This window comes from Erwinia sp. V90_4 (genome assembly GCF_029967685.1).
Lineage (GTDB): Bacteria > Pseudomonadota > Gammaproteobacteria > Enterobacterales > Enterobacteriaceae > Erwinia > Erwinia aphidicola.
The window spans coordinates 1-56,683 of the sequence record NZ_JASCAQ010000059.1 but is presented as its reverse complement, the minus strand read 5'-3'; the positions used below and the strand labels follow the sequence as shown (position 1 = coordinate 56,683).

The 56,683-nt window shown below is 59.0% G+C and carries 52 protein-coding genes and 1 riboswitch (1 of these 53 cut by a window edge); of the genes, 25 read left to right on the top strand and 27 right to left on the bottom strand.

Annotated elements, in window-relative coordinates:
• The 4 genes from galK to modE all read right to left on the bottom strand — a co-directional run.
• Positions 1-505, bottom strand: the beginning of a protein-coding gene (gene galK, locus QLG07_RS17545; RefSeq protein ID WP_099754237.1) for a galactokinase. The gene continues 644 nt to the left of window position 1, outside the view; only the first 505 of its 1,149 coding nucleotides appear in the window; it begins with the start codon at positions 503-505; its stop codon lies off the left edge, out of view.
• Positions 506-507: 2 nt separating this feature from the next.
• Complete coding sequence (gene galT, locus QLG07_RS17540; protein WP_048916701.1) at positions 508-1,554, bottom strand: galactose-1-phosphate uridylyltransferase; 1,047 nt, start codon at positions 1,552-1,554, stop codon at positions 508-510.
• 386 nt (positions 1,555-1,940) lie between these two features.
• Positions 1,941-3,410, bottom strand: a complete 1,470-nt coding sequence (modF, locus tag QLG07_RS17535) for a molybdate ABC transporter ATP-binding protein ModF (RefSeq protein WP_230049203.1) — start codon at positions 3,408-3,410, stop codon at positions 1,941-1,943.
• A gap of 198 nt (positions 3,411-3,608) precedes the next feature.
• Entirely contained in the window at positions 3,609-4,388 is a 780-nt protein-coding gene (gene modE, locus QLG07_RS17530; protein ID WP_048916695.1) for a molybdenum-dependent transcriptional regulator, read from the bottom strand.
• Between the two features lie 155 nt (positions 4,389-4,543).
• Between modE and QLG07_RS17525 the strand changes: the two genes are divergently transcribed.
• The 4 genes from QLG07_RS17525 to modC all read left to right on the top strand — a co-directional run bounded on the left by QLG07_RS17525 (position 4,544) and on the right by modC (position 7,401).
• A complete protein-coding gene (locus QLG07_RS17525) occupies positions 4,544-4,708 on the top strand; it encodes an AcrZ family multidrug efflux pump-associated protein (protein WP_048916694.1) in 165 nt (54 codons plus the stop codon).
• 172 nt (positions 4,709-4,880) lie between these two features.
• The gene (gene modA, locus QLG07_RS17520) at positions 4,881-5,654 is read left to right on the top strand and encodes a molybdate ABC transporter substrate-binding protein (RefSeq protein WP_282469782.1); all 774 of its coding nucleotides are present in this window, start codon (positions 4,881-4,883) and stop codon (positions 5,652-5,654) included.
• Positions 5,654-6,343: a molybdate ABC transporter permease subunit gene (modB, locus tag QLG07_RS17515; RefSeq protein WP_282469786.1), complete on the top strand. Its 690-nt coding sequence runs from the start codon at positions 5,654-5,656 to the stop codon at positions 6,341-6,343. The genes modA and modB overlap by 1 nt, the downstream gene beginning before the upstream one ends.
• Positions 6,343-7,401, top strand: a complete 1,059-nt coding sequence (modC, locus tag QLG07_RS17510) for a molybdenum ABC transporter ATP-binding protein ModC (protein WP_282469781.1) — start codon at positions 6,343-6,345, stop codon at positions 7,399-7,401. Before modB ends, modC begins: the two co-directional genes overlap by 1 nt.
• A 14-nt stretch (positions 7,402-7,415) precedes the next feature.
• Here the strand turns inward: modC and QLG07_RS17505 are convergent, their stop codons facing one another.
• A complete protein-coding gene (locus tag QLG07_RS17505; protein WP_282469780.1) occupies positions 7,416-8,234 on the bottom strand; it encodes a pyridoxal phosphatase in 819 nt (272 codons plus the stop codon).
• Positions 8,235-8,349: 115 nt separating this feature from the next.
• Here QLG07_RS17505 and pgl point away from each other — a divergent pair, with 115 nt between their 5' ends.
• Entirely contained in the window at positions 8,350-9,342 is a 993-nt protein-coding gene (gene pgl, locus QLG07_RS17500; RefSeq protein ID WP_282469779.1) for a 6-phosphogluconolactonase, read from the top strand.
• Between the two features lie 98 nt (positions 9,343-9,440).
• Here pgl and QLG07_RS17495 read toward each other — a convergent pair whose 3' ends face one another.
• The 5 genes from QLG07_RS17495 to bioA all read right to left on the bottom strand — a co-directional run bounded on the left by QLG07_RS17495 (position 9,441) and on the right by bioA (position 14,235).
• The gene (locus QLG07_RS17495) at positions 9,441-9,635 is read right to left on the bottom strand and encodes a hypothetical protein (protein WP_282469778.1); all 195 of its coding nucleotides are present in this window, start codon (positions 9,633-9,635) and stop codon (positions 9,441-9,443) included.
• Between the two features lie 858 nt (positions 9,636-10,493).
• Positions 10,494-10,970, bottom strand: coding sequence for a kinase inhibitor (locus QLG07_RS17490; protein WP_048916689.1), 477 nt, complete (start codon positions 10,968-10,970; stop codon positions 10,494-10,496).
• Between the two features lie 156 nt (positions 10,971-11,126).
• Entirely contained in the window at positions 11,127-11,807 is a 681-nt protein-coding gene (locus tag QLG07_RS17485) for a type 1 glutamine amidotransferase domain-containing protein (protein ID WP_048916688.1), read from the bottom strand.
• Positions 11,804-12,847 carry an NADP-dependent oxidoreductase gene (locus QLG07_RS17480; RefSeq protein ID WP_048916687.1) on the bottom strand — a complete coding sequence of 348 codons (1,044 nt, stop codon included), beginning with the start codon at positions 12,845-12,847 and terminating at the stop codon, positions 11,804-11,806. The genes QLG07_RS17485 and QLG07_RS17480 overlap by 4 nt, the downstream gene beginning before the upstream one ends.
• 101 nt (positions 12,848-12,948) lie before the next feature.
• Positions 12,949-14,235, bottom strand: coding sequence for an adenosylmethionine--8-amino-7-oxononanoate transaminase (gene bioA, locus QLG07_RS17475; RefSeq protein WP_187497499.1), 1,287 nt, complete (start codon positions 14,233-14,235; stop codon positions 12,949-12,951).
• A gap of 89 nt (positions 14,236-14,324) precedes the next feature.
• Here bioA and bioB point away from each other — a divergent pair, with 89 nt between their 5' ends.
• The 4 genes from bioB to bioD are packed head-to-tail and all read left to right on the top strand — an operon-like array spanning position 14,325 to position 17,913.
• Positions 14,325-15,356, top strand: a complete 1,032-nt coding sequence (bioB, locus tag QLG07_RS17470) for a biotin synthase BioB (RefSeq protein ID WP_048916685.1) — start codon at positions 14,325-14,327, stop codon at positions 15,354-15,356.
• Positions 15,356-16,510 (top strand): 8-amino-7-oxononanoate synthase, encoded by a 1,155-nt coding sequence (gene bioF / locus QLG07_RS17465; protein WP_282469777.1) that lies wholly within the window; start codon positions 15,356-15,358, stop codon positions 16,508-16,510. The genes bioB and bioF overlap by 1 nt, the downstream gene beginning before the upstream one ends.
• On the top strand, positions 16,491-17,249 hold the full coding sequence (gene bioC, locus QLG07_RS17460) for a malonyl-ACP O-methyltransferase BioC (protein WP_282469776.1): 759 nt from the start codon (positions 16,491-16,493) through the stop codon (positions 17,247-17,249). The genes bioF and bioC overlap by 20 nt, the downstream gene beginning before the upstream one ends.
• Positions 17,242-17,913, top strand: a complete 672-nt coding sequence (bioD, locus tag QLG07_RS17455; RefSeq protein WP_282469775.1) for a dethiobiotin synthase — start codon at positions 17,242-17,244, stop codon at positions 17,911-17,913. The genes bioC and bioD overlap by 8 nt, the downstream gene beginning before the upstream one ends.
• 102 nt (positions 17,914-18,015) lie before the next feature.
• On the opposite strand, the gene QLG07_RS17450 is transcribed toward bioD, so the two are convergent.
• Positions 18,016-18,732 (bottom strand): ATP-binding cassette domain-containing protein, encoded by a 717-nt coding sequence (locus tag QLG07_RS17450; protein WP_048916681.1) that lies wholly within the window; start codon positions 18,730-18,732, stop codon positions 18,016-18,018.
• 946 nt (positions 18,733-19,678) lie between these two features.
• Between QLG07_RS17450 and uvrB the strand changes: the two genes are divergently transcribed.
• Positions 19,679-21,703: an excinuclease ABC subunit UvrB gene (gene uvrB, locus QLG07_RS17445; RefSeq protein WP_048916680.1), complete on the top strand. Its 2,025-nt coding sequence runs from the start codon at positions 19,679-19,681 to the stop codon at positions 21,701-21,703.
• A gap of 133 nt (positions 21,704-21,836) precedes the next feature.
• On the opposite strand, the gene yvcK is transcribed toward uvrB, so the two are convergent.
• Positions 21,837-22,745, bottom strand: a complete 909-nt coding sequence (yvcK, locus tag QLG07_RS17440; protein WP_048916679.1) for a uridine diphosphate-N-acetylglucosamine-binding protein YvcK — start codon at positions 22,743-22,745, stop codon at positions 21,837-21,839.
• Positions 22,746-22,910: 165 nt separating this feature from the next.
• Positions 22,911-23,046, top strand: a riboswitch (molybdenum cofactor riboswitch).
• Here yvcK and moaA point away from each other — a divergent pair.
• The 6 genes from moaA to QLG07_RS17410 all read left to right on the top strand — a co-directional run bounded on the left by moaA (position 23,036) and on the right by QLG07_RS17410 (position 26,861).
• Complete coding sequence (moaA, locus tag QLG07_RS17435; protein ID WP_191149934.1) at positions 23,036-24,022, top strand: GTP 3',8-cyclase MoaA; 987 nt, start codon at positions 23,036-23,038, stop codon at positions 24,020-24,022. It overlaps the preceding riboswitch by 11 nt.
• 15 nt (positions 24,023-24,037) lie before the next feature.
• Positions 24,038-24,553, top strand: coding sequence for a molybdenum cofactor biosynthesis protein B (gene moaB / locus QLG07_RS17430; RefSeq protein ID WP_048916677.1), 516 nt, complete (start codon positions 24,038-24,040; stop codon positions 24,551-24,553).
• Positions 24,554-25,039, top strand: coding sequence for a cyclic pyranopterin monophosphate synthase MoaC (moaC, locus tag QLG07_RS17425; protein ID WP_187498531.1), 486 nt, complete (start codon positions 24,554-24,556; stop codon positions 25,037-25,039). It begins immediately after the preceding gene.
• Positions 25,032-25,277, top strand: coding sequence for a molybdopterin synthase sulfur carrier subunit (gene moaD / locus QLG07_RS17420; protein ID WP_048916675.1), 246 nt, complete (start codon positions 25,032-25,034; stop codon positions 25,275-25,277). Before moaC ends, moaD begins: the two co-directional genes overlap by 8 nt.
• A 1-nt stretch (position 25,278) precedes the next feature.
• Entirely contained in the window at positions 25,279-25,734 is a 456-nt protein-coding gene (moaE, locus tag QLG07_RS17415; protein ID WP_048916674.1) for a molybdopterin synthase catalytic subunit MoaE, read from the top strand.
• A 35-nt stretch (positions 25,735-25,769) separates the two neighbouring features.
• Positions 25,770-26,861, top strand: a complete 1,092-nt coding sequence (locus QLG07_RS17410) for a DUF1615 domain-containing protein (protein ID WP_282469774.1) — start codon at positions 25,770-25,772, stop codon at positions 26,859-26,861.
• A 193-nt stretch (positions 26,862-27,054) separates the two neighbouring features.
• Here QLG07_RS17410 and QLG07_RS17405 read toward each other — a convergent pair whose 3' ends face one another.
• Entirely contained in the window at positions 27,055-29,001 is a 1,947-nt protein-coding gene (locus QLG07_RS17405) for a methyl-accepting chemotaxis protein (RefSeq protein WP_048916672.1), read from the bottom strand.
• A 2,044-nt stretch (positions 29,002-31,045) separates the two neighbouring features.
• On the opposite strand from QLG07_RS17405, the gene QLG07_RS17400 reads away from it, so the two are divergent.
• A complete protein-coding gene (locus tag QLG07_RS17400) occupies positions 31,046-31,756 on the top strand; it encodes a Bax inhibitor-1/YccA family protein (protein ID WP_048916669.1) in 711 nt (236 codons plus the stop codon).
• A 73-nt stretch (positions 31,757-31,829) separates the two neighbouring features.
• Here QLG07_RS17400 and QLG07_RS17395 read toward each other — a convergent pair whose 3' ends face one another.
• From QLG07_RS17395 to QLG07_RS17385, 3 genes are read right to left on the bottom strand one after another with little or no spacing between them, the layout of a single operon-like run.
• Complete coding sequence (locus QLG07_RS17395; RefSeq protein ID WP_048916668.1) at positions 31,830-32,780, bottom strand: lysylphosphatidylglycerol synthase domain-containing protein; 951 nt, start codon at positions 32,778-32,780, stop codon at positions 31,830-31,832.
• Positions 32,780-34,021 (bottom strand): cardiolipin synthase ClsB, encoded by a 1,242-nt coding sequence (gene clsB / locus QLG07_RS17390; RefSeq protein WP_048916667.1) that lies wholly within the window; start codon positions 34,019-34,021, stop codon positions 32,780-32,782. The genes QLG07_RS17395 and clsB overlap by 1 nt, the downstream gene beginning before the upstream one ends.
• Positions 34,018-34,779: an endonuclease/exonuclease/phosphatase family protein gene (locus QLG07_RS17385; RefSeq protein WP_048916666.1), complete on the bottom strand. Its 762-nt coding sequence runs from the start codon at positions 34,777-34,779 to the stop codon at positions 34,018-34,020. Before QLG07_RS17385 ends, clsB begins: the two co-directional genes overlap by 4 nt.
• Before the next feature lie 186 nt (positions 34,780-34,965).
• On the opposite strand from QLG07_RS17385, the gene QLG07_RS17380 reads away from it, so the two are divergent.
• The 3 genes from QLG07_RS17380 (at position 34,966) to dusC (ending at position 38,077) form a co-directional block, all read left to right on the top strand.
• Positions 34,966-35,355 (top strand): YbhQ family protein, encoded by a 390-nt coding sequence (locus QLG07_RS17380; RefSeq protein ID WP_048916665.1) that lies wholly within the window; start codon positions 34,966-34,968, stop codon positions 35,353-35,355.
• A gap of 294 nt (positions 35,356-35,649) precedes the next feature.
• On the top strand, positions 35,650-37,077 hold the full coding sequence (rhlE, locus tag QLG07_RS17375; RefSeq protein WP_099754966.1) for an ATP-dependent RNA helicase RhlE: 1,428 nt from the start codon (positions 35,650-35,652) through the stop codon (positions 37,075-37,077).
• 55 nt (positions 37,078-37,132) lie between these two features.
• Complete coding sequence (dusC, locus tag QLG07_RS17370; protein ID WP_282469773.1) at positions 37,133-38,077, top strand: tRNA dihydrouridine(16) synthase DusC; 945 nt, start codon at positions 37,133-37,135, stop codon at positions 38,075-38,077.
• Positions 38,078-38,132: 55 nt separating this feature from the next.
• Here dusC and QLG07_RS17365 read toward each other — a convergent pair whose 3' ends face one another.
• Complete coding sequence (locus QLG07_RS17365; RefSeq protein ID WP_048916662.1) at positions 38,133-38,879, bottom strand: SDR family NAD(P)-dependent oxidoreductase; 747 nt, start codon at positions 38,877-38,879, stop codon at positions 38,133-38,135.
• A 178-nt stretch (positions 38,880-39,057) separates the two neighbouring features.
• Between QLG07_RS17365 and QLG07_RS17360 the strand changes: the two genes are divergently transcribed.
• Positions 39,058-40,239, top strand: a complete 1,182-nt coding sequence (locus tag QLG07_RS17360; RefSeq protein WP_282469772.1) for an MFS transporter — start codon at positions 39,058-39,060, stop codon at positions 40,237-40,239.
• A gap of 30 nt (positions 40,240-40,269) precedes the next feature.
• Here the strand turns inward: QLG07_RS17360 and ppk2 are convergent, their stop codons facing one another.
• Together ppk2 and QLG07_RS17350 are read right to left on the bottom strand one after the other, a co-directional pair.
• A complete protein-coding gene (gene ppk2, locus QLG07_RS17355; RefSeq protein WP_187498637.1) occupies positions 40,270-41,181 on the bottom strand; it encodes a polyphosphate kinase 2 in 912 nt (303 codons plus the stop codon).
• A gap of 20 nt (positions 41,182-41,201) precedes the next feature.
• Positions 41,202-42,803: an inorganic phosphate transporter gene (locus QLG07_RS17350; RefSeq protein WP_282469771.1), complete on the bottom strand. Its 1,602-nt coding sequence runs from the start codon at positions 42,801-42,803 to the stop codon at positions 41,202-41,204.
• 206 nt (positions 42,804-43,009) lie between these two features.
• Here QLG07_RS17350 and QLG07_RS17345 point away from each other — a divergent pair, with 206 nt between their 5' ends.
• Positions 43,010-44,038, top strand: a complete 1,029-nt coding sequence (locus QLG07_RS17345; RefSeq protein WP_282469770.1) for a transporter — start codon at positions 43,010-43,012, stop codon at positions 44,036-44,038.
• Between the two features lie 56 nt (positions 44,039-44,094).
• On the opposite strand, the gene QLG07_RS17340 is transcribed toward QLG07_RS17345, so the two are convergent.
• From QLG07_RS17340 to QLG07_RS17310, 7 genes are all read right to left on the bottom strand, one after another.
• Positions 44,095-45,279 (bottom strand): L,D-transpeptidase family protein, encoded by a 1,185-nt coding sequence (locus tag QLG07_RS17340; RefSeq protein ID WP_282469769.1) that lies wholly within the window; start codon positions 45,277-45,279, stop codon positions 44,095-44,097.
• Between the two features lie 187 nt (positions 45,280-45,466).
• A complete protein-coding gene (locus QLG07_RS17335; RefSeq protein ID WP_282469768.1) occupies positions 45,467-47,281 on the bottom strand; it encodes a glycoside hydrolase family 15 protein in 1,815 nt (604 codons plus the stop codon).
• 96 nt (positions 47,282-47,377) lie between these two features.
• Positions 47,378-48,148: an FCD domain-containing protein gene (locus tag QLG07_RS17330; RefSeq protein ID WP_282469767.1), complete on the bottom strand. Its 771-nt coding sequence runs from the start codon at positions 48,146-48,148 to the stop codon at positions 47,378-47,380.
• 14 nt (positions 48,149-48,162) lie between these two features.
• Positions 48,163-48,948: an ATP-binding cassette domain-containing protein gene (locus tag QLG07_RS17325; protein WP_048916654.1), complete on the bottom strand. Its 786-nt coding sequence runs from the start codon at positions 48,946-48,948 to the stop codon at positions 48,163-48,165.
• On the bottom strand, positions 48,945-50,714 hold the full coding sequence (locus QLG07_RS17320; protein WP_282469766.1) for a dipeptide/oligopeptide/nickel ABC transporter permease/ATP-binding protein: 1,770 nt from the start codon (positions 50,712-50,714) through the stop codon (positions 48,945-48,947). The genes QLG07_RS17325 and QLG07_RS17320 overlap by 4 nt, the downstream gene beginning before the upstream one ends.
• Positions 50,711-51,658 (bottom strand): ABC transporter permease, encoded by a 948-nt coding sequence (locus QLG07_RS17315; protein WP_048916652.1) that lies wholly within the window; start codon positions 51,656-51,658, stop codon positions 50,711-50,713. Before QLG07_RS17315 ends, QLG07_RS17320 begins: the two co-directional genes overlap by 4 nt.
• Positions 51,659-51,668: 10 nt before the next feature.
• A complete protein-coding gene (locus QLG07_RS17310) occupies positions 51,669-53,240 on the bottom strand; it encodes an ABC transporter substrate-binding protein (RefSeq protein ID WP_187498384.1) in 1,572 nt (523 codons plus the stop codon).
• 148 nt (positions 53,241-53,388) lie between these two features.
• Between QLG07_RS17310 and QLG07_RS17305 the strand changes: the two genes are divergently transcribed.
• Entirely contained in the window at positions 53,389-54,036 is a 648-nt protein-coding gene (locus QLG07_RS17305) for a DUF1028 domain-containing protein (protein WP_133624139.1), read from the top strand.
• A 30-nt stretch (positions 54,037-54,066) separates the two neighbouring features.
• Here QLG07_RS17305 and QLG07_RS17300 read toward each other — a convergent pair whose 3' ends face one another.
• Entirely contained in the window at positions 54,067-54,624 is a 558-nt protein-coding gene (locus tag QLG07_RS17300) for a DedA family protein (protein ID WP_187498383.1), read from the bottom strand.
• A 225-nt stretch (positions 54,625-54,849) separates the two neighbouring features.
• Here QLG07_RS17300 and QLG07_RS17295 point away from each other — a divergent pair, with 225 nt between their 5' ends.
• Positions 54,850-55,437: a Yip1 family protein gene (locus QLG07_RS17295; RefSeq protein WP_282469765.1), complete on the top strand. Its 588-nt coding sequence runs from the start codon at positions 54,850-54,852 to the stop codon at positions 55,435-55,437.
• A 179-nt stretch (positions 55,438-55,616) separates the two neighbouring features.
• Positions 55,617-56,570 carry a D-alanyl-D-alanine endopeptidase gene (pbpG, locus tag QLG07_RS17290; protein WP_282469764.1) on the top strand — a complete coding sequence of 318 codons (954 nt, stop codon included), beginning with the start codon at positions 55,617-55,619 and terminating at the stop codon, positions 56,568-56,570.
• Positions 56,571-56,683: the final 113 nt, after the last annotated feature.

Below are 56,683 nucleotides of genomic sequence, written 5' to 3'. Positions count from 1 at the left end.
TACAGCCGACGAACTGGTTCTCCGCTTCCTGGCCGTTGACCGCGATAGCCGCGCCGTCCAGCGGCAGCTGATAAAGCTGTTTAAACACCGTGCCGACCGCCACTTCCAGCGAGGCTGACGAGCTTAAGCCCGCGCCCTGCGGGACGTTGCCGCTAATCACCATATCCACACCGGCAAAATCCGGGCAGCGTGTCAGCAGGTGCTTCACCACGCCGCGCACGTAGTTTGACCACATCTGGTCGGGGTGGCTTTCGATCGCCTCGTCCAGCGAGAAGATATCCTGCTGATTTTCGTAATCGGCGGCGATAACCCGCACCTGACGATCGCTGCGTTTCGCGCAGGCGATCACCGTCTGGTAATCAATGGCGCACGGCAGCACGAAACCGTCGTTGTAGTCGGTGTGTTCGCCGATCAGGTTGACGCGGCCCGGTGCCTGAATAATGTGGCCCGGGGCATAGCCAAACGCGCTGCTGAAAATCTGCTGGGTAGAGGTCTGTAAACTCATGGTTATGCTCCCGTCTCACGGAAATGAATATCGCTGACGGCGCGCAGACGTTCTGCCGCCTGCTCCGCCGTTAAATCACGTTGGGTTTCAGCCAGCATTTCATAGCCGACCATAAATTTACGCACCGTTGCCGAGCGCAGCAGCGGGGGATAGAAGTGCGCGTGCAGCTGCCAGTGGTCATTGGCGTCATCGTTAAACGGCGCGCCGTGCCAGCCCATCGAATAAGGGAAGGAGCACTGGAACAGATTGTCATAGCGGCTGGTAAGTTTTTTCAACGCCAGCGCCAGATCGTCGCGCTGCGCCTCACTCAAATCGGTGATGCGTTTAATATGCGCCTTTGGCAGCAGCAGCGTTTCAAACGGCCACGCTGCCCACCACGGCACCACGGCCAGCCAGTGTTCGGTTTCGACCACCGTGCGGCTGCCGTCTTTTAGCTCGCGTGCGGCGTAGTCCACCAGCATCGGCGCACCGTTTTTGCTGAAATAAGCGCGCTGCAGATCGTCTTCACGCTTCGCTTCGTTAGGCAGGAAGCTGTTAGCCCACACCTGGCCGTGCGGATGCGGGTTGGAGCAGCCCATCGCCGCGCCTTTGTTCTCAAATACCTGCACCCAGGGATAGTGCTGACCGAGGTCGGCGCTCTGTTCCTGCCAGGTTTTCACCACCTCAATCAGCCCCGCAACCGTCAGCTCGGGCAGGGTTTTACTGTGGTCGGGGGAGAAGCAGATCACCCGGCTGGTGCCGCGCGCGCTCTCGCAGCGCATCAGCATATCTTCGCTTTGCGGCGCGTCCGGGGTATCGGTCATCAGCGCAGCAAAGTCATTCGTAAACACGTAGGTGCTGCTGTAGTCGGGGTTTTTATCCCCGGTGACGCGCGTATTGCCGGGGCAAAGGAAGCAGTCAGGATCGTGCGCCGGCAGTTTATCCTGCGACGGGGTTTCCTGCGCACCCTGCCAGGGGCGTTTGGCCCGGTGGGGTGAAACCAGAATCCACTGATCGGACAGTGGGTTATAACGGCGATGCGGGTGATCGACCGGATTAAATTTCTGCATGTTGAGTTCCTGGTAACCTTTTTTATGCATTTTTTGCTGTGAAGGAAAATAGCACAGAGTCGCTGCGGAAAGCGTGATCAAGTCTGTATAAATGGAATCGTTTACACAAGCTGAAAAATCCGAAGTATCAATAAAAATAGTACGGGGCTGACTGATAACCAGGCAAGGTGGGAAGAATAATGGTAGCGGTTACATTATGATTATGGGCTAACCGAAACAGAAGGTCAGCCCCTACACGGAACCCTGTAGGGGGCGACCATTTTTTCCGGTCGCCCCGTGTGGATGATTATCGATGAAGGTAATGACGACCATTTTTTCCGGTCGCCCCGTGCGGATGAATATCGACGAAGGTAATGACGACCATTTTTCCGCTCGCCCCGTTAAACCTACAATGCCTCTTGCGTATAACGATAGCCGTCGCCGTCGGCCACAAAGCTCAGACGATGGGTAATACACTGCGGCGCATCTTCGGCATGGTGGGAGACAAACAGCAGCTGGGTGCGGCCTTCGCCAATCAGCACATCGACAAAGCGGCGGACCAGCAGGCGGTTGATGGGGTCCAGCCCCTGCAGTGGCTCATCGAGGATCAGCAGCGCCGGATGTTTCACCAGCGCGCGCGCAATCAGCACCAGCCGCTGCTGGCCCCACGACAGATCGTGGAACGGGGAGTCGGCCAGCGCGCCGTGCATTCCCAGCAGCGCCAGCCACTCGCGGGCCAGCGCCTGCTGACGGTCCGACACCGCCTGATAAATGCCTATTGAGTCAAAATAGCCAGAGATCACCACGTTGCGCACGCTGCTGCTGACGCGGTAATCAAGGTGCAGACTGCTGCTGACGTAGCCGATATGCTGCTTGATATCCCAGATGGTTTCACCGCTGCCGCGACGGCGGCCAAACAGGGTTAAATCGTTGCTGTAACCCTGCGGATGATCGCCGGTGACCAGGCTCAGCAGGGTCGACTTCCCCGCGCCGTTCGGGCCGACAATCTGCCAGTGCTGGCCGCGATCCACCTGCCAGCTCAGCTGGTTGAGGATCGGGCGATCGTTATAGGAGACCACGCCGTCGCGCAGCACAATCAGCGGTGCCCCGGCGGGCAGCGCTGGGATGGCGGCGGCATCGTCAGCTTCCGGCAGCGTCATGCCGGCCAGCTGCTCGCTGTGCGCCAGCTGTGCCACCAGGGCTTGCGCCAGGATAGCATCACGCGCGCCGACGTGGGTTAGCGTACACTCCGCCAGCACGCCGACGTGCGCGATAAAATCGGGGATGTCATCAAAGCGGTTCAGCACCAGCACCAGAGTAAATCCGGGCTGCTGCAGTTCACCCAGCACGCTGGCCAGGTTGGCGCGCGAACCGACGTCAAGGCCGTCAAACGGCTCATCGAGGATCAGCAGGTCCGGCTGCGCCATCAGCGCCTGGCACAGCAGCGTTTTGCGCGTCTCGCCGGTTGAGAGATATTTAAAGCGGCGCGTCAGCAGGTGCGCAATGCCAAACCGCGTCGCCAGCTGCTGGCAGCGAGCGGGGTCTTTGACCTCGTCCTGGATAATCTCAGCGGCGGTGCGGCCGGTATCATCTTCACCGGGGCTGAGCAGGTCGGTGTTATTGCGCTGCCATTCATCGGAAACCAGCTTTTGCAGCTGCTCCAGCGACAAGCGCACCGGGCGCTGATAATGGCGGCTGACGCTGCCCCTGGACGGCGCTAATTCGCCGGAGAGCGCGCGGGCCAGCGACGATTTACCGCTGCCGTTAGCGCCGACAAACGCCCAGCTTTCACCCGCGTTAAGGGTTAAATCATTCAGGTTCAGCGTTCGGGTATCGCTCAGGCGAAAGATGCCCTGCGTAATTTGCATCATTGACATTATTCATTCCATTATTGCACGTCATACTTCAAGCCACAGATGCGTTGGCTGCGCCTGCTCACCCCAGTCACCCAGTTATCTCAGCTGCTGGGGCTTCTCAGGCTTGCCGCCTTCCTGCGGCTCGAGTTATTGAGAGTCGCTGCATCGTGAGATGATTAGGGGCTTCCTGCTGCTGATTGTCAAACCCGCACCCGGGATTCAGAGCAGCGTCGCGATGATGGCGCGATCGGCATTAAAATATGCTGTCACCGCCGCGCCCGGCTGCAGTTTTTGCTGGGCAATATGCTGATTGTCCACGGTGGCGCACAGGGTTTCACCGCCGCTCAGGGCGATCAGGATTTCGCTGTGCGTCTCACCCTGTTCAATCTCGCGCACAGTGCCGGACAGCTGATTGTCCGCCTCGACGCGCTGGCTGGACACTTCAACCCACGGCGCCTTAATCAGCACCAGTACCTCTTTGCCGCTTGTAAGCCCCAGGCGATCGGCGCTCTGAGCGGTCAGCGCGACCTGCACCTGGGTGACGCCATCGGCCAGCTGCACGCTAACGTGCTGCTGCACCGGCTGGATGTCGCGGCTGATGATGGTGCCAAAGAACTGGTTGCGCGCGCTGGTCTGCAGGGAAAAGCGCGCAATCGCGGCTAACAGACTGCCGGGCGCGGCATCATCCTGCAACACATCAAATGCTCTCTGCTGGATCTGTTCAAGCAGGGCGTACAGGTCCAGCAGGCGCTCTCCCCAGGCGGTAACCTGCGCGCCGCCGCCGCCTTTCCCGCCGGTGGCGCGCTCGACCAGCGTGCGCTCTGCCAGCTGGTTCATCTCATTGATGGCATCCCAGGCGCTTTTATAGCTGATGCCCGCCAGCTTCGCGCCCTGACTGATCGATCCGCTCTCTTTCACCTGGCGCAGCAGTTCAATACGGCGCGGGTCGGCGAACAGCCGCTGCTGTCGTTTCAGTATCAGGGCAATTTCAGCCTGCATAGATCCTCCGGGTGATAAGTTTTGGCCGGCGATTGTAGCAGCTACTGCCGGAATAGAAGTACTGGCCATAAAAAGCGCACGAAAGCACAAAAGGTCAGTGCATTCTTAGAGACTCCCGTTACAATAACTTTTTTCTTCAGCAAGATGAGGCTTCCATGCTGGAATTACTGAAAGGCCTGGCCGTAGCAATTATTATGGTGCCAATCGTGATGGCAATTATTCTCGGCCTGATCTGGGGACTGGGTGAAGTCTTCAACGTGATCTCGAAAATCGGTCACCGTAACGAGCAACCCGCGAAGAAAGACCGCATCGCTCAGTAACACTGATTGCGCCATTCTAAACGCCCGGACCTCCGGGCGTTTGCTTTTGTCCCCTGCCAATTCCCCCCGATTAAACTTCTTCCCGCCAATGCCGATATTTACTGTGGCAGAGGGTAATTCATCGCTATATCATAAAGTATATAACGTAACCCCCTGAAACCGGAGAAACATCATGTCTGTAAACTGGAACCCGTGGCTGGCTGCGGCGGCCGTCAGTCTGAGCGTTAGCGGCCACGCAATGGCGGCCGAGAACATCACCGTGTTTGCCGCCGCTTCCCTGACTAATGCACTGCAGGATATCGCCAGCCAGTATGAGAAAGGCAAAGAGGTCAAAATTGTCTCTTCTTTTGCTTCCTCGTCAACGCTGGCGCGCCAGATTGAGCAGGGCGCTCCGGCCGATCTGTTTATCTCCGCCGATCAGCAGTGGATGGATTACGCCTCCGGGAAGAAAACCATTGATGACGCCAGCCGCTTTACCCTGCTGGGCAACGATCTGGTGCTGGTGGCGCCGGCTTCAACGAAAGCGCAGGCCGTTACCATCAGTGAAAAAACCGACTGGAAGAGCCTGCTGAAAGGGCAGCGTCTGGCCGTTGGCGATCCGGATCACGTTCCGGCCGGGATCTACGCCAAAGAGGCCCTGGAGAAACTGGGCGCCTGGCAGCAGGTCTCGCCGATGCTGGCCCCGGGTAATAGCGTGCGTGCCGCCCTGGCGCTGGTCGAACGTGATGAAACCCCTTACGGTATCGTGTATGGTTCAGACGCTATCGCCAGCAAAAAAGTGGCGGTCGTCGGCACCTTCCCGCAGGCCAGCCACAAACCGGTGGAGTACCCGATAGCCATCGTGAAAGACCATAACAGCGCCAGCGTCACCGCGTTCTACAACTATCTGAAAGGGCCGCAGGCCGCAGCCGTGTTCAAACAATATGGATTCGCACCTAAGTCATGATCTTCCTCAGTGATCCCGAGTGGCAGGCCGTCGCCCTCAGTCTGAAAGTGTCCGTGGTCGCGGTCGCCTGTAGCCTGCCGTTTGGCATCCTGATGGCCTGGATCCTGGTTCGTCGCCAGTTTCCCGGCAAAACCCTGCTCGACAGCGTCATCCACCTGCCGCTGGTGCTGCCCCCGGTGGTGGTGGGCTATCTGCTGCTGCTCGGATTCGGGCGCCGCGGATTTTTTGGTGAATATCTTTATGACTGGTTTGGCTTCAGCTTCGCCTTCAGCTGGCGCGGGGCGGCGCTGGCTTCGGCGGTGATCGCTTTTCCACTGATGGTGCGCGCCATCCGTCTGGCGCTGGAAGCGGTTGATAGCCGGCTGGAGCAGGCGGCGCGCACGCTGGGCGCCGGGCGCTGGCGGGTGTTCTTTACCATCACGCTGCCGCTGACCCTACCGGGGATTATCGTCGGCACCGTGTTAGCCTTCGCCCGCTCGCTCGGCGAGTTTGGTGCCACCATTACTTTTGTCTCTAACATTCCCGGCGAGACGCGCACGCTGCCGTCCGCCATGTATACGCTGATTGAAACGCCCGGTGCGGAAGGGGCGGCGGCGCGTCTGTGCGTCATTGCTATCCTGCTGGCGCTGGTTTCATTGCTGCTTTCCGAATGGCTGACCCGCTGGGGTCGTAAGCGTTTAGGTCTCTGATGTTAGAACTCGATTTCAGCCAGCAGCAGGGCGACCACACCCTGACGGTTAACGCCAGCGTGCCCGCTCATGGCGTGACCGCCATTTTTGGCGTCTCCGGCGCCGGAAAAACCTCGTTAATTAACGCCATTGGTGGCCTGACCAAACCGCAACGCGGCACCATCGCCCTCAACGGGCGCCTGCTGAGCGATGCGGAAAATGGCGTCTGGCTGCCGCCGGAAAAACGGCGTATCGGCTATGTGTTCCAGGATGCGCGTCTGTTCCCGCACTACCGGGTGCGCGGCAATCTGGAATATGGCATGGCCAGGTCGATGCGCGCGCAGTTCGATTCGCTGGTGCGGCTGCTGGGTATTGAAGCGCTGCTGGATCGCTATCCGTGGTCGCTGTCCGGCGGCGAAAAACAGCGCGTGGCGATCGGCCGTGCGCTGCTGAGCGCGCCGGAAATCCTGCTGATGGATGAGCCACTGGCCTCGCTGGATCTGCCGCGCAAGCGCGAGCTGCTAGCCTGGCTGCAGACGCTGGCGCGTCAGGTGGAAACGCCGATCCTTTACGTCAGCCACAGCCTCGACGAACTGCTGCATCTGGCGGATAACGTGATGGTGCTGGATAAAGGTGAGGTGAAAGCCTTTGGCCCGCTGGAGCGCGTCTGGGCCAGCAGCGCGATGCGCCCGTGGCTGCCAAGAAGTGACCAGAGCAGTATCCTGCGCGTGATGGTGCTGGAGCAGCATCCTCACTACCAGATGACCGCACTGTCGCTGGGCGATCAGCATATCTGGGTAAACCGGGTGGATGCGTCGCAGGGCACCCCGCTGCGCATTCGCATTCAGTCGGCGGATGTTTCGCTGATATTAAAACCCCCGGTCAACAGCAGCATTCGCAACGTGATCCCGGCGAAGGTGGCAGAACTGCTGGAGATCGACAATCAGATCGAAGTTAAGCTGCTGGTGGGGCAGAGCGAGCTGTGGGCGCGCATCACGCCCTGGGCGCGCGATGAACTGATGATTAAGCCCAATATGTGGCTATATGCGCAAATCAAAAGCGTGTCGATCACCACCTGATCGACACGCTCTGATTACAGCACTTCGCGGTAAAGGGTATCGGCAATTCCGCTTTCAAGGTTGGTGCCAATGACGCGTTTCGCCCGCGCTTTAATAGCATCGTCCGCATTGCCCATCGCCACGCCTAAGCCAACGGTTTCCAGCATGCTGAGATCGTTATAGTTATCGCCGAACGCAATCACCTCGCTCATCTGGTAGCCGTTCGCGGCTACCCACTGCGCCAGGCGCTTGCCTTTGCTGTTGCCCGCTTTGGCAATATCCACCTGGTCATGCCAGGACCACTCGCAGGCCAGCCCCATTTCAGCTTCAACTTTCTGCGCGAACTGCTGCAGCGCGTCGGTGTCTGCATGGGACAGGGCAAATTTCCAGATCGATTCAGCACGGCGTGCCGCGTCGGCCAGGCTGTCAACCTGTAAGAATGTCGGGCGCTGGTGTTCCGGCAGCGACAGTCCCCAGTTAATGGTGCGCGTCACGTGGCCGGTTTCAGCCTGATACAGCATGGCATTATCGACATACAGCAGGCCGTGGATGCCCGCGTCGTCCAGCATCTCCACGACGCGCAGCGCCTGCTCCTGCGGCAGCGGATCGCTCTCGAGCACCGTTTTAGTCTGATAATCATACAAATAAGTGCCATTACAGCAGATTGCAGGTGTATCGAGCGCCAGTGCCTGATAAAAAGGGTGGATGGCAACGTGATGGCGACCGGTCACGATCAGGATTTTTATTCCCGCCTGCTGCGCTTTTTTCAGCGCGGCAAGCGATTCTGGCAGAATGGTTTTCGTCGGGGTTAACAGCGTGCCGTCCAGATCGAGGGCGATGATGCGATAGCTCATGTGCGATTCCGTGACTCGAAGTAAGCCAGTAAGTGTACACCTTGTGACGCCAGCTTTAAAACTGGCGGTGCAATAATCCATTCACCTGATTTCCCGTTCAGAACAAGGAGCATTCATGAAACAAGTTGTTTATACCGCCAGCCCGGAAAGCCATCAGATCCACGCCTGGCAGTTGCATGATGACGGCGCACTGACGCTGCTGCAGGTGGTTGATGCACCGGGCCAGGTTCAGCCAATGGTGGTCAGCCCGGACAAAGCGTTTCTGTATGTTGGCGTGCGCCCGGATTTTCGCGTGGTGGCCTATAAGATTGATGCCGAAGGTAAGCTGAAAGAAGCCGGCCATGCGCCGCTGCCTGGCAGCCCGACGCATATTTCTACCGACCGTAACGGGCGCTTTATTTTCGTGGGCTCCTATAACGATGCCTGCGTTAGCGTCAGCCCGATTGCTGCCGATGGCCTGCCGGGTGCGCCGCTGGAGGTGGTGAACGGGCTGGAAGGCTGCCACTCTGCCAATATCGATCTCGGTAACAACACGCTGTTTGTTCCGGCGCTGAAGCAGGACCGCATCTGCCTGTTTACGCTGGGTGAAGACGGCAAGCTGACGCCACGCCCGCAGGCGGAAGTCAGCACCACCAAAGGTGCCGGTCCGCGCCATATGGTGTTCCACCCGAACCAGCGTTACGCCTACTGCGTCAACGAACTGGACAGCAGCGTCGACGTCTGGGACATCAGCGCCAGCGAAGTGCAGAAGGTGCAGAGCCTGGATATGATGCCGGAAGGCTTTAGCGGCACGCGCTGGGCGGCAGATATTCATATCACCCCGGATGGTCGCCATCTGTACAGCTGTGACCGTACCGCCAGCCTGATTACCGTGTTCAGCATCAGCGCCGACGGCGCGGCGTTAACGATTGAAGGCTATCAGCCAACCGAAACCCAGCCACGCGGTTTTAATATCGATCGCAGCGGCCAGTATCTGGTGGCGGCAGGGCAGAAGTCGCATCATATTGAGGTGTACAAAATCACTTCCGATCGTGGCCTGCTGCAGCCGCTGGCGCGCTACGCGGTCGGCCAGGGCCCGATGTGGGTGGTGATTCACTCACTGGCTTAATGCCCGTAGCGGTCAGGCATGCACGGGAATCGCTGTAGGGGGGGGCCAGCCCCCGCCCGGTCCAGGCATGCCTGGACCCTACGTTAATTCTCGAACATTCATGACAGATCCAGCAGCGCCTCCTGCTGCTCAAACCGTAACCCCAGCATATCCAGCCGATCTGCCAGTACCCATAGCAGGGTATCGCGTGTTATTGGACAGGTTAACTTAGTAATGGCAAACACCAGCGCGCGGCACTGATCGCACAGTTCGTTATTATCGAGGGTAGATATATCTGCGTAACCGTGGTTCATTTCACACCTCCCAAGAAATAAGAGTGGTGTATTGAAGCGATCAGAATTGAAATAAACGAAATGAGTTTATTCATGGGGGTATCCTCTTGTGTTGTAAAACACTGCCCCATAAAACGCCAATTTCATGGTGGCAGGCTGAACAGAGTTGGCGTACCGACACAAGAGAAAATCGGCGCTTCTGCAGAAGCCCCCATCCAGCCCACCATGATTTGGTAAGCCTGGATTATGACATAAAAGACGCATAGAACGCGTCTCTTAGTTTTCTTGTATTCAGGACGCCAATCCTGACCGACCGCAGTCGATGGAGGTAATTTACGCTTCACTGTATTGATTGCCAGCACTTATTTTAGTCCTGTGTAGAATCTGGAAGACAGCTCGAGAAGCTATGCAAATCAGCAAAATGAATTTCATCTTGGGCGAAAAGTTAATTGACACGGTTACGCTTTTTGCAAAGTTTGCGCAGCAACGAAGGTATGATGGTGGGCCGTGATGGGCTTGGGTTTCACGGTAGTTATTTTCATGATCGCACTTCCGAATGTGGGCAGCGCGGTTGGTCAGGGCCCGATGTGGGTGGTGATTCACTCACTGGCTTATTACCGGTAGTACGGGTATCGCTGTAGGGGCGGGTCATGACCCGGCCGGTCCAGGCATGCCTGGACCCTACGTTAATTCTCGAACATTCATGACGGATCCAGGCATGCCTGGACCCTACGTTAATTCTCGAATATTCATGACAGATCCACGCATGCCTGGAGCCTGCGTTAATTCTCTCATCAGGCAGCGGCGCAACGCAAAAGGGCGGACCCAAACAGCGGTCCGCCCCTACAGGTCTTAAGCCAACCCGTCCATCCAGCTTAACTACGAATAGATCGCCGTAATGGAAGCGCTGCCCAGCGAATGGAAATGCACGTTGAAACCGACCATAGCGCCACTGGCGTTCTCATCCACCTCCAGCGTCTCTACATCAATGGCATGCACGGTAAAGATATAACGGTGCGATTCGCCTTTCGGCGGTGCCGCGCCGCCGTAACCTGCGCTGCCGAAATCGGTGCGCGTCTGCACCGCGCCGGCTGGCAGCTCCGCTTTGCCGGAACCGGCGCCCTGCGGAAGCTCGCGCACCCCGGCTGGCAGGTTCGCCACCACCCAGTGCCACCAGCCGGAGCCGGTGGGGGCATCGGGGTCATAACAGGTGATAACAAAACTTTTGGTGCCGGCAGGCACGTCATCCCACTTCAGGTGCGGCGACAGGTTATCACCCTGATAACCCATCGCATTCAATACCTGGCGCTCCGGCAGCTTATCGCCGTCGTTAAAATCGTGACTCAAAAGCTTCATTCCATCTCCTTAACTTTCATATTTGAGGCTGCATCTGCGTTAACTGCGCTTGTTATTCGGGCCATCCCTGGCCCTCACCCCTGATGGGGCCGCTGTAAACAGCGATTTGTCATTCTCTTGTCGCCTTGATGCAACCTCAACTATTTTGGTTAGCAATTATTGATGTAACAACTTCAGCAGCTCTTCGGCCGCAGCAGCGGAGGAGGCCGGGTTTTGTCCGGTGACCAGGTGGCCGTCGGTCAGCACATAAACACCCCAGTTATCCGTGTGTTCAAACTGGCCGCCAAGCTTTTTCAGCTCGTCCTCAACCAAAAAAGGTACCACATTCGTCAGCCCAACGGCATGCTCCTCGCTGTTGGTAAAGCCGGTCACCCGTTTGCCCGCCACCAGCGGCGTACCGTCCGGTTTCCTGGCGTGGCGCAGCACGCCCGGCGCGTGGCAGACGGCGGCAACCGGTTTACCGTTGGCGAACAGCGTTTCGATTAAAGCAATACTGGCTTCATCTTCCGCTAAGTCCCACAGCGGGCCGTGGCCTCCGGGGTAGAACACCGCATCGTAATGGCCGGGATCGATATTTTTCAGCTGCTGCGTATTGGCCAGCGCCTGCTGAGCAATGGGGTCCTGGCGGAAGCGTTCGGTATCGGGAGTTTGTGCATCCGGGGCGTCGCTGACCGGATCGAGCGGCGGCTGCCCCCCGGCGGGAGAAGCCAGCACCACATTGATATGGGCGTCAAAAAAGACATAGTACGGCGCGGCGAACTCCTCCAGCCAGAAGCCGGTCTTTTTACCGCTATCGCCCAGCTTATCGTGGGAGGTTAATACCATCAGGATCCTCACGGCCGATCCCCCGCAACGCGAATGACCACCTTGCCGAAGTTTTCCCCCTGCAGCATGCCGATAAAGGTTTCTGGTGCCTTATCCAGACCGTCGACAATATGTTCGCGGAACACCAGGCGATCTTCCGCCACCCACTGGCTCATCTGGCGGAAAAACTCGTCAAAGCGGTGGCCGTAGTCCTGGTTAATGATAAAGCCCTGCACGCGCAGGCGTTTGCGCAGGATCGCACTTTGCAGCAGCGGCAGACGGTCAGGGCCGGCAGGAACGCCGGTGCTGTTGTAGTCAGCTATCAGCCCGCAGACCGGGATGCGCCCTTTGGTATTCATCAGAGGTAATATCGCATCGAATACCCGCCCACCGACGCTTTCAAAGTAGACATCGATACCATCCGGGCAGTGGCGCTTCAGCTGCTGTTCCAGATTGGCATCGCGGTGATCCAGGCAGCGGTCGAAGCCCAGCTTCTCTTCGGCGTAGCGGCATTTCTCCGCACCGCCCGCAATCCCGACCACGTGGCAGCCCTTGATTTTGGCGATCTGCCCGACCAGCGAACCGACAGCCCCCGTGGCGGCCGCGACCACCACCGTCTCGCCCGGCTGCGGGTTACCGATATCCAGCAGGCCCATATAGGCGGTGAAGCCCGGCATGCCCAACATGCCCAGCGCCCAGGAAGGGTGTTCCAGCACCGGGCCGCTGAGCTTAAGCAGGTCTCGCCCGTCAGACAGCGCGAAATCCTGCCAGCCGTTGCCGCTCACCACCCAGTCGCCCGCGCTGAAATCAGGATTTTCTGAACGCTCAACAATCGCTACCGTGCCGCCGCACATCACCTCATTCAGCGCGACCGGCGGAACGTAGGAAGGGGCGTCGCTCATGCGCCCGCGCATGTAAGGGTCGAGGGAGAGCCAGACGGTGCGCAGCAGCACCTGTCCCTGAGCGGGCTGCGGCACGTGCTGAGATTCCAGGCGGAAGTTCGCCTCGGTCGGCGCACCGTGCGGGCGTGAGGCCAGCAGCAGGCGGCGGTTGGTCTGTTTATCTTGTGGCATAGTTCCTCCGATTTCTTAATGCGGCAGTAGTGCCGCTTAAAAACGTTCTAAAAGCGTAGCGCATCACGCTTTTGCCTGCCGGGAGGGTGAGCCGATCCTGATTAATTAAACAGGGCCGGATAAGCAATAGCTTCACTGATGGCGTGCGTTAACTGCGCCAGCGCCGCCGGGGAGATGATATAGGGCGGCATCAGGTAGATCAGGCGACCAAACGGACGGATCCACACGCCCTGTTCGACAAAGAACTGCTGCATCGCCGCCATATTCACCGGTCGCTGCGTCTCTACCACGCCAATCGCGCCCAGCACCCGCACGTCCGCCACGGCAGGGTGGTCGCGCAACGGCAGCAGCGCGGCGGCCAGCTGGCTTTCAATTGCGGCGACCTGAGCAGGCCAGTGGTTCTCCTGCAGTATCGCCAGGCTTTCGGCGGCCACCGCGCAGGCCAGCGGATTGCCCATAAAGGTTGGCCCGTGCATAAAGCAGCCGGCAGTGCCCTGGCTGATGGTATCGGCCACATGGCGGCTGGTCAGCGTGGCGGAGAGCGTCATGCAGCCGCCGGTTAGCGCTTTTCCAACGCAGAGAATATCCGGGGCGATCTGCGCGTGTTCACAGGCAAACAGCCTGCCGGTGCGGCCAAAACCGGTGGCGATCTCATCGGCAATCAGCAGCAGCGAATAGCGGTCGCACAGCGCGCGCACCCGTTGCAGATAGCGCGGATGATAAAAGCGCATCCCGCCCGCGCCCTGTACGATCGGTTCGAGGATGACGGCGCCGATCTGCTGATGATGCGCCACGATCAGCTGCTCCAGCGCATCGGCATCGCTCTCCTGCCACTCATCGTCAAAGCGGCAGGCCGGGGCCGGGGCAAACAGATGCTCGGGCAGATAGCCCTGATACAGGCTGTGCATCGAGTTTTGCGGGTCGCACACCGACATCGCCGCGAAGGTATCGCCGTGATAGCCGTGGCGCAGGGTGAGAAACCGCTGCCGCTTTTCACCGCGCGCCTGCCAGTATTGCAGCGCCATTTTCATCGCCACCTCCACCGCCACCGAGCCGGAATCCGCCAAAAACACGCACTGCAAGTTCTGCGGCACCATGGCCAGTAGCCTGCGGCACAGCGCCACCGCCGCCGGATGGGTTATGCCGCCAAACATCACGTGTGACATCTGCGCCATCTGCGCCTGCAGCGCCCGGTTGAGGCGCGGATGGTTATAACCGTGGATCGCCGCCCACCAGGACGACATGCCGTCGACCAGCTGGCGCCCGTCGGCCAGCTGTAGCGAGGTCTCCTGCGCGGCGACGATCGGGTAGCAGGGCAACGGCGCGGACATCGAGGTGTACGGATGCCAGATGTGGTCACGGTCAAAGGCAAGATCGGCTGGGGTCATAAAATCACTTGTAAACCAAAAATAAAATATTTAGTTTACAAGTATAACCAGGCCGTGAAGACAAATGACAGACTTTTTTGGAGCAAGCAATGGCACATCGTTGGACTATTTCTCAGGCGCAGGCGCTGTTTGAAAAACCCTTTCTCGAACTGATGTTTGAGGCGCAGCAGGTACACCGCCAGCATTTCGACCCGCGCCAGGTGCAGGTCAGTACGCTGCTGTCGATCAAAACCGGCGCCTGTCCTGAGGACTGCAAATACTGTCCGCAGAGCGCGCGCTACAAAACCGGGCTGGAGTCCGAGCGCCTGATGGAAGTGGAGGAGGTGCTGATCTCGGCGCGCAAGGCCAAGGCCGCCGGCTCCGGCCGTTTCTGCATGGGGGCGGCGTGGAAAAATCCGCACGAGCGCGATATGCCGTATCTGGAAAAGATGGTGCAGGGCGTGAAAGCGATGGGGCTGGAAACCTGCATGACGCTGGGGTCGCTGAGCGAGCAGCAGGCGCAGCGACTGGCCGATGCCGGGCTGGATTTCTATAACCATAACCTTGACACCTCGCCGGAATTCTACGGCAGCATTATCACCACGCGCAGCTACCAGGAGCGCCTGGATACGCTGGGCAAGGTGCGCGATGCCGGGATTAAAGTCTGCTCCGGCGGCATTGTCGGATTGGGCGAAACGGTCAGCGACCGCGCCGGGCTACTGGTACAGCTGGCGAACCTGCCCACCCCGCCGGAGAGCGTGCCGATCAACATGCTGGTCAAGGTGAAAGGTACGCCGCTGGCGGATAACGATGACGTCGATCCGTTTGATTTTGTGCGGACCATCGCGGTGGCGCGCATCATGATGCCTGGCTCCCATGTGCGGCTCTCCGCCGGGCGCGAGCAGATGAGCGAACAGACTCAGGCGATGTGCTTTATGGCCGGCGCCAACTCGATCTTCTACGGCTGTAAGCTGCTCACCACGCCGAACCCGGAGGAGGACAAAGATCTGCTGCTGTTCCGCAAGCTGGGTCTCAACCCGCAGCATACGGAGACCCACCGCGGCGATAACGAACAGCAGCAGGCGCTGGCGGCGCAGCTGATGACGGCCGATAACGACCTGTTTTACAACGCGGCACGATAATGGCCTGGTCACAGCGAATGAAGCAGGCGCTGGAAACCCGCCGCCTGCACGGCCAGTATCGCCAGCGGCAGGTGAACGAATACGCCGATGCGCGCAGCCTGCGGGTCGACGGCCATGATTACCGCAATTTCTCTGCCAACGACTACCTCGGGCTGAGCCACGATGCGCGCATTGTGGCCGCCTGGCAGCAGGGCGCGGCCCGCTATGGCGTGGGCGCGGGCGGTTCAGCGCACGTTACCGGCTATCGCGCCCCGCAGGCGGAGTTTGAGCAGCAGCTGGCAGAGTGGCTGAGCTACTCGCGCGCGCTGCTGTTTATCTCCGGCTTTGCCGCTAACCAGGCGGTGATTAGCGCGATGATGGCCAAAGACGATCGTATCTTTGCCGATAAGCTGTGCCACGCCTCGCTGCTGGAAGCCGCCAGCCTCTGCCCGGCCACGCTGCGCCGTTTTAGCCACAATCAGCCGCCCGCGCTGGCTTCCCTGCTGGCCACGGCGGGCAGTGGGGAGACGCTGGTGGTCACCGAAGGGCTGTTCAGCATGGATGGCGACCGCGCCCCGCTGGCGGCGCTGCAGCAGCTGGCTCAGCGGCACAACAGCTGGCTGCTGGTGGATGATGCGCACGGTATTGGCGTCTGCGGCGAACAGGGGCGCGGCAGCTGCTGGCAGCAGGGGGTGAAACCGCAGCTGCTGATCGTCACCTTTGGCAAAGCTTTTGGCGTCAGCGGCGCGGCGCTGCTGTGCGATGACGCCACCGCGGAATATCTGCTGCAGTTTGCCCGTCACCTGATCTACAGCACTGCCATGCCGCCAGCGCAGATCTGTGCGTTGCAGGCGGCACTGGTCTGCGTGCAGCAGGGCGATGAGCAGCGGCAAAGGCTGAGGGATAATATTGGCTATTTTCGCCAGCACGCCAGCGGCTTGCGCTGGAAGCTGGCCGCATCGGACAGCGCCATCCAACCGCTGATGGTCGGCGATGAGCAGGCAGCCCTCGCGCTGGCACAAAGGCTACGCGCGGCGGGCTGCTGGGTGAGTGCCATCCGCCCGCCGACCGTACCGCCCGGCACCTCACGGCTGCGCATCACCCTCAGCGCGGCGCACCACGATTCCGATATCGATGCCCTGCTGGAGGTGCTGCATGCTGCAAATGGTCAATAAACAGGCGGTGGCGGCGGCGTTTGGCCGGGCCGCGCACAGCTATAACCAGCATGCGGAGCTACAGCGCCAGTGCGGAGAACGCCTGATGCAGCTGGCGCGCCCCGGGCAGGAGCTGGAGGTGCTGGATGCCGGCTGCGGCACTGGCTGGTTCAGCCAGCGCTGGCGTGAAAACGGGCATGCCGTCACCGCGCTGGATCTCTCCGCGGATATGCTGCGTCAGGCCGCTGCCGCGCAGGCTGCGCACCATTATCAGCTGGGCGACATTGAGGCGCTGCCGTTTGCCGATAACCACTTTGACCGCAGCTGGAGCAACCTGGCGGTGCAGTGGTGCAGTTCGCTGCCGCAGGCGCTGCGCGAGCTGCAGCGCGTCACGCGCCCCGGCGGGCAGGTGCTGTTTTCCACGCTGCTCGCCGGGTCGCTGAGTGAGCTGCAGCAAGCCTGGCAGCAGCTGGGGCGCTGTGCGCCGGTCAACCGCTTTGCCACGCCAGAGATGATTGCAGAGGCGGCCCGCGGCATGCGGCTGTCGCTCGAGTGCTATCCCCTGACGCTGGCGTTTGCGGACGTGCTCAGCGCGCTGCGTTCCCTGAAGGGCATCGGCGCCACCCATCTGCATCAGGGGCGCGATGCGCTGGCGTTGAGCCGTGGCGCGCTGCAGCGGCTGGAGCAGGTCTGGCCGCGCGATGAACGCGGCTGCCTGCTGAGTTATCAACTGGTATCAGGAGTGATTGAGTGTGAGTAAGCGCTGGTTTGTCACCGGTACGGATACGGAAGTGGGGAAGACAGTGGCCAGCTGTGCACTGTTGCAGGCGGCGAAAGCCGCGGGATGGCGCTGTGCAGGCTACAAGCCGGTGGCCTCCGGCTGTGAGGTGACGCCTCAGGGCGTGCGCAACAGTGATGCGCTGGCGCTGCAGCGCACTGCCAGCGTCTGGCTGCCGTATCAGCAGGTCAACCCGCTGGCGTTTATCGAGCCGACCTCGCCGCATATTGTCAGCGCCGAAGAGCAGCGCCCGATCAGCGCCCGCCAGCTCTCTGCCGGGCTGGAGACGGTTGCACAACAGGCTGACTGGGTGCTGACCGAAGGGGCCGGTGGCTGGTTCACGCCGCTGTCGGAAAGTCTGACCTTTGCCGACTGGGTGGTGCAGGAGCAGCTGCCGGTGATTCTGGTGGTGGGTGTTAAGCTGGGCTGTATTAATCACGCCTTACTCACCGCGCAGGCGATTCAGGCCAGCGGGCTGCAGCTGGCGGGTTGGATTGCCAACGGCGTGCTGCCTGCGGGTAAACGTCACCAGGAGTATATGGCGACGTTAACCCGCACGATCCCGGCACCGCTGCTGGGCGAGATCCCGCATCTGCCGGGTGGAGAGGGGTTTGATGAGGTGGGGCGGTTTATTACCTTGCCGTAAACGGGTCAGGCATGCCTGCCCCCTACGCACATCGTAGGGGACGGGCATGCCCGTCCCGCAAACTTCACACCGCCCCGCAAACTTCACACCGCCCCGCAAACCTCACACCGTCAGCCAGGTATTCACCATGCTCTCATCCAGCTGTGCCACCGTGCCGTGCGCCACGTTGCGCCCGCGGTGCAGCAGCAGGAAGTAGTCAGCCACGCGGCGAATAAACGACAGGCGCTGCTCCAGCAGCAAAATGGTCATCCCGAAATCATGATTCAGGCGATGGATCAGGTTGCCCATCTCCTCTTCCAGCCAGGGCGACATGCCTTCGGTCGGCTCATCCAAAATCAGCAGCTTCGGCTGCAGTACCAGCGCACGCGCCAGCGCCAGCTGCTGCTGCTGGTCGATCGGCAGCTCGCCGCTGCGCTGATGACGCAGCGAATAGAGCGCCGGGAACAGGTCATACACCATCTGGGGGATAGCCCGGTGGCGTTCCATACCGGCACCGGCCAGCAGGGCGATTTGCAGGTTCTCTTCAATACTCATCTGCGAAAAGATGTGTCGCCCCTGCGGAACATAGCCTATCCCCAGCGAGGCGCGTTTTTCCACCGGCTGCAGCAGCAGGTCCTGCGGTGGGCCGTTATCTTCCTGCCAGATCATCGAGCCGCTGTTAATCGGCAAATGCCCCATGATGCAGTTGACCAGCGTGGTTTTTCCCATGCCGGGCTGCCCGAGGATGCCGGTACAGGTGCCAGGTGGCAGATCGAGATCAACATCCCACAATATGTGGTTCTGCCCATAAAATTGATTAATAGAACGTAAGCTGAGCATCTGCACTCTCCTTCAGACAGTTTTCGATCGCACCTGTATTGCTCCCGCTCTTTGTCGTCTGGCAAACAGTCCGGTATCTCGCTATGAAGTACCCGCGGTTTTGTGCTCCTCGCTCTGGTGTTATGCAAGCTGCAAGCGTGAGGCGGTATGGACTAACCAGTGAGTACTTGCAATTAGTGGGCCAGAGGTGGTGAACGGCGGAAAAAAGTAAAAAAAGAGACAAACTGATAACATTCATCCGCAGTTATTGGTCAGCGCGGCTAAACAATTTCCTGCAGTAAGCAGCGTGCTGCACCGGACCAGTGCCGCGGGTTAATCATTTATGGTGCAGCTGCCACGCGAAATGGCAGTGAGAGTCAGGCGGGGAGAATAAAACGTGCCCGGCTGATTGAATGCGCGGTGCATAACATGGCCAATGCCTGGCGAAATCCCCGCTGGCGGGGGTAAAAATAAAGCAAAAAAAAATATTTGGCGGGTCGATCGCAGCGTGGGGACGATTTATACACATCAGACGCCTCAAGCGCTGAAAACAGTTATCCACCATTCCTGTGGATAACCTTGTGCATTAGAGTGTGAAAACCCGCGCAAGGCGAGAGCGGACGCGGCTTGCGCACGGGTTGGTGCGAAACTCGGCTTCTTTATATAAATGATTAAAATCAATTAGTTAATTAAAATCAAGCCACTGGAATATTCCTGATAAGCGCCGGGTCAGATTTGTCAGCAGGCTATTGACAAATGTTAAAAGCGTAAAGCATTTGGGGATAACCTCGACGCCTGTTTTGCGCATTCGTTTGCGCAACGGGCGGCAAAAGTGCAGACGGGCTCTCTTCTGATGCATCATGCAAAACAACTGTAATTTTATCCAGTCTTTTTTGCTGGCAAAATCGTCAGGGCAGAGTAGAATTACAGTCCGGTTCGCGCACTTCATTTTTCAGGTAGCCCTTCAATGAGCAAAGTCTTTAAACTCAACTCCGATTTCAAACCATCTGGCGATCAGCCTGAGGCGATTCGACGCCTTGAAGAGGGGCTGGAAGATGGTCTTGCCCATCAGACGCTGCTGGGCGTGACCGGATCCGGTAAAACCTTCACCGTCGCCAACGTGATTGCCGACCTGAACCGCCCGACCATGGTGCTGGCCCCTAACAAGACGCTGGCGGCGCAGCTGTACGGCGAGATGAAAGAGTTTTTCCCTGATAACGCCGTGGAATACTTCGTCTCGTATTACGACTACTACCAGCCGGAAGCCTATGTGCCCAGCTCCGACACCTTTATTGAGAAAGATGCCTCGGTTAACGAACATATCGAGCAAATGCGTCTTTCCGCCACTAAAGCCCTGCTGGAGCGGCGCGACGTTATCGTGGTCTCCTCCGTTTCTGCGATTTACGGCCTTGGCGACCCTGACCTCTACCTCAAAATGATGCTGCACCTGACGCGCGGTATGGTGATTGACCAGCGCGCCATCCTGCGCCGCCTGGCGGAGCTGCAGTACACGCGTAACGACCAGGCATTCCAGCGCGGAACGTTCCGCGTGCGCGGAGAGGTGATAGACATCTTCCCGGCAGAGTCGGACGACTACGCGCTGCGCGTGGAGCTGTTTGATGAAGAGGTTGAGCGGCTCTCAATTTTCGACCCGCTGACCGGTCAGATTGAGTCGGTGATCCCGCGCTACACCATCTACCCGAAAACGCACTACGTCACGCCGCGTGAGCGCATTGTGCAGGCGATGGAAGAGATTAAAGTTGAACTGGCGGAGCGCAAAAAGGTGCTGCTGGAAAACAACAAGCTGCTGGAAGAGCAGCGCATCAGCCAGCGCACCCAGTTTGACCTCGAAATGATGAACGAGCTGGGCTACTGCTCCGGTATCGAAAACTACTCGCGCTACCTCTCCGGGCGCGGTCCTGGCGAAGCACCGCCCACGCTGTTTGACTACCTGCCTGCCGATGGTCTGCTGGTGATTGACGAATCCCACGTCACTATTCCGCAGATTGGCGGGATGTACAAAGGCGACCGCTCGCGCAAAGAGACGCTGGTCGAGTATGGCTTCCGCCTGCCGTCGGCGCTGGACAACCGCCCGATGAAGTTTGAAGAGTTTGAGGCGCTGGCGCCGCAGACTATTTACGTCTCCGCTACGCCGGGCAATTATGAGCTGGAGAAATCCGGCGGCGATGTGATTGACCAGGTGGTGCGCCCAACCGGCCTGCTCGACCCGATTGTCGAAGTGCGCCCGGTGGGTACCCAGGTGGATGACCTGCTGTCGGAGATCCGCAAGCGCGTGCAGATTAACGAGCGCGTGCTGGTCACGGTGCTGACCAAACGCATGGCGGAAGATTTAACCGAATACCTGACGGAGCACGGCGAGCGCGTGCGCTATCTGCACTCGGATATTGATACCGTTGAGCGTGTTGAGATCATTCGCGATTTGCGCCTCGGTAAATTTGACGTGCTGGTGGGGATTAACCTGCTGCGAGAAGGGCTGGATATGCCGGAAGTGTCGCTGGTGGCAATCCTCGATGCCGATAAAGAGGGCTTCCTGCGCTCCGAACGCTCGCTGATCCAGACCATTGGCCGCGCCGCACGTAACCTCAACGGTAAAGCGATTCTCTACGGTGATAAGATCACCCCGTCGATGGAGCGCGCTATAGGCGAAACCGAGCGTCGCCGCGAGAAACAGGAGCAGTACAACAAGGAGAACGGCATTGTACCGCAGGGGCTGAACAAGAAAATTGCCGATATTCTTGAGCTGGGCCAGGGGCTGGCGAAGAACAAAGCTAAGCCGCGCAATATGAAAGGTAAGAGCCTGGTGGAAGATGATGCGACCTATGTCGATCTGTCGCCAGCCGGGCTGCAGAAGCGCATTCACCAGCTGGAAGCGCAGATGCAGCAGCACGCGCAGAATCTGGAGTTTGAAGAGGCCGCCCAGGTGCGTGACCAGCTGCACCAGGTGCGCGAGCTGTTTATCGCCGCATCGTAACAGGCTGGGCTGATTTTCGTAGGGGTCAGGCAAGCCTGACCCTGTTGCTGTTCGGGCGAGGCATGCCTGACCCGGTTCAGTTCGGGCGAGGCATGCCTCGCCCCTACGCGATGGCGCGTCGTTTCGAAATGGCCTATACCATCGCCTGCACCGCGTGCTCCAGCGCCAGGCGCAGCAGCTGGCGGTCGTGGCGATAGGGAATATCTCCGGCCTCCAGCGGCTCCTGAATCACCATGCGGTCGCTCAGATGGCTGCTGTCAACCTTCGGCCCCAGCACCAGCGCATCAATCACCCGTTTACCGATCGCCTTCTCCATCATCGCCAGCTTATCCACCACCGTCAGCTGTGCTGCTGCCGGGCTGAGCTCTTTACCGAGATTGCCAATAAACACCATCGTCGCCGGGGTACGGCGCAGCGCCTGGGCGATTTCCGGCAGCAGCAGCACCGGCATCAGGCTGGTATAGAAACTGCCGGGGCCAATCAGGATCAGGTCGGCTTCGCCAATCGCTTCTACCGCTTCACGCGTGGCGCTGACGGCAGGGGAGAGCATTAACTCCTGCGGCGGCTGGGTCAGCTGGTCAATTTCAGTCTCGCCATAAACCAGGTGACCCTCGCTATCCAGCGCCACCAGGTCGACGGGCTGCTCTGACATCGGGATAAGAAACGCATCCACCTTCAGCAGATTGCGGATCAGGTTTATCGCCTCAAACGGGCGCACGCTGAGATGATCGAGCGCCTTCAGCATCAGGTTGCCGAGATTATGGCCGGCCAGCTCGCCGTTACCGGCAAAGCGATACTCAAACATTGCCGAGGCCACGCTCGGCTCGGCGATCAGCTGGTTAAGGCAGTTACGCATATCACCCCAGGCAATACCGCCTTCCGAGCGGCGAATGCGCCCGGTGGAGCCGCCATTATCCGTGGTGGTCACAATGCCGGTAAGGCGGGAACCCAGCGGAGAAAGTGCGGACATCACACGACCCAGGCCGTGCCCGCCGCCTAATGCCACCACGCGGTCGAGGTCAGCTAAAGTGCGATTGCGCATAGTTATTGTCATCATCATGGTTGAAACGTTGATAAAAGCTATTTTACGCTAAACGGGTGTTAAAATGCCGGGAAAAAACGTTATATCTCAAAGTATATAGCGAAACTCTGTTCTGGTATCGCGTAGTCAGAAGCGCTAAAATTTTTAAACCATGGTTTACCGATGTCCGGTAAATCACACTTAAGCCCTGATACCTAAGTCCTGCTGGATACGGTCTCCTGGCCGCAACCCCGAGTTGCCAGGGTGCAGAAAGAAATGACTGCATCTCCCCTCTTTGGAAAGGTGTTCTGGTGCCACAATTTGCTGATAGTTTCGACCGCAGGTTCTATTACCTGCGTCTGTCGATCACCGATGTATGCAACTTCCGTTGCACATACTGTCTGCCTGACGGTTATAAACCACAGGGTATTCAGAACAAAAGCTTCCTGTCGCTGGATGAAATCCGTCGCGTCACGCGGGCGTTCGCCGCTGCGGGCACCGAAAAAGTGCGCCTGACCGGCGGCGAGCCTTCAATGCGCCGTGACTTTACGGACATCATTGCGGCGGTGCGCGACAACCCCTCTATTCGCCAGCTGGCGGTGACCACTAACGGCTATCGCCTGCAGCGCGATGTTGCCGAGTGGCGGGCTGCCGGGCTGACCGCACTCAACGTCAGTATCGACAGCCTTGATGCGCGCCAGTTCCACGCCATTACCGGCCAGGACAAATTTCATCAGGTGATGCGCGGTATCGATGCCGCTTTTGACGCCGGGTTCAGCAAGGTGAAGGTCAATACCGTGCTGATGCGCGACGTGAATCACCACAGCCTGGATACCTTTCTTGCCTGGGTGCGCACGCGCCCGATCCAGCTGCGTTTTATTGAGCTGATGGAAACCGGTGACGGCGGGGCGCTGTTCCGCAAACATCACGTTTCTGGCGAAGTGATCCGCGACCAGCTGCTGCAGCAGGGCTGGGTGCGTCAGGCGCGCGCGCGCAGTGACGGCCCGGCGCAGGTATTCCGGCATGCCGACTATCAGGGTGAAATTGGCCTGATTATGCCGTATGAAAAGGACTTCTGTGCCAGCTGTAACCGCCTGCGCGTGTCGGCGATTGGCAATCTGCATCTCTGCCTGTTTGGTGAGAGCGGCGTACCGCTCAGAGATCTGCTGGCGGATGACAGCCAGCAGGCGGAACTGCAGGCGCGTATCGCCAGCAGTCTGACCAGCAAAAAGCAAACCCACTTCCTGCACCAGGGCAATACCGGCATCACGCAGAATCTCTCATTTATCGGCGGTTAAGCTAAGGACTTGATTATGAGCAAAACATCGACGGATTTTACCCCCCTTAACGTGGCGGTGCTGACCGTCTCCGACCGCCATACGGCGGAGAGCGACAGCTCCGGCAGCTATCTGCGGGAGGCCGCGATCGAGGCCGGGCATCAGGTGCTTGACCATGCCATCGTGCCCGATAACCGCTACCGTATTCGCGCCGTGGTCTCCAGCTGGATCGCCAGCAGGGATGTGCAGGTGGTGCTGATCAACGGCGGTACCGGTTTTAATGAGAAAAACAGCACCCCGGAAGCGCTGCTGCCGCTGTTCGATCGTGAAGTGGAAGGATTTGGCGAGCTGTTCCGCATGATCTCCTGGGAGGATATTGGCACCTCCACCATCCAGTCGCGCGCGGTGGCTGGCGTCGCCAATCAGACGCTGATCCTCGCCGTGCCCGGTTCCACCAGCGCCTGTCAGCTGGCGTGGGAGCGCATAATTCAGCCACAGCTGGATGCCCGAACTCGCCCGTGTAATTTTGTTTCGCATGTGAAGAAGCCGTAAATGTCTCAGTTAACTCATATTAATGCCGCCGGTGAGGCGCATATGGTGGACGTTTCCACCAAACAGGAAACCGTGCGTGAAGCGCGGGCAGAAGCGTTCGTGGTGATGCACCCGGAGACGCTGCAGATGATTATCGACGGCAGCCACCATAAGGGTGACGTCTTTGCCACGGCGCGCATTGCCGGCATCCAGGCGGCAAAACGCACCTGGGAGCTGATCCCGCTCTGCCACCCGCTGCTGCTGAGCAAGGTGGAAGTGTCGCTGGAAGCCCAGCCGCAGCACAACCGCGTGCGCATCGAGTCGCTGTGCCGCCTGACCGGGAAAACCGGCGTGGAGATGGAAGCGCTGACCGCGGCCTCCGTTGCCGCGCTGACCATCTACGACATGTGCAAAGCGGTGCAGAAAGATATCACCATCGAACAGTGCCGCCTGCTGAGTAAGAGCGGTGGGAAATCCGGTGATTTTCAGGCGGTGAGCCATGATTAACGTGCTGTTTTTTGCCCAGGTGCGCGAGCTGGTTGGCACCGCCAGCCTTGAACTGCCCGCCGAATTTACCAGCGTAGAAGCCCTGCGCAGCGAGCTGGCGCAGAAGGGCGATCGCTGGGCGCTGGCGCTGGAGTCCGGCAAGCTGCTGGCGGCGGTTAATCAGACGCTGGTGCCGATGGCGCATCCGCTGCGCGCCGGGGATGAAGTCGCCTTCTTCCCGCCGGTCACCGGGGGCTGAGATGGAGACGCGAATTCGGGTTGGCAGCGAACCATTTAATATGGCCGACGAGTATCAGTGGCTGGCCGCCTGCGATGAAGATGGGGCGGTGGTGACCTTTACCGGCAAAGTGCGCAATCACAACCTTGGTGATAACGTCAGTGCCCTGGCCCTCGAACACTATCCGGGCATGACCGAAAAAGCGCTGGCGGAGATCGTAGCCGAGGCGCGCCGCCGCTGGCCAATGCAGCGCGTCACCGTCATCCATCGCGTGGGTGAACTGTTCCCGGGCGATGAGATCGTGCTGGTGGGGGTCAGTGGCGCGCACCGTGGTGCCGCCTTTGACGCGGCGGAATTTATCATGGATCGGCTGAAAACCCGTGCGCCGTTCTGGAAGCGTGAAGCCACGCCAGACGGGGAGCGCTGGGTCGAGGCTAAACAGAGCGACCGCGACGCCGCCGCACGCTGGGAAAAATAGGGTACACTGCGTCTTTTCTTTGGCTAAGGATCTTCATGAGCCGTTTCTCTTTGAGACACCTCGCGCCGCTGGCCCTGCTGGTGCTGGCGGGCTGTAGTAACCCGACGTCGAAAACCACGCCTGCCGCGCGCCCGACCGATGTGAAAGCCCAGATCGCCCGGCTGTTACCGCCCGGCGTCAGCGATCGCCAGGGCTGGGCCAGCGATATCTATGTCGCCTTCAACGGCCAGGAGATTGACCCTTCGGTCAGCAATCTGTGCGCGGTGATCGCCGTTACCGGGCAGGAGTCCAACTTCAGCGCCGATGCCAATGTGGCCGGCCTGCCGAAAATCGCCTGGGGCGAGATTGACCGCCGCGCAGGGCAGCTGCATATCCCATCATTCCTGGTGCGCACCGCGCTGCTGATCAAATCCCCCAACGGCAAAAGCTATGCCGATCGCCTCGATCATGTCTCCAGTGAAAAAGAGCTGAGCGCGATCTTCGATGATTTTATCGATATGGTGCCGATGGGGCAGAAGCTGTTTGGCAATCTCAACCCGATCCACACCGGCGGCCCGATGCAGGTCAGCATTGCCTTTGCCGAAGCGCACAGTAAAGGCTACCCGTATCAGGTTGACGGCTCGATCCGGCGCGAAGTCTTCAGCCGACGCGGTGGGATGTGGTTCGGCACCCTGCATCTGCTGGGCTATCCGGCCAATTATACTGCGCCGCTGTATCGCTTTGCCGACTTCAACGCGGGCTGGTATGCCAGCCGTAACGCCGCATTCCAGGCGGCGGTATCCCGGCTGAGCGGCATCAATCTGGCGCTGGATGGTGACCTGATCAACTACGGGTCCGACAGTGCAGGCTCAACCGAGAAAGCGGTACGCACCCTCGGCAAGCGTCTGGACTTCAGCGAGCGGGCGATCCGCCGGGCGCTGGAGAAAGGGGAGAGCATCGACTTCGAGAAAACCGACCTGTACAAGTCGGTATTCGCGCTGGCGGATAAAGACGCCGGTAAAAGATTACCGCGTGAAGTGCTGCCGGGCATCAAGCTGGAAAGCCCGAAAATTACCCGTAATCTGACCACCGCCTGGTTTGCCCAGCGCGTGAATACGCGTTATCAGAGCTGTATCAGCCGTCAGTAATCTGCTGTAACGGGCCGATCGAAAAGGATGATCGGCCCCTGCGATTACAGCCGGGTTGACGGGCCGATCGAAAAAGATGATCGGCCCCTACGGTTACGCTCTGGTGTAGGGGCCGACCGCTTTTCTGGTCGGCCCTTACGGTTACGCTCTGTTGTAGGGGCCGACCGCTTTTCTGGTCGGCCCTCGATCCCCGTTACGCCGTTTCCAGCTTAAACAGCTGCACGGTCTGCGCCAGCGTCTTCGCCTGATCCTCCAGCGATGCGGCGGCGGCCGACATCTGCTGCACCAGCGCGGAGTTCTGCTGCGTTGCGCCATCCATCTGATTGACCGCGACCGTCACCTGACCGATGCCCTGCGACTGTTCATCGGAGGCATGCACAATCTCGCCGATAATGGTCTTCACCGAGTTTACCGCCTGCGTCATCTCCTGCATGGTTTTCCCGGCGCTCTGCACCAGATCCACCCCGTGGTCGACGCGCTGGGTCGATTCGGCGATCAGCGCGGAGATATCCTTCACCGCATTGGCGCTGCGCTGTGCCAGGCTGCGCACTTCCGCCGCCACCACCGCAAAGCCGCGCCCCTGCTCCCCGGCGCGTGCTGCTTCAACCGCCGCGTTCAGCGCCAGAATATTGGTCTGGAAGGCAATGCCGTTGATAATGCTGGTGATAGCACCAATCTTCTGCGAGCTCTCATCAATCTGCTGCATAATCTGCACCACCTGCGACACCAGCTGCTCGCCGCGCCGGGCGATGTCGGTAGCGTTATCCGTCAGCGCCGTTGCCTGGTGGGCATTATCAGCATTGTGCTTCACCGTGGCGGTTAACTGCTCCATGCTGGCTGCCGTCTCTTCCAGCGCCGCAGCCTGTTGCTCGGTGCGTGAAGCGAGGTCAAGGTTGCCGCTGGCGATCTCTTCCGCCCCCTGACGTACCGAGTCGCTGGCGGAGATAATCTCACCCACCATATTGCGCAGCTGGTGCTGCATGGTCTGCATGGCGAAGAAAATACTCTGCTTATCGTTCTCTTTCACCGGGATAGTGGCGCTGAGATCGCCCTCTGCCACCGCCAGCGCAATATCCGCCGCCTGACGCGGCTCCCCGCCGATCGGTTTCGCCACTTTGCGGCTGAACACCAGCCCCAGCACGCCGCACACCACCACAATACTGATTACCGCCATTATCAGCGCATACATCAGCTGGCGGTTCGCCGCGGCCATCACCAGCTTCACCGGCGCGGCAACGCCGAGATACCATGAAGCCTGGCTGTTGCCAACGGTGATCGGACGCCAGGTTTGCAGCACATCCTCACCCAAAACCGGGTCGTAGCGCTGGATTATCTGGCTGCTGAACTTGTCGGTTTCGCCTTTATAGGGCTTACCGGCATCGTCCTTGTTTGGGCTGGAAACCACTTTGCCGGCGGTGGAGAGCAGCATGGCATAGCCTGCGCCTTGCCACGGTTTGATTTTACTCACTTTTTCCTGCAGCGAGGCGAGTGAAATATCGGAGGTGGTCACGGCTTTCACCTTGCCATCATCAAAAATCACCGCCGAAACGGAGGTCAGCAGGGTGGGGACGCCTTCATAGGCGAAGCTGTAAGGTTCGGCCAGCGTGTCGCGTTCCAGCTTGCGTGGTACCAGATAGTAGTCGCCATCACCCGGGGTAAGAAATGTCCCCATCAGATGGCTTTGATAGGCACCCGCTTTATCCCGATCGACATAGCGCGAGAAGCGCCCCCCCGGCGGCGAACCAGGCTGGCTGGCGAACTCCGCATCGCGTCCATCTAAAACATTGGGTTCGAGAACCGCCGACATCGACAGATAGCTGGGGTTCATCTTCAGCGCATAAACCATAATCTGTTCCGCCTGAGCGCGGTCAGTGATGCCCGCGGCGGGTAGGGCAATCAGGCTCTGGCCCATGGCGGCTGCGACGGTGCGCGCATACTCCAGCTCTTTCTGCACCGATAGCGCCTGGCTCTGGGCGATCTGCCCGAGATAATCTTCCGCCAGCTTTTTCTGCTGCTGGCTCGACTGCCAGCTCAGCAAGCCAATGGTGAGGCTGAAACCCAGGGTGATTGTCAATACCCCAGTGAGCAGCATCAGCGTGCGGGTGCTCATTCTCTTTTTTGCTACTGTCTGACTCTGCATGTGACCTTCCCCGATGTGGCAAAATGTACCCGTTAGTCACTTCCTGTTTTGCAACCTCCTTTGCTCAGTCTATCGGCAGTCATTGAGCAATCTTTATCCGGCAGATGGATTTATTGGATAAATTCGGCGTGAGATAAAACTCTGCCTGTCAGTCACGACCTCGGATAATCAACACACTTTGCCCTGCGTCAGTTAAGCGATAAGCGCCAGTTGTGGCTGCCCAGCGGGTGATTTTGCGCTGTAATTTAGCGCTGAAGATCGGCAAAAGCCCTGGCAATCAATACGATCCAGCTTTGGGTGTCGAATGACTTCCCCCGAGTCCATTATTTTCCTATTGGCAAGGTCAGGTGTTAAGTAGGAAGTAAAGTTCAGGTGGGTAATAAATAGCGCATGAATAAGACAATGTGCTCTCGTTATATCAATCAGGTGAATGTAGCGGATAGCATCAGGAAACCGGGAGAGGTTAAGGCGTGATGCTTATTGGTTATTTTAACGCTATTCCGTACGGTATCATTGCTTGCGAGGCTGTACTCTATTTTTCTTGATAGTTTTTTTCGCTTCGGGAAAACTTGATTTAGGAATATTCAGTATCGATCTGTACCCTGGCCTCTACCATGCCGATTTTTTCTTGGTGAAAATCCTAAAAATAAAAAAATAGTTTATCTCCTAATAGCGGGGGCATTGCCCCCTTTGCAAGATTTCAACGCATAACCCCAGATTTTAATAGCGGGTAGGGTGTGGGTATTAACTGGCTATTTCTTTCCAATAAGTCTCTTTATAAGCGTCAAAAAAATCTTTGTTCTTCGCCCTTTAATATGTGCAAGCTCTTTATTGTTATGATTTCTATAGTAAATTTTCCTCCTTTTTTTGGTTTGATAGTGATATAAAATGCTGAAAAATATGATTAAAGGTAAGGTGAATAAAAGTAATAGTTGTAACATTTTACACGCTCTCTCTTATGTCGTCTTTAGTAAGAATATTCCGTCAGAAAGATGTTTAATACCAAAAGTGCCCAATGTCTATAGTTTGAAAAAAAATTAAGTTTGAGTATAGTTTTAATCAAGGGAGTATTTTTACCTGACAGGTAGAGGTTGCTATGTTAAATAAAATCTGCAGTATGAAATTTAGGAATATTCTACTGATCTCTGACGATACATTCCTCTGTGCGGGGGTTGGGTTTTTACCCGCGCTGAATCGTAGGGTGGAGTGTTTAAATCTCGAAAGTTTTATCGGTAGTGAGGTCAATGAGGCGGATATTGTTCTTCTGGATCTCCTTTCCTGGCAGACATGTACGTTTAGCGTTAAAACATCAATGACCGAGATAATAAATAACCATGCGAGAATGATAATGATTACTTGCGGGGTTTTTCAGGAGCTTCTTACTGATATTTTGTACCCTAATACATTGAAAGTTAATCGAAAGGAAATCGTTCACCTGCTAAATAAGTTGTGCGGATTGTAGTTTTCATACAGATTCGAACCCACGCCCAAAAGAAAGGTGAGGAAGTTTCTGACCAAGAGGGAGTTTGATGTTTTACATGAGTTTATAACAGGGAGTGGATCAGGGATAATAAGTAATAAATTTAATATAAATTGCAAAACGGTGAGTTCACACAAGCTGTCTGCGTTAGGTAAAATTGGGTGCAAAAATATGGCTCATTTTTATATACTTAGCCGTCCCTTTACCTGTGATTTAGGCTTGCTGTTCAAGAAAAATGATAAATTATCGGCCTAAACATTAATTTTTAGCGCTCCTCACTGTCAGCAACACCATGGAAAAAAACGGTTAATATTTTATTCCCAGAAAACAGATTTCTGTCGTCATGACGCGGACTACCTCTCCCGCAGGCGGTTAGCAGTAAAGCCAGCAACAGCTCCTCGGTGAATTTACCCACCAATAATGACACATGATGAAGTGCTAAACTCAATCGCGCCGCAATCAGCAACAAATCCGCGCGCTTTCGGGCTGGCGCAGGCGGGGCGGTATGTGCCAGACTTGTTTGAGGTTTAACTCACTTTTCATCCATCTATTAAGGGGAGCATCATGGACCGATATCCACGATCCAACGATACCATTGTCCAGCGTGCCAGCGCGGGCCTGTCCGTCTATATGGCGCAGGTTTACGGCTGGATGACCTGTGGCTTGCTGTTAACGGCGTTTGTTTCCTGGTTCGCGGCGAATACGCCGGCGGTGATGGAGCTGGTATTCGCCAATCGCATCACCTTCTTCGGCCTGATTATCGTGCAGCTGGGGCTGGTGTTTGTGCTGTCCGGCATGGTGCACAAGCTGAGCGGAGCCGCTGCAACCGGCCTGTTTATGCTCTATTCAGCGCTAACCGGGCTGACCATGGCGAGTATTTTCCTCGTCTATACCTACTCTTCTATTGCCAGCACCTTCCTGGTTACCGGCGGGATGTTTGGCGCGATGAGCCTGTGGGGTTACACCACAAAACGCGATTTGAGCGGAATGGGCAGCATGCTGTTTATGGCGCTGATCGGCATCGTGCTGGCGTCACTGGTGAATATCTGGCTGAAAAGCAGCGCGCTGATGTGGGCAGTGACCTATATTGGCGTGGTGGTGTTTGTCGGTCTGACCGCCTATGACACCCAGAAGCTGAAAAACATCGGTGAAGGGATCAACGTTGATGACAAGGAGAACCTGCGCCGCTACTCGATTATGGGTGCGCTGACGCTGTATCTCGACTTTATCAACCTGTTCCTGATGCTGCTGCGTATCTTCGGCAACCGCCGTTGACGCGAAGGGCGGACCGAAAAAGGGGCCGCCCCAACGTGCTGTAATGGGCGACCTTTATTCGGTCGCCCCACGTTTACGCTAAATTCTTCGCTCTCAACGTCTTCGCCCGACCCTCCAGCCACAGATACATCACCAGCGCCAGCAGCAGCGGGGCGATAAAATAGAGTACCCGATAGGCCAGCAGCGCGGCGATAATCGCGCCGTGTGAGATGGGTTCTCCGCGCAGCAGCGCCAGGAACACCGCTTCCAGCACGCCAATCCCGGCAGGAATATGAATAATCACCCCGGCAATACTGCTGATGAGCAACACCCCCAGCACCTGCGGGAAATCGACCTTTTGCATCAGCAGCAGCCAGATAATCGCCCCCATCACCAGCCAGTTAGCGCTGGAAACCGCGAACTGGATCAGCGCCATGCGCAGCGACGGCAGCGCCAGCTTCTGCCCCTTGATGGTCCAGCGGCGGCGTTTGGAAAAGGCGCACAGCGCCAGATAAACCGCGACAAACGCCAGCAGGCAGATGCCTATCACCCGCAGGGTTCCGGCACCAATAAACCAGCCGTCCGGCACCCGCACCATCGCTGCGCTGAACACAATCCCGGCGACCAGAACATAGCCCAGCCAGTTAGTCGCAATGCTCAGGGAGAAGATGCGCGTAATGGTGCTGCCGCCAAGGCCGAGCCGCGAGTAGAGGCGATAGCGCATCGCCACGCCGCCGACCCAGGTGCTGAGCGTCAGGTTAAAGGCGTAGCAGATAAACGACACCAGCATCACCTGGCGTTTCGCCAGCTTGTGCCCGCAGTAGGCGCGGCCAATCAGATCGTACACGCCGTAGGTGAGGTAGCTGACCACCACCAGCGCCACGGCCCCCAGGATCGCGACGCGATTGTAGTTGACCACCACATCCCAGACGTCGGCCCAGTTCACCTGGCGGGCATAGACCACCAGCAATACGATTACCGCGATAAAGAACAGCCAGGTCAGAACCTTCTTCGCCCGGCTCCAGAGAGTATGCGCTTTAGCCATCAGGGTTTAACTCCTTCGTTGGGGGTCTCGACCCTGTCCTGGGTTTCCATCTCCGGCTGGGCCGGGGGCGGTACCTGCGCCAGCTTCGGCGTGTGGGCGGGCAGCCAGCCGGCAATCGCCGGGAAATGACGCAGAAAGTGGAAGACCAGCACGCCTTTGCCCAGCTGCCACCAGTTGCGTTTCGGCAGCTGGCTCTCCTGCACGCGCTGGCAGTCGGCCGCCAGCAGCCCCTCCAGGTTGTCACGCACGCACTGGTTAAAGTCGCGATCGTGAATCATCAGATTCGCTTCCAGATTGAGCGACAGGCTGAGCGGGTCGAGATTGCTGGAACCGACGGTTGACCACTGTTGATCCTGCACCGCGATTTTGGCGTGCAGCGGGCGGCGGCAGTACTCGTAAACCTCCACGCCGCCCTCCACCAGGTAGTTATACAGCAGCTCGGCGCCGACCTTGACGATCGGCATATCCGGCTTGCCCTGCACGATCAGCCGTACGCGCACGCCGCGCCGCGCCGCGTTGCGCATTTCGCGCAGCAGGCGATAGCCGGGGAAGAAGTAGGCGTTGGCGATAATGACGTCCTGCTGCGCACTCTTCAGCATGTCGATGTAGTGCTGCTCGATGTCATCGCGGTGCTCATGATTGTCGCGATACACCAGCAGCGCCTGCGCGTTGCCCGGCCTGGCGTTATGTGCCGGGCGGTGCGAGCGCTGTCCCCACCAGCGACGGATTTTCTGCTCGCTGCCCATCTGCTGCTGCACGTAGGCGGCAATATCGCCGACGATGGGCCCTTTAACCTCCACCGCATAATCCTGCTTCGCTTCCGGACCGTAGCTGGCGTTATGCTCCGCCGAGTAGTTGATGCCGCCGACAAAGGCGATCTCGCCATCGGCGACCACAATTTTGCGGTGCAGGCGGCGAAACAGGTTGGTGCGCATGCCAAGGACCAGCGGGCGCGGATCGTAATAGAGGAAGCGCACGCCGAGCGAGGTGAGGCTGTGGACAAATTCGTCCGGCAGGTCCGGGGAGCCGTAGCCGTCGACCATCATCTCAATCTTGACCCCGCGCTGGGCTGCCGCCAGCAGTTCGGCGTGCAGGGCCTGGCCGACATCATCGTTAAACAGGATAAATGTTTCCAACAGCAGGCTATGCTGGGCGCGCTGAATTGCCCCGAAAACGCGCGGGAAAAATTCCTCGCCATTTTCCAGCAGCCTGATCTGATTACCTTCTTGCCACTGGTTCATAGGTGGATCTCCACCGCCAGCGGCGCATGGTCGGAGAGATGCGACCATGGGCGTAGCGGAATAGTTTGTGGATGGCTGACAGCGGCATTTTTGACGTAGATACGGTCAAGGCGCAGTAGCGGAAAGCGGGCGGGGAAGGTGCGCGCCGGGCGCCCATTTTTGCGGCTGAAGACCTCTTCCATCCCGGCTCCGCGCTCAAGAATGGCATTCGCGCGCAGGCGCCAGTCGTTAAAATCTCCGGCGATCACCACCGGGGCATCCGGCGGCAGTTCATTCACCAGCTGACACAGCATTTTGAGCTGGGCCTGCCGGTGTGCTTCGCGCAGACCAAGGTGCACGCACAGCACGTGCAGAGTGAGGTCGCTGTCCGGCACCGCAATACGACAGTGCAGGATACCGCGCTTTTCCGTGCCTGCGACCGAGATATCGCGGTTGTGATGCTCGAGGATGGGCAGGCGCGACAGCACCGCATTACCATGGTGCCCCTCTGGATAAACTGCATTACGGCCATAGGCAAAGTCGCGCCACATGGTATCGGCGAGGAACTCGTAATGCGGCGTTTCTGGCCAGTTATCCACGCGCAGCTTGTGCAGATCGTGGCTGCCCATCACCTCCTGCAACAGCACAATATCAGCCCCGGTTGCCCGCACCGCATCGCGGAGTTCAGGCAGAATAAAACGCCGGTTAAAGGCGTTGAAACCCATGTGAGTGTTAATCGTCAGGACTTTAAATGAAAATCCTTGCGTTTTTTGTGACATACTGATGACACTCTTCGTCTTAACTTGTGAAGGGTAAAGTGTAGTCTTTGTCACAAATGTGTGGCGGGAAACGCGTTTATTTGCAGTATTATCCGAAAACTACGTTAGTCTGAGGACGTCGTTACTGGCCGGTGTCAGTAACCGCATGGGCGACCTGTTTCACGTAAGGTCTGCCAGGAGAAGAGCATGAAATGGTCTAATCGTATTCAGATTGTCACTGGACAAACCTGCGTACATATCGCACTGCACCTGCTGCTGATCGCCGCGCTGGTGTGGGGGTGGAAACATCAGGCACTGTTGCAGGTGAGCACAATTTTACTGGCGCTGTATGCCAGCGTGTTTGCCGCCATGCTGCTCACCCAGCGTCTGCCGCGTCTGCGGCGTATTGGCGATTTCCTTGAAGATGTGACCACCACCTATTACTTCGGTGCCGCAATGCTGGTGCTGCTGGTGCTGTCACGGGTAATCCATAACAACCTGCTGCTTGGCGCAGTCGGGGTGGTGATGCTGGCGGGACCTGCGCTGGTCTCGCTGCTGGTTAAAGAGCGGGTACAACCGCGCCAGCGTCCACGTTAATCCCACACGGGCCACTTCGGTGGCCCGTTTGTTTTCCCGTCTGCTGCAGCCATCCTCTCCTTACCGACCCCTTCGCTGCGATGTGCGCTGGCGCGCTGTAACCGCTTGTAGCGCATTTTTGGACAAGATGCGTAAGAATAACTCCCTGTCGAGCGTAGGGTTCTGTTATAATCCGCCCCTTAGGCACCGTGGTTTGTGCTCTCATTCAAGCGTCAGGAATGATCCTGGCGTCAACTCTCCCCCTGGAAACTACACCGTTACGCGGTCAGGGCGGATCCGGAGTCAGTCAACTTTATGTCATTTGATTCTCTCGGCCTTAATGCCGATATTTTGCGCGCTGTTACTGAACAGGGCTATAACGAGCCGACGCCAATTCAGCGCCAGGCAATCCCGGTAGTGCTGGCTGGACGTGACCTGATGGCCAGCGCCCAGACCGGTACCGGTAAAACCGCAGGTTTCACCCTGCCGCTGCTGCAGCTGCTCAGCAACAACAACCCGCACCCAAAAGGCCGCCGCCCGGTGCGCGCCCTGATCCTCACCCCAACCCGCGAACTGGCGGCTCAGGTGGGCGAAAACGTGCAGGAATACAGCAAATACCTCGACTTGCGCTCGCTGGTGGTGTTCGGCGGCGTCAGCATCAACCCGCAGATGATGAAACTGCGTAGCGGTGTTGACGTGCTGGTGGCAACGCCTGGCCGTCTGCTGGACCTTGAGCATCAGAACGCGCTCGACCTGTCCAAAGTAGAAATTCTGGTACTGGATGAAGCCGACCGCATGCTGGATATGGGCTTTATTCACGATATCCGTCGCGTGCTGGCAAAACTGCCTGCCAAACGCCAGAACCTGCTGTTCTCAGCCACTTTCTCTGACGAGATCAAAACCCTGGCGGAAAAACTGCTGCACAACCCGGAAGAAGTCTCCGTGGCGCGCCGCAACACCGCTTCCGAGCAGGTGACGCAGCACGTTCATATGGTCGACAAGAAGCGTAAGCGCGAGCTGTTATCGTTCCTGATCGGGCGCGACAACTGGCAGCAGGTGCTGGTATTTACCCGCACCAAGCACGGCGCTAACCACCTGGCCGAGCAGCTGAACAAAGACGGCATCACCGCCGCCGCGATCCACGGCAACAAGAGCCAGGGCGCGCGTACCCGTGCATTGAGCGACTTTAAAGAAGGTAAGATCCGCGTGCTGGTGGCGACTGATATCGCCGCGCGCGGTATCGATATCGAAGAGCTGCCGCACGTGGTGAACTTCGAGCTGCCAAACGTACCGGAAGACTACGTGCACCGCATTGGTCGTACCGGCCGTGCGGCCGCGGTGGGCGAAGCCCTGTCGCTGGTGTGCGTGGACGAACTGAAGCTGCTGCGCGACATTGAACGCGTGCTGAAGCGTGAAATCCCGCGCATGGCGATTGAAGGCTATGAGCCGGACCCGAGCATTAAAGCTGAGCCGATCATCAACGGTCGCCAGCAGCAGCGCGGCGGAGCAGGCGGCGGCGGTGGACGCGGTCGTGGTGCTCAGGGCGGCCAGCGCAGCGGTGGCGATCGTAGTGCCAGCGGCAACCGTTCCGGTAACGGCGGCGGCAATGGCGCGGGTGCAGGCGGCGAGCGCCGTCAGGGCAACGGTTCAGGCCGTGCAGCACGCCCGGAAGGCGGTAACGCTGGCGCACCGCGCGTCAACAAAACCCGTCCACGCCGTTCTACCCCAAGTAACAACGGCTAATTAATCGGGGGGAGGCGCCCGCTTCCCCCTGTTCTCTACTCTCCACAGGTTTACCATGCGCGTATTACTTGCCCCGATGGAAGGCGTTCTCGATTCGCTGGTGCGTGAACTGCTGACCGACGTCAACGATTACGACCTCTGCATTACTGAATTTCTGCGCGTAGTGGATGCTCTGCTGCCGGAGAAGTGCTTCCAGCGTCTCTGCCCCGAGCTCGACAATGACAGCCGCACGCCATCCGGCACGCGGGTGCGTATTCAGCTGCTCGGCCAGCATCCGCAGTGGCTGGCGGAAAATGCCGCCAGAGCGGTGGAGATGGGCTCGTGGGGCGTTGACCTTAACTGCGGCTGCCCGTCGAAAACGGTTAACGGCAGCGGCGGTGGGGCGACGCTGTTAAAAGATCCCGAGCTGATCTACCAGGGGGCCAAAGCGATGCGTGCGGCGGTGCCGGCTCACCTTCCGGTCACGGTCAAAGTGCGCCTGGGCTGGGATTCCGGCGCGCGGCGCTTCGAAATCGCCGATGCGGTGCAGCAGGCCGGCGCCACTGAACTGGTGGTGCACGGTCGTACTAAAGAGGACGGTTACCGCGCTGAGGCGATTAACTGGGCGGCGATCGGTGAGATCCGCCAGCGGCTCAGCATTCCGGTGATCGCCAACGGCGAGATCTGGGACTGGCAGAGCGCGCAGGATTGTATGGCGGTAACGGGCTGTGATGCGGTGATGATCGGGCGCGGCGCGCTCAACGTGCCGAATCTCAGCCGGATGATCAAATACAACGAGCCGCGCATGCCGTGGCCGCAGGTGGTTGAGCTGCTGCGAAAATATGTGCGGCTGGAGAAGCAGGGCGATACCGGCCTGTATCATATGGCGCGCATTAAGCAGTGGCTCGGGTATCTGCGTAAAGAGTACGAGGAAGCCACCGATCTGTTTATGCAGGTGCGCACCCAGCCAACCTCAGCGGATATTGCGCGGGTGATTAACGCGCAAAATCGAACGATTTGAGGTTAGCTCAGCGCGTTTGCGGTGCGCGCTAGCGTAGCGGCAAGGCCTGCCGCGCCTATTGCGCCACGTACCCGCCGTCTACCAGCAGCGCCGCGCCGTTAACAAATGAGGCGTCGGGGCTGGCGAGGAAGGCCACCACCGCTGCGACCTCCTCCGGGCGGCCGAGACGGCCAATCGGGTGCAGTTTTTTCAACGCGTCTTTATCCTCCTCGCTGGCTTTGGACAGCAGCGGCGTATCGATATATCCCGGGCAGACTGCGTTGACGCGAATACCGCGCGCGGCATAGTCGATAGCCAGCGTTTGCGTCAGCAGCTTTACGCCACCTTTTGAAGCGGCATAGGCGGTGACGCCGTGCTTGCCGACCCAGCTATGAATCGAGCCGCAGTTAACGATAATTCCCGGCTGCTTATGCTCAAGCCACCAGGCGATCGCTGCCTGATTAATCAGAAATACGGCGGTCAGATTGATATCGATGGTTTTCTGCCATTTCTCCACCGTCAGCAGGTGCGCCGGGCCATCGGCGGCAATTCCGGCGTTGGCAAAGACAATATCCAGCCGACCGAAGTGCGCCACGGTCTGTTCAATCAGCTGACGATTTTGCCGTGCATCGGTCACATCAATTTTGCAGAACTCAGCCTTGTGGCCCTCTTTCACCAGGCGGGCAACAAAGGCGCGGCCGGAAACTTCGTTGAGGTCCGCGACCATCACGGCGGCGCCTTCCCCGGCCAGTCGGGCGACGGTGGCCGCGCCAATACCGCTGGCTCCCCCGGTGACAATCGCAACTTTTGTACTGAATCTCATGGTCATTCTCCCTGTTGATAGACGCAGCCAGACTAGGCGCAAATTGCGCCAGCCGTTTGGCAACCCCTGCGCAGCGCATTGCAGATAGCGGGAAATAACGTGTCGGTAAACTTCGCGAGATCTGTTAGCAAGCTAAGGGTATGATGTGGCCCACATCGCATTTTTATCTGGCTTTTTTATGTCTCTGAACCCGGCATTAACCTCTGCTCAACTGAACAAGCGCATTATCTCCGTGGTGATTTTTACCTTCTTCTGCTACCTGTCGATTGGTCTGCCGCTGGCGGTATTGCCCGGTTATGTGCATAACCAGCTGGGATACAGCTCGTTTATCGCCGGGCTGATTATCAGCCTGCAGTATTTCGCCACGCTGGTCAGCCGACCGCAGGCCGGGCGCTATGCTGACCTGCTCGGGCCAAAAAAAGTGGTGCTGGTCGGGCTGATTTTCTGCGGCGCCAGCGGGCTGTTTACCCTTCTTGCGGTGATGGTCGATGCCTCGCCGCTGGCCAGCCTGCTGCTGCTGGCGGCCGGGCGGGTAGTGCTGGGCTTTGGTGAAAGTTTAACCGCCACCGGTTCGATCCTCTGGGGGATTAATGTGGTGGGCACCACGCAGAGTGGGCGGGTGATCTCCTGGAACGGCGTCGCGACCTATCTGGCGATGGCGATGGGGGCACCGCTCGGCGTGATGCTCAACTCGCTGTTTGGCATCCCGGGGTTTGCCGGGTTAATTATTCTGATGGCGGTCTTCGGCTACTGGCTGGCAACCCGTCGCCCGGCGGTGCAGGTCGAAGTCGGGCAGCGCATTCCCTTCACCCGCGTGTTTGGCAAAATCTGGCTGTACGGCCTGTGCCTTGGCCTCGGGACCATGGGCTTTGGCACGATTGCTACCTTCATCACCCTCTATTTCGCCAGCCACGACTGGAGCGGAGCGGCATTCTCCCTGACGCTGTTCAGCATCGGCTTTATCCTGATGCGCCTGCTGTTTAACAACAGCATCACGCGCTATGGCGCCATCCGCGTCTCGCTGGTGTCGTTTGCGGTGGAGTGCGCGGGTCTGATGCTAATCTGGCAGGCCAGCTCTATCTGGATGGTTGACCTTGGCGCCTTCCTGACCGGCAGCGGCTTCTCGCTGATCTTCCCGGCATTGGGGGTGGAGGCCATCCGCAAAGTGCAGCCGCAAAACCAGGGGTCGGCGCTCGGTCTGTACGCGGCCTTCCTTGACTGCGGGCTGGGCATTACCGGGCCGGTGGCCGGGCTGCTGATCGGTCACTGGGGCGTGGATTCCATCTATCTGGCGGCGGCGGGCGTGGTCTTGCTGGCGGGGATGATTATGGTACGCCTCATTCTGCGGGGCGACAGGTAGCCGCCCCCTTTTAGGGATTCGCCGGGGGGGTTAATACACTTCCGGCACAATCATATCGTCCGGCACCGGCGAGCGGCGGTAATCTTCGTTACGCTCGCGCGGCGGCAGGTCGATGGGTTTCAGCTCGCTGTCCTCATACGGCACCTGGCGCAGCAGGTGGCTGATGCAGTTCAGGCGGGCCTTCTTCTTGTCCACCCCCTGTACCACCCACCACGGTGCTTCATCGATATGGGTGCGCGCCAGCATAATCTCTTTCGCCTCGGTGTAGTCCTCCCAGCGGCGGCGGCTCTCCAGATCCATCGGGCTGAGTTTCCACTGCTTCAGCGGGTCGTGGATGCGGCTGAGAAAGCGCAACTCCTGCTCTTCGTCGGTAATCGAGAACCAGTATTTGACGATCTGGATGCCGCTGCGCGTCAGCATCTTTTCAAACTCCGGCACGCTGCGGAAAAACTCTTCCACCTCCTGCTCGTTACAGAAGCCCATCACCCGCTCCACGCCCGCGCGGTTGTACCAGCTGCGGTCAAACATCACCATTTCTCCCGCCGCAGGCAGATGGGCGATATAGCGCTGAAAATACCACTGGGTGCGCTCGCGATCGTTCGGCGCGGGCAGGGCGGCCACGCGGCAGGTGCGCGGGTTCAGGCGCTGGGTAATCCGCTTGATCACCCCCCCTTTACCGGCGGCATCGCGCCCCTCAAAGATGATCACCATGCGGTGACCCGTGCGCATCACCCAGTCCTGCATTTTCACCAGCTCACCCTGCAAGCGCAGCAGCTCGCGGAAATACTGTTTGCGCCAGGCCTTCTCGCCCTCTTCCATTTTCTCATCGCTGCCGAAGCGCAGGTCGTCCAGTTCCATCTCCAGCTCTTCATCGTAGCTGTCGTAAAACTCCTGCAGTAAGCGTTGGTTAAAGTTCTGCGCTGAGAAGTCATTGCCTTGCATCGTCATAGGTTATCTCCTGGTCAGAAGTGGGTAAACAGCCAGTAAAGGGTGGCCGAAAGTAGAATCGACACTGGCAGGGTGAGCACCCAGGCCATCATCAGGTTGCGCAGCGTCGACATCTGCAGGCCGGAGCGGTTGGCCGCCATGGTGCCCGCCACCCCGGAGGAGAGCACGTGAGTGGTGGAAACCGGCAGCCCGAAGATGTCGGCTGCGCCGATGGTGGTCATCGCCACCAGTTCCGCGCTGGCGCCCTGCGCGTAGGTCAGATGCGTCTTGCCAATTTTTTCCCCAACCGTGGTCACAATACGACGCCAGCCCACCATGGTGCCGAGACCCAGCGCGATCGCCACCACCACTTTCACCCACCACGGAATAAAGCGCGTGGCGTTATCCAGCTCGCCCTTAAAAGCATCGAGGTTATGGCGGGTCTGCGCCGGAAGCTGCACCTTCTCATCGCTTTTCAGATGCTTGATCGCTTCAGAGGCCAGATACATGTCGTTACGGGTGTTGGATACGGCCTGCGCCGGGATCTTATCGACCGCGCCGTATTGACGGATCTGCTGGCCGATACGTCCGGTTAAATCGGCCAGCGCGGGCAGCACCGCGGGAACCAGCGTGCCGGTGCGCACATATTCGGTCAGCACATTGCGCGGGGAGGTGCTGGCTGCCTGGTCCGGCGTCAGCGCGCGCAGCTCCTGCTGCGTCACCGCTGCCAGCGCCGCCACCTGCGGCGTATGCTCAGCCGGGATCGAGCGGTTCAGCGCGTAGGCGATCGGCATGGTGCCGACCAGGATCAGCATGATCAGGCCCATCCCTTTCTGACCATCATTGGAACCGTGGGCGAAAGAGACACCGGTACAGGTCAAAATCAGCAGCCCGCGGATCCAGGTCGGCGGCGGCTTATTGCCTTCCGGCGCGCTGTACAGCTCGCGGTTTTTCAGCACTTTTTTCATCAGCAGCAGCAGCACGGCGGCGCAGACAAAACCGATAATCGGCGACAGCACCAGCGCATAGCCAATTTTCACCGCCTGGCCCCAGTCAACGCCGCTGGTCCCGGTGCGACCGTGGATCAGCGCATTCGCCACGCCAACGCCGATTATCGAACCAATCAGCGTATGTGAGGACGAGGCGGGCAGGCCAAACCACCAGGTGCCCAGGTTCCAGATAATCGCCGAGAACAGCAGGGCATACACCATGGCGAAGCCGCCGCCGGTTCCGGCCTGCAGGATCAGCTCAACCGGCAGCAGGGAGATGATGCCGAAGGCCACCACACCGCTGGAGAGCAGCACGCCGAGGAAGTTAAAGAAGCCGGACCACACCACCGCCAGCGTCGGCGGCATGGAGTGGGTATAAATAACCGTTGCAACGGCGTTGGCCGTGTCGTGAAAACCGTTAACGAACTCAAATCCGAGGGCAATCAGCAGCGCCATTCCCAGCAGCAAAAATGGCACGTAGCTGGTAAAGGTGGCGCCGGAATCGCTGACGTCGTTAAACAAATTCACCCCGGCGAAGGCGATACCGAGGATCAACAGCAGCAGAAAAATCATCACCGAACGACGGCTGTTCTTCGGGTAAACGGGGCTGGCGGGCTGGCCCTGTTGCATGGCGGCATTGTCACTCATAGTTCCTCACTGGCATCGGCTGCATTGAAAGAGTCGCTGCAAAAATCGGGCAGAGGGTAGACCACATCCGGTGATACGCAGGTTGTGTGACAGAACAATGACGCCGGCGACGGATATTTGCCTGGCGAGGGGGCGGGGTAACAAAACTGTCATCTGCGTGCGGCAGGATAGCGCTATCGCTTCAACGGCTTGCTGCTGGGAAAACTATGACGCAACACCTGCCGCTTCTGCGGCAAAAACCCGATTTCAGTGATGACGTTTCCGGCCTGATTTACGGCTACCGGTTTGTTGAGGGGCAGGCGCCGCAAAGCCTGACGGTGCAGGAGTCGTGCGCGGCCTGGACCGATGGCGCGGCGGACGGCCAATTTCTGTGGCTGCACGTCAACCTCAACCATGCCGCCGCTGCACGCTGGCTGAAAAACCACTTTGACGTCGATGAAGATTTCTTTGATGAGATCCAGCACGGCTCGCACAGCACGCGCATTGAGCGGCAGAACGACGCGCTGATGGCGGTGCTTAACGATGTGACCTTTAACGCGCGCGAAACCAGCGATGAGAGTGCCACGCTGTGGATCTGGTGCCGCGATGGGCTGGTGGTCAGCGCCCGCCATAAACCCCTGCGGCTGGTGGAGCGTTTGCAGGGCAAACTGGCCTCGCTCGGGCTGCGCTCCTCCACCGAACTGCTGGCTCAGCTGCTGGCGGAGCAGGAGGATGTGCTGGCCCTGATTGTGCGCCAGTCGAATCAGTATGTGGATCAGATAGAAGAACGCCTGCTCGGGCAGCACAGTAAAAGCAACCGCAGCGAGCTGGGCCGCCTGCGCCGCACGCTGCTGCGTTTTCAACGCCTGTTGGCTCCGGAGCCGGCCGCGCTGTTTCGCCTGATCAACCGCCCGCCGGGCTGGCTTGATCTCAGCGTGGTGCAGGATCTGCGCCAGTTTACCGAAGAGTTTACGGTAGTACTGAACGACCTGAATGGGCTGACCGAGCGTATTCGCCTGCTGCAGGAGGAGATAGCCGCGCAGCAGCTGGAACAGAGCAACCGCACCTTATTTACCCTGACGCTGATTACCGTGCTGGCGCTCCCGATCAACCTGGTGGCAGGCTTTTTTGGCATGAACGTTGGCGGGGTGCCGCTGGCGAATAATCCGCACGGGTTTATTTTACTGGTGCTGGTGGTGACGATATTCACCTGTGGAGCCGCATGGCTGGTACTTCGGCGGCGGGGAAGGGGATAGAAAAAAGCCCCCGCACCATCAAGAGGCGCGGGGGCTTTGTTTACTGCGCGGCTAAATCAGGATTTAGGCTGGCTGTAGATCGGGCCTGGCTGCGTCAGGGCAGGCATCGCCGGGGTGGCAACTGGCGTTGCGCTGTCGGCTGGTGCCTGAGCACTGCCGTTGTCCGCAGCGGCCGGAGCGGCTGCATCAGCTGGCGCCGCGGCTGGAGCAGCAGGATCTGCCACGTTCGCGCCTTCGGTGGTCACGGGCGTCATTGGCTGTTCCATTGGCTGTGCGCCTTCCTGCTCTGGCACGGCCGCAGGCTCAGTCACCGTCGCTTCACCGTTCACTTTTACCGGCATGCCGGAGCGCGCTTTCAGCGCATCTTCCATGCTGGTGCTGTTCACGCTGGCATCGGCAACAATTTTTGTCACTGAAGCAGGGATAGTCAGCGGCACAGGCTCGCGTGATTTGAACTGCTCTTCGGTCTGCGACAGCGGGTTGTGAACTTCCACATAGCGTGAACCGTCCGGCTCGACCGTGGCTTTGATGGGCTGGTCGATAAACTGAACGCGGGTGCCAACCGGCACGTGGTCGAACAGCCATTTGATATCGTCAGCACGCAGACGCACGCAGCCGTGGCTTACGCGCAGGCCGATACCGAAGTTGGCATTGGTCCCGTGAATCGCGTACAGGCGGCCGATATACAACGCGTACAGACCCATCGGGTTGTCCGGGCCAGCCGGGAATACAGCAGGCAGTGATTCACCGCGCGCATTGTACTCTTCATGCATTTTCTTGGTCGGAGTCCAGGTTGGGCCATCCTTTTTACGCTGAACGGTAGTGGTCCAGTTAATCGGGGTATCCTTGCCCAGCTCGCCGATACCAATAGGCAGCACGACGACGGTTTTGCTGCCTTTCGGGTAATAGTACAGACGCATTTCAGCACTGTTGATCACGATGCCTTCGCGCGGCGCGTCCGGCAGGATCAGCTGCTGAGGGATGATCAGCTTGCTGCCCGCTTTTGGCAGGTAAACGTCAACGCCCGGGTTAGCTTCCATAATGTTGCTCAGACCCATCTGGTACTGAGCAGCAAAAGCTTCCAGCGGAAGCTTACTGTCTTCCGGGATAGTGATTTCGAGGTTTTCCCCAGTCAGGCGGCTGTTAGCGGCCGGAAGAGGGTAAACCACAGCAAAGGCAGATTGGCTGAAAGCCGCAGCGGCCAGAATCAGGGTGACAAACGCACGGATGCTCTTTTTCATATTATTTCAGGTGTAGCGCCATGTAGACTGTTGATAAACGACCCAATACTGGCCAACTGTGACCGGCTGCACATTATATGTTCATAACGGCTCAGGAAGAAACCAGGATTTAACCCTGTTGAACTATCTTTACGATTAATTGTATGCAAAGCCACCATTCTGCGACGTAAAATCCGTCGCAGAAGGCTCATGGTTGCCAATGGGTATCGCTGCCGTCGAGTTTTCGGTCAAGGAAGTAGGCGGCGCTAATCAGGGCAAGATGGGTCAGCGCCTGCGGGGTATTGCCCAGCGCATGGCCGCGACTGTCGAACTCTTCCGCATACAATCCGAGCGGGCTGGCGTAGCTTAGCAGCTTCTCAAATTCAAAATGTGCTTCCTCCACCCGTCCGGCACGCGCCAGGCACTCCACATACCAGAATGAACAGGCGGCGAATGCCCCTTCCTCACCCTGCAGGCCATCCGCCGGCGTCTCTTCCACGTTATAGCGCCGCACCAGCCCGTCACTCACCAGCTTCTCCTTGATCTTGTCCAGCGTGGCCAGCCAGTCCGGATCGGTGGCGCCGACAAAACGCACCAGCGGCATCAAAAGCATTGAGGCATCGACAAATTCGCCTTCGCGCGTGGCAACAAAGTGCCCCTGATCCTTGTTCCAGAAGTTCTGCCAGATATCGACACGGATATCATCCCGCGCCTGCGCCCAGCGCGCGTAGGGCATCGACAGCGAGCGTTTTTCACCGAGGCGCAGCGCGCGATCCAGTGCCACCCAGCACATCAGGCGTGAATGCAGGAAGTGCTGCGGCTCGCCGCGCATCTCCCAGATCCCGGCGTCGCGCTGGTTCCAGTTATCGGCAACATAATCAATCATGCGGCTAACGTGCTGCCAGCCGCGCTGCGAGATCGCCTCGCCATATTTATTCGCCAGATAAATCGCATCCATCAGCTCGCCGTAAATATCGAGCTGCGACTGGCGCCAGGCATCATTACCGATGCGCACCGGGGTGGAACCGGCGTAACCGGACAGGTTGAGCAGTTCGCTCTCATGCAGCTCGGTGCCGCTGTCGAGGCGGTACATCACCTGCAGCTTCTCCACATCGTGATGGCTGTTCTCCACGCACTTCGCCACCCAGTGGGTAAAGTTTTTCGCCTCGTCCACGTACCCCAGGCGCATCAGGGCATACATGCTGAAAGAGGCATCGCGGATCCACGAGGCGCGATAGTCCCAGTTGCGTTCGCCCCCCAGCTCTTCCGGCAGGCCAAAGGTGGCGGCGGCAGCAATGGAACCGTGCTGCCAGGAGGTCAAAAGTTTGAGCGTGAGGGCCGAGCGCTGCACCATTTCGCGCCAGCGGCCGCGATAGCTGCTGTGCGAGCTCCAGCTGCGCCAGTAGGCGAGCGTCGCCTCGAAGCAGCTATCAGAGCGCTCATCATCAAGGTGTTGATCCTCCTCTGCGCCGAAAATAAACTCGCGGCACTCGCCGGTCTTCAGCTCAAAACGGGCGACGGCGGCGGCCTCGTCCAGGGTAAAATCGACATCGCCGGTCAGGCGCAGCGTGGGCTGGCCGTCAGCGTGGAAGGTCACCGAGCCAGTCTGGAGGGTGGCCTGCGTATCCGCCCGGGCATAATCATGAACCGGGGAGCAGCAGAGCTGAATGGTGGCACTGCCCTGGATCACTTTAATGCGGCGCACAATACGCGGCAGGCTGTCCTGCCGTTGGCAAATCGGCATATAGTCGGTGACTTCGACCACGCCACGGTCGTCGAGCCAGCGCGTTTGCAGAATATTGCTCTCGGGAAGGTAGAGCTGCATACGCCGCGCATCGGGCCAGTCGGGGCTGATGCTAAACAGCCCGGCATCATCGCTGTCGAGCAGGGCGGTAAATACCGAAGGGCTGTCCAGATTTGGCCAGCAGAAGTAGTCGAGCGCGCCATCGTCGGCGATCAGCGCACAGGTGCGTAAATCACCAATTACGCCATGGTTTTCAATAGGTCGTTTTACATTTTTCATCGCTTAACTATAGCCGCTGTTTTCACATGCGGAGCATAAAAGCCGGGCGCGGCATGCCACAGCCCTGCGGGCCAGATGGTTGTCTGGACGGCGCGCTTAACTATCGTCTTGCAGAAAACGCTCCTGCAGCGTGGCCTGCAAAGCCAGCATCGTCTGAGCAGCGTGCGCCATATGTGCCACCATCACCCGCTCTACCGCCGCGGCATCCTGACGGCGCAGCGCATCGATCAGCTGGTACTGATACTCAATTCCCTGGCGGCGATCAACCGGCTGCGGCTGCTGGTAGATGTCCTTGCACACCGCCAGATCTTTCAGCAGGCGCTGCAAAAACCGGCAGAAAAACGCCAGCAGCGGGTTGCTGGAGTAGCTGGCGACCACGCCGTGAAAATCCAGCTCGGCCATGCGCTGGTCCCAGCGCTCCTGCTCATCGGCGGGAGGATGGTCATACACGCCGATCAGCTGGTGCAGGCGGGCAAAACCGGCATCATCTATCTGGCCAATGGCGCTGACGGCCACCTGGGGTTCCAGCGTTTTACGCAGGGCATAGATATGTTCGATGGTAAGCTCGCGGGTAAACAGGTAGTTCGACAGCAGGCTCATGGCGCGGGCTTCCGGCATGCTGTCGATAAACGCGCCGCCGCCGGGGCCGGTACGGGTGCGGATCAGCCCCTGAGCTTCCAGCGCTTTCAGCGCCTCTCGCACCGTGCTTTTCCCGGCGGAGAAGCGGGCAATGAGCTCTTTTTCCTGTGGCAGGCGGTCGCCGGGCAGCAAATTATCGTCAACGATGCTCTGCTTGATAGCATCAACAATCTCATCGGTACGTTTCCGTTTTACCGCTTCCGGCGGGCGTGAATCTTCTGCGGGCATAATCACCTGTTGACTCAAATGTGTGGGGCGCTTGCCAGTAGCTGGCGGCTGTAGTCATGCTCTGGCGCGCGAAACAGCTTTTCCGTGGCGGCACATTCAACAATAGTACCAGAATTCATCACCGCTACGCGGTCAGCAATCGACTCGACCACCGCCAGATCGTGGCTGATAAACAGGTAGGAGAGCCCGAACTGCTGCTTGAGGTCGTCCAGCAACAGCAGCACCTGCGCCTGCACGGAGACATCCAGCGCGCTGACCGGCTCATCCAGCACCAAAATTTGCGCTTCGGCCGCCAGCGCGCGGGCAATCGCCAGCCGCTGCGCCTGGCCGCCCGAGAACTCGTGGGGGTAGCAGTTCAGCGCATCCACCGGCATATTGACCGCCGCCATCAGCTGCTGCAGGCGCGGCAGACACTGTGCGGAACCATAGCCGCACAGCCTCTGCAGCGGTACGCTCAGCGTCTGACGCAGGGTTTTGCGCGGATTGAGTGAGGCTACCGGGTCCTGAAACACATACTGGATGGTTTTGCCGAATGCCTGAACGCCTCGGGCTGCCAGAACGCTGGCCTCTTCACCCTGAATCTTCAGGCTGCCGGAGGTAGGGGACTCCAGCCCGACCAGCATGCGGGCGAGGGTGCTTTTCCCGCTGCCGCTTTCGCCGACAATCGCCAACGTCTCGCCCTGCCAGAGATCGAGGCTGATGCCTCTCACTGCCTTAACCGCCGCCGGGCGGCTAAACCAGCCTGCGCTGCCGGGGAACGTTTTCGTCAGCTGGCGGATTTCGACCACTTTATTCCTCATGCTTCCTCCTGCGCCTGATACTGGCGGATCTGTTGCAGGAATGCCCGGCCCTGGCCCCGCTGCGGCACGCTGGCAATCAGCCGCTGCGTGTAGGCATGCTGCGGGTTCTGCAACACGTGCGTAGCCTGTCCCTGTTCAACGATTTCACCCTGGCGCATCACCGCCACGCGATCGCACATCTCGCTGACCACGGCAAAGTCATGGGTGATAAACAGCAGGGCCAGGCCGCGCCGATGGCGCAGATCGTTCAACAGCGCCAGAATACGTGCCTGTACCGTGACGTCGAGCGCCGTGGTTGGCTCATCGGCGATGATCACCTGCGGGTCATTCGCCAGCGCAATCGCAATGCCGACGCGCTGGCGCTGCCCGCCGGAAAGCTGGTGCGGCCAGGCATCGAAGCGCTGGGCCGCCTGCTGAATACCGGTGTCCTCCAGCAGCGCGATGGCTTTGGCTCGGGCGGCGCTGTTGCTCAATGGCTGGTGGCACTGGATAGCTTCCACCAGCTGCTGCCCAACGCGCATTTGCGGATGCAGTGAGGTGAGTGGGTCCTGGAAAATATAGGAAACCCGCACGCCGCGCCGCTGCTGCATGTGTGTCGGGGAAAGCGCCAGCAGCTCCTCATCACCCAGCCAAATGCTGCCGCCGGTAATGACTGCTGGCGGTGAGGAGACCAGCCCCATTATCGCCAGCGCGCTGACGCTTTTACCGGAGCCGCTCTCGCCGATCAGCCCGAGGCACTCCCCGGCCTGCAGGTGGAAGCTAACGCCTTTCACGGTGGGCACCGGGTGGCTGCCGCGGTGAAAGGCGACCTGTAAATCGACCACTTCCAGCAGGGCCTCGGGGGCTTTGCGCGGCGGGACCGCGGCACGCTGTACGCGGGTCATCGCCTGCGATCGCAGCAGTGCGCCGGATTTCAACCGCGGATCGAGCAAGTCGCGAATGCCGTCACCCAGCAGGTTAAAGGCGATCACCAGGACAAAAATCATCACCCCAGGTACCAGCGCCACGTGTGGCGCGATAAACAGCTGATTGCGCCCCTGGCCGAGCATGGAGCCTAAATCCGCATCCGGTGGCTGCGTGCCCAGACCGAGGAAAGAGAGTCCGGCGGTTTCCAGGATCATCCAGCCCACGGTCGTAGAGAGCGTGACCACAATCAGCGGCAGCACGTTGGGCAGCACTTCAGTCAGCAGAATTTGTGGATGATTTTTACCGGATAGCTGCGCCGCCTGAATAAAGTCGCGCCCGCGCAGGCCAAGCGTTAAACCACGCACGTTACGCGCAAAGAAGGGGATGTTGACCAGCGCGATGGCGTACAGCGCGTTGAGCAGCCCGGGGCCAAGCACTGCCACAATCGCCAGCGCCAGCAGAATATAGGGAAAGGCCATAATCATGTCGATCAGGCGCATCAGGATTGTGTCGGTGCGCCCGGCGGTATAGCCGGCAATCAGCCCAATTAGCGTGCCGCACACCGCTGCCAGCAGCGTGGCGCACAGCCCGACCGCTACCGACACGCGGGTGCCCCACAGTAGCCGTGACAGCATATCGCGCCCCAGCGCATCGGTGCCGAGCAGATGGCCCGGCGTTAGCGGTGGCGCGAGGCGTTGCAGCAGGTCAGTAGCATCCGGGTCCGGCAGCGGTAGCAGCGGGGCGATCAGCGCGCTAAGCAGTGTGACAGCCAGCAGCAGCAGGCCAAAGGCGGCCAGCCGGTTATGCAGTAGCAGCGACCAGGCGGTGCGGCGTGGGGGGATCAGAGTTGTCTCCGTCATGATTTTACCCTCGGGTCGAGACAGGCCTGCACGATATCGGTCAGCAGATTGATCAACACATATGCAATGGCGGCCACCAGCACGCCGCCCTGCACCAGCAGCAGATCGCGGGTTGAGACGGCTTTCACCAGCATCGCTCCCAGCCCCGGCCACTGAAACACGGTTTCGATATATACCGCGCCGCCGAGCACAAAACCGGCCTGGATACCGATGGCAGGGATCACCGACACCAGCGCGACGCGGAAGGCATGACGCCAGATTACCCGGCGTTCGCTGACGCCCTTGGCGCGCGCGGTGCGAATATAGTCCTGGCGCAGCACTTCCAGCATCGCGGTGCGCGTCAGGCGGGCAATCACCCCGGTGGCGACCACCGCCAGCGTGACGGTTGGCAGGACCAGGTGATGCAGCAGATCGCCTGCGCCGCCACCGCCGTAGATAGCAAACATGCCGGAAGCCGGGAACCAGCGCAGGCTGACGGCAAACAGCATAATCATCAGCAGCCCAATGAGAAACGACGGCAGCGAAATGCCCACCAGCACCAGCAGGGTGATCAGCCGGTCACCCCAGCCAAACTGGCGCACCGCCGAGGTGACTCCGGCCAGCAGGCCGAAGATCACGCTGAGCAGCAGCGCACAGCCGCCAAGCAGCAGAGTGGCGGCAAAGCGCTCCAGCACTTCATCAATCACCGGGCGATTCAGCACGTAGGAGCGGCCAAAATCGCCGTGCAGCAGGTTATTTACCCAGATGAAATATTGCTGCCACAGCGGTTTGTCCAACCCCAGCTCGCCGCTGACGCGCGCGACATTTTCCGGCGTGGCATAAGCGCCCAGCAGCGCCTGCGCCGGGTTGCCGGGGATCATCGCCATAATCAAAAAGACAATCAGCGACAGGCCAACGATCACCGGGATCACGCCAATCAGCCGCCGCAGGAGATAACGCCACATAGCGCCCCCGTTATGGTTTGCTGACCCGATGCAGGATCAGATTGAAGTTAGGCTGCAGGGCAAAATTCTGCACCGGGCGCGTGGTAACGGCGTTCTGCTTCCAGTTGGCGACGAACAGCCACGGTGCATCGTCGTGGACGATAGCCTGTACCTGGCGGTAGAGCGCGCCACGCTTTTGCCGATCGCTGGAGGTGCGCGCCTCATCCAGCAGCTTATCGACCTGCGGATTGCTGTAGTAGCCGGAGTTAAAGCCGCCTTTATCCGGCCACGCATCGCGGCGCAGGGTGAGGAACGGCAGGGTATCCGGGTCGTTAGTCATCCACGCCATCTCCGCCATCTGCGTCTGCGGCGTCAGCCCGGCGTTCACTTTGGCAAGATAGGTATTCCACTCCCAGGTCTGAATATTGACCTTCAGGCCGACGGCTTTCAGATCGGCCTGGATTGCGGTCGCCATCGGGATGGGGTCGAGCATGCCGGAACCGCCCTCGGTGACGTAGAAGTTGAGCGTTGCGCCCTCTGCTCCCGCTTCTTTCAGCAGCGCCCGCGCCTTGTCCGGGTCATAAGGGTAAGGGCCAACGTCTTTGTTCGCCGCCCAGCTAAAGGCAGACGGGATCGGGCCATCGGCAACCTGCGCCGACCCCTGCAAAACCTTGTCGACCAGCGCCTGCTTGTTGACCGCATAGTTCACCGCCTGGCGCACGCGCTTGTCGTTGAACGGCTTCTCGCGCGTATTCAGCAGCAGGAACCACACGTGTGGGCCAACCGCCTGGTACATCTGGAACTGCGGGTTACCGGCAAAAGTTTTCACCGTATCCGGCGGCACTTCTACCATCGCATCAATGCCGCCGGAGAGCATCTCCGCGGTGCGGGTATTGCCATCGGTGATGGGGCGGAAGACGGCTGCCTCAAGCTGTGGCGCGCCGTCCCAGTAGCTTTTATTTGCCGTCAGCACCACGCGCTGATTGGCCTGCCACTCGGCAAAACTGAAGGCGCCGGTGCCGACCGGATGGCGGCCATACTCTTTGTCATACTTTTTCACCGCCGTCGGTGAGACGATCAGCCCGGCAGGGGTGGCGAGATTGGAGAGCAGCGGAGCAAAGGGCTGTTTCAGGGTAAACACCACCGTGTGCGCATCCGGCGTGGCGATCTGGTCGATTGACGAGAAGAAGAAGCTGAGCGGGAACGGGCCGGTGTGATAGTAGGGATGCTGCTTGTTGAGCATCCGTTCGAAGGTGAACTTCACCGCGTCGGCATCCAGCGGGGTGCCATCCTGGAACTTCACGTTGTCGCGCAGATGGAAGGTGTATTTCAGCCCGTCGGGGCTGATCTCCCAGCGGCTGGCCAGCGCCGGTTCAATCGACAGCGAACCGGGTGCGTTACGCACCAGCCCGTCGTAAATATTCACCAGAATGCGCGAGTCGTTCGCGGCGGTAGCCACCTGCGGGTCAAGGGATTGCGGTTCTGCCACCTGGCCAATCACCAGTACGCCAGGCGGCGTATCGGCATAAGCCGCAGGCAGGGTAGCCAGCAAGCTCAGGCAGATGGGAAGAGAGTGCAGCACGGTGCGTAGCGATCTCAACATGGTGGTCCTCGTTCAGCAGAGTGTTCAGGCCGCAGTGATAACACGCGGATGAACAAAATTTGTCCTGACTGTTATTTATGCGTATAAATAGCGGTGAGTGCAATAATTTATCCATATAAATTTCATCTGACTGGCAGAAGGGGGGGCGATGACCTTTTCGATTGTGGCGCGCGATGCCGTAAGCGGTGAGCTGGCAGCGGCCACTGCAACCGGCGGTCCGGCGGTGGGAGCGTTGGTGATCCACGGCCGCAGCGGGACAGGAGCTATCGCGACTCAGGCGCTGACCAATCCGCTGTACGGCAGTCGCGGGCTTGAGCTGCTGGCTGGCGGGCTTAATGCCGGACAGGTGCTGCACCGGCTGTTGCAGGAGGATGACCAGTGCCAGCGGCGGCAGGTGCTGATTATTGATAACGCAGGCAGCAGCGCACACTGGAGCGGCCGCCTGTGCGGGCCATGGTTTGGCAGCGTGGCGGGAACACAGGTGGCGGTAGCTGGCAATATGCTGGTCGGCGCCGGGGTGACGGGCGCCATGCTTGACGCCTTTGAGAAATTTAGCGACTTACCGCTGGCCGACCGTGTGCTGGCGGCGTTGCATGCCGCACAGCAGGCCGGTGGCGACCAGCGCGGCATTCGCTCTGCCGCGCTTAAAGTCTGGCATCAGCGGCGCTATGCCGATATCGATCTGCGGGTTGACTGGTCAGATGCGCCGCTGGAACAGCTGGCTGAGGTATTAAAACAGGTGCGCGCCCCGGCCTACGCCGATTTTTTTCGCTCTCTACCCACAGGTATTCCGTAGGGGCCGATCTTTTTTTCGATCGGCCCGCTGTTACTTATCGCGGCGCTTCAGCGCAATGCGAATACCCCAGACAATCGCGACCGCCAGCACCACCCAGAAAATACGCTTCAGGTGATGATCGAGCGTATGCAGCCACGGGGCGATCACCTGGCCGCCAAGGTAGCCGAGCGAAACGAAAATCAGCGCCCACAGTGCGGCACCAATCACATTAAACAGCAGAAATTTGCGTGGGCTGAGGCGGCTGGCCCCGATAATAATCGGGCCGACAATGCGCAGCCCGTACATGAAGCGCACGCCAATCACGAACAGCACCGGCCTCTTGCGGATCAGGCGGTTGGCCTTATCGATCTGTTTCTGGTGCTTCTTAAAGCGTTTCAGGATCGGCTCACCGTAGCGGCGGCCAACGAAAAATAGCGCCGTATCCCCGAGGATACCGCCGCACATCGCCACCAGTAGCACCCAGCCAAAACGCAGCAGCCCTTCATGGGCCGCCACGCCGCCCAGCAAAGTAAATGTCTCCCCCTCGGCCAGGCAGCCAATAAACAGGGCCCAGTAGCCATACTGGGAAATTAACGCGTTCACATCCATCGGTAATTCAGGCCTCCATTTCGACATCAAGCCGCTAAGTCTAACCGTTCCTGGTAAATCCGCCGTTAAAATTGCCAAAATCGCACTTTATTTTCACTCTGAAATGAAGTGCTTACCCGCTATTTGCATCGGTTGAAAAATAAACAACCCAAGGCCACGTATACTTGAAGAGATGCCGCCCGGGACAGTGCCAGTTGGCGGTCCGATGTTCAGAGGAGTAATGATATGAACCATGTCTGGGGACTGCTGGCGCATCCGAATCGTGAGATGCGCGACATCAAAAATGAGAACGAAACCGTTTCTCACCATTATACCCATCACGTGCTGCTTTTGGCTCTGATCCCGGTGGTATGCGCGTTTATCGGCACCACGCAAATCGGCTGGGATGTCGGCGTCGAGCGCACCATTCCCCTGTCGTTATCCAGCGCGTTCGGGCTGGCTATCCTGTTCTATGCCTTAATGCTGGCCGGTGTGGCGGTGATGGGGCGGGTGATCTGGTGGATGGCGCGTGACTATCCACAGCGGCCTTCGCTGGCCAGCTGCATGGTATTCGCCGGATACGTCGCCACGCCGCTGTTTATCAGCGGGCTGGTGGCGCTCTATCCGCTGGTCTGGCTCTGTGTGCTGGTTGGCGCACTGGCGCTGGTGTATACCGGCTATCTGCTGTACGTCGGCATCCCCATGTTCCTGAATATCGACCGCGAAGAGAGCCTGCGCTTTTCCGGCTCGACGCTGGCAATCGGTATCCTGGTACTTGAAGTGTTGCTGGCGCTGACGGTGATCATCTGGGGCTACGGCTACCAGCTGTTCTGAACGCGGTAAGTTGCTGAAAACCGCCGGGCCACCGGCGGTGATTTGGTAATGCCCGGAAACGAATATCCTGTAGGAAAATGCTTAACATCCGGCGTATTATGCGCAGGCCAGCCCCCGCTGTAGTGCGGGCAGCGGCGTGTGGTATCCACACTGTCATCATCAGCCGTTAAGTTTCTACGATGCCTGCAAAAATTCGTTTATCGCTGTTAAGTCTGGTTCTGCTGTGTTCCGCTCAAAGCATCCTCACGCCGGCTGCTGCCCGTACTCATCAGCCCGCGGTGGCTGGCGCTGCCGCTCAGCCAGAAATTGCTTCCGGCAGCGCGATGATTGTCGATATGAATACCAATAAAGTGATCTACTCCAGCCATCCGGATCGGGTGCGCCCGATCGCCTCTATTACCAAGCTAATGACGGTGATGGTGACGCTCGATGCCCATCTGCCGATGGATGAGATGCTGGCGGTAGACATCAGCCACACGCCGGAGATGCGCGGCATCTATTCCCGCGTGCGCCTGAACAGTGAGATCAGCCGCAGAAATATGATGCTGCTGGCGCTGATGTCGTCTGAAAACCGGGCGGCGGCCAGCCTGGCGCACCACTATCCGGGCGGCTACGATGCGTTTATCAAGGCGATGAATGCCAAAGCGCGGGAGCTGGGGATGAACAACACCCACTATGTTGAACCGACCGGCCTGTCGATCAAAAACGTCTCGACGGCGCGCGATCTCAGCAAGCTGCTGATCGCCACCAAGCGCTATCCGCTGATCGGCCAGCTGAGCACCACCCATGAAGATATGGCCAGCTTCCGCAACCCGACCTACACGCTACCGTTCCGCAACACCAACCACCTGGTGTATCGCCCGGACTGGAATATTCAGCTGACCAAAACGGGCTTCACCAACGAAGCCGGTCACTGCCTGGCAATGCGCACGGTGATCAATCAGCGCCCGGTATCGCTGGTGGTACTGGATGCCTTTGGTAAATACACCCACTTTGCCGACGCTAACCGCCTGCGCAGCTGGCTGGAAACCGGCAAGATCTCCCCGGTGCCGCCGGCGGCGCTGAGCTATAAAAAGCAGAAAGCTTCGCAGATGGTGAGTAACCGTGCGCCGGATGACAGCGCGGTAGATTGATTTATAGGGGGCGACCTGTGAGGTATCCCAGAAATGACTTCTATCGCTAAACGTCCGATAACCGGTCTGAGCTCAGCCTGAGCACGCCGGAACGGCAAAAGACGCTCCCTGCG

What these genes read in the sequence shown, in the direction of transcription:
- galT (WP_048916701.1), bottom strand. Translation starts at nt 1,554, where the DNA reads ATGCAGAAATTTAATCCGGTCGATCACCCGCATCGCCGTTATAACCCA.
- modF (WP_230049203.1), bottom strand. Translation starts at nt 3,410, where the DNA reads ATGTCAATGATGCAAATTACGCAGGGCATCTTTCGCCTGAGCGATACC.
- modE (WP_048916695.1), bottom strand. Translation starts at nt 4,388, where the DNA reads ATGCAGGCTGAAATTGCCCTGATACTGAAACGACAGCAGCGGCTGTTC.
- QLG07_RS17525 (WP_048916694.1), top strand. Translation starts at nt 4,544, where the DNA reads ATGCTGGAATTACTGAAAGGCCTGGCCGTAGCAATTATTATGGTGCCA.
- modA (WP_282469782.1), top strand. Translation starts at nt 4,881, where the DNA reads ATGTCTGTAAACTGGAACCCGTGGCTGGCTGCGGCGGCCGTCAGTCTG.
- modC (WP_282469781.1), top strand. Translation starts at nt 6,343, where the DNA reads ATGTTAGAACTCGATTTCAGCCAGCAGCAGGGCGACCACACCCTGACG.
- QLG07_RS17505 (WP_282469780.1), bottom strand. Translation starts at nt 8,234, where the DNA reads ATGAGCTATCGCATCATCGCCCTCGATCTGGACGGCACGCTGTTAACC.
- pgl (WP_282469779.1), top strand. Translation starts at nt 8,350, where the DNA reads ATGAAACAAGTTGTTTATACCGCCAGCCCGGAAAGCCATCAGATCCAC.
- QLG07_RS17495 (WP_282469778.1), bottom strand. Translation starts at nt 9,635, where the DNA reads ATGAACCACGGTTACGCAGATATATCTACCCTCGATAATAACGAACTG.
- QLG07_RS17490 (WP_048916689.1), bottom strand. Translation starts at nt 10,970, where the DNA reads ATGAAGCTTTTGAGTCACGATTTTAACGACGGCGATAAGCTGCCGGAG.
- QLG07_RS17480 (WP_048916687.1), bottom strand. Translation starts at nt 12,847, where the DNA reads ATGCCACAAGATAAACAGACCAACCGCCGCCTGCTGCTGGCCTCACGC.
- bioA (WP_187497499.1), bottom strand. Translation starts at nt 14,235, where the DNA reads ATGACCCCAGCCGATCTTGCCTTTGACCGTGACCACATCTGGCATCCG.
- bioB (WP_048916685.1), top strand. Translation starts at nt 14,325, where the DNA reads ATGGCACATCGTTGGACTATTTCTCAGGCGCAGGCGCTGTTTGAAAAA.
- bioF (WP_282469777.1), top strand. Translation starts at nt 15,356, where the DNA reads ATGGCCTGGTCACAGCGAATGAAGCAGGCGCTGGAAACCCGCCGCCTG.
- bioC (WP_282469776.1), top strand. Translation starts at nt 16,491, where the DNA reads ATGCTGCAAATGGTCAATAAACAGGCGGTGGCGGCGGCGTTTGGCCGG.
- QLG07_RS17450 (WP_048916681.1), bottom strand. Translation starts at nt 18,732, where the DNA reads ATGCTCAGCTTACGTTCTATTAATCAATTTTATGGGCAGAACCACATA.
- uvrB (WP_048916680.1), top strand. Translation starts at nt 19,679, where the DNA reads ATGAGCAAAGTCTTTAAACTCAACTCCGATTTCAAACCATCTGGCGAT.
- yvcK (WP_048916679.1), bottom strand. Translation starts at nt 22,745, where the DNA reads ATGCGCAATCGCACTTTAGCTGACCTCGACCGCGTGGTGGCATTAGGC.
- moaB (WP_048916677.1), top strand. Translation starts at nt 24,038, where the DNA reads ATGAGCAAAACATCGACGGATTTTACCCCCCTTAACGTGGCGGTGCTG.
- moaC (WP_187498531.1), top strand. Translation starts at nt 24,554, where the DNA reads ATGTCTCAGTTAACTCATATTAATGCCGCCGGTGAGGCGCATATGGTG.
- moaD (WP_048916675.1), top strand. Translation starts at nt 25,032, where the DNA reads ATGATTAACGTGCTGTTTTTTGCCCAGGTGCGCGAGCTGGTTGGCACC.
- moaE (WP_048916674.1), top strand. Translation starts at nt 25,279, where the DNA reads ATGGAGACGCGAATTCGGGTTGGCAGCGAACCATTTAATATGGCCGAC.
- QLG07_RS17410 (WP_282469774.1), top strand. Translation starts at nt 25,770, where the DNA reads ATGAGCCGTTTCTCTTTGAGACACCTCGCGCCGCTGGCCCTGCTGGTG.
- QLG07_RS17405 (WP_048916672.1), bottom strand. Translation starts at nt 29,001, where the DNA reads ATGCAGAGTCAGACAGTAGCAAAAAAGAGAATGAGCACCCGCACGCTG.
- QLG07_RS17400 (WP_048916669.1), top strand. Translation starts at nt 31,046, where the DNA reads ATGGACCGATATCCACGATCCAACGATACCATTGTCCAGCGTGCCAGC.
- QLG07_RS17395 (WP_048916668.1), bottom strand. Translation starts at nt 32,780, where the DNA reads ATGGCTAAAGCGCATACTCTCTGGAGCCGGGCGAAGAAGGTTCTGACC.
- clsB (WP_048916667.1), bottom strand. Translation starts at nt 34,021, where the DNA reads ATGAACCAGTGGCAAGAAGGTAATCAGATCAGGCTGCTGGAAAATGGC.
- QLG07_RS17385 (WP_048916666.1), bottom strand. Translation starts at nt 34,779, where the DNA reads ATGTCACAAAAAACGCAAGGATTTTCATTTAAAGTCCTGACGATTAAC.
- QLG07_RS17380 (WP_048916665.1), top strand. Translation starts at nt 34,966, where the DNA reads ATGAAATGGTCTAATCGTATTCAGATTGTCACTGGACAAACCTGCGTA.
- rhlE (WP_099754966.1), top strand. Translation starts at nt 35,650, where the DNA reads ATGTCATTTGATTCTCTCGGCCTTAATGCCGATATTTTGCGCGCTGTT.
- dusC (WP_282469773.1), top strand. Translation starts at nt 37,133, where the DNA reads ATGCGCGTATTACTTGCCCCGATGGAAGGCGTTCTCGATTCGCTGGTG.
- QLG07_RS17365 (WP_048916662.1), bottom strand. Translation starts at nt 38,879, where the DNA reads ATGAGATTCAGTACAAAAGTTGCGATTGTCACCGGGGGAGCCAGCGGT.
- QLG07_RS17360 (WP_282469772.1), top strand. Translation starts at nt 39,058, where the DNA reads ATGTCTCTGAACCCGGCATTAACCTCTGCTCAACTGAACAAGCGCATT.
- ppk2 (WP_187498637.1), bottom strand. Translation starts at nt 41,181, where the DNA reads ATGCAAGGCAATGACTTCTCAGCGCAGAACTTTAACCAACGCTTACTG.
- QLG07_RS17350 (WP_282469771.1), bottom strand. Translation starts at nt 42,803, where the DNA reads ATGAGTGACAATGCCGCCATGCAACAGGGCCAGCCCGCCAGCCCCGTT.
- QLG07_RS17345 (WP_282469770.1), top strand. Translation starts at nt 43,010, where the DNA reads ATGACGCAACACCTGCCGCTTCTGCGGCAAAAACCCGATTTCAGTGAT.
- QLG07_RS17340 (WP_282469769.1), bottom strand. Translation starts at nt 45,279, where the DNA reads ATGAAAAAGAGCATCCGTGCGTTTGTCACCCTGATTCTGGCCGCTGCG.
- QLG07_RS17335 (WP_282469768.1), bottom strand. Translation starts at nt 47,281, where the DNA reads ATGAAAAATGTAAAACGACCTATTGAAAACCATGGCGTAATTGGTGAT.
- QLG07_RS17330 (WP_282469767.1), bottom strand. Translation starts at nt 48,148, where the DNA reads ATGCCCGCAGAAGATTCACGCCCGCCGGAAGCGGTAAAACGGAAACGT.
- QLG07_RS17325 (WP_048916654.1), bottom strand. Translation starts at nt 48,948, where the DNA reads ATGAGGAATAAAGTGGTCGAAATCCGCCAGCTGACGAAAACGTTCCCC.
- QLG07_RS17320 (WP_282469766.1), bottom strand. Translation starts at nt 50,714, where the DNA reads ATGACGGAGACAACTCTGATCCCCCCACGCCGCACCGCCTGGTCGCTG.
- QLG07_RS17315 (WP_048916652.1), bottom strand. Translation starts at nt 51,658, where the DNA reads ATGTGGCGTTATCTCCTGCGGCGGCTGATTGGCGTGATCCCGGTGATC.
- QLG07_RS17310 (WP_187498384.1), bottom strand. Translation starts at nt 53,240, where the DNA reads ATGTTGAGATCGCTACGCACCGTGCTGCACTCTCTTCCCATCTGCCTG.
- QLG07_RS17305 (WP_133624139.1), top strand. Translation starts at nt 53,389, where the DNA reads ATGACCTTTTCGATTGTGGCGCGCGATGCCGTAAGCGGTGAGCTGGCA.
- QLG07_RS17300 (WP_187498383.1), bottom strand. Translation starts at nt 54,624, where the DNA reads ATGGATGTGAACGCGTTAATTTCCCAGTATGGCTACTGGGCCCTGTTT.
- QLG07_RS17295 (WP_282469765.1), top strand. Translation starts at nt 54,850, where the DNA reads ATGAACCATGTCTGGGGACTGCTGGCGCATCCGAATCGTGAGATGCGC.
- pbpG (WP_282469764.1), top strand. Translation starts at nt 55,617, where the DNA reads ATGCCTGCAAAAATTCGTTTATCGCTGTTAAGTCTGGTTCTGCTGTGT.